Origin of the sequence: Belliella pelovolcani (assembly GCF_900156785.1) — a bacterium.
In the GTDB taxonomy this organism is placed as follows: domain Bacteria; phylum Bacteroidota; class Bacteroidia; order Cytophagales; family Cyclobacteriaceae; genus Belliella; species Belliella pelovolcani.
Genome location: NZ_FTOP01000004.1, coordinates 57,672 through 115,342 on the forward strand (window position 1 = coordinate 57,672; position 57,671 = coordinate 115,342).

At 37.6% G+C, this 57,671-nt stretch carries 45 protein-coding genes and 1 pseudogene (2 of these 46 cut by a window edge); 25 read left to right on the plus strand and 21 right to left on the minus strand.

Going from position 1 to position 57,671, the window contains the following annotated elements:
• The 3 genes in view from BW935_RS06225 to BW935_RS06235 are tightly spaced (at most 60 nt apart) and all read left to right on the plus strand, a layout consistent with a single transcriptional unit that may run on beyond the window.
• On the plus strand, positions 1-47 hold the 3' portion of the coding sequence (locus BW935_RS06225; protein WP_317044801.1) for a DoxX family protein. 178 nt of this gene lie to the left of the window's left edge; only the last 47 of its 225 coding nucleotides appear in the window; its start codon lies off the left edge, out of view; the stop codon is at positions 45-47.
• Positions 48-59: 12 nt separating this feature from the next.
• Positions 60-1,478, plus strand: a complete 1,419-nt coding sequence (locus tag BW935_RS06230) for a DEAD/DEAH box helicase (protein WP_076499588.1) — start codon at positions 60-62, stop codon at positions 1,476-1,478.
• A gap of 60 nt (positions 1,479-1,538) precedes the next feature.
• A complete protein-coding gene (locus BW935_RS06235; RefSeq protein ID WP_076499590.1) occupies positions 1,539-2,618 on the plus strand; it encodes an AI-2E family transporter in 1,080 nt (359 codons plus the stop codon).
• Positions 2,619-2,620: 2 nt separating this feature from the next.
• Here the strand turns inward: BW935_RS06235 and BW935_RS06240 are convergent, their stop codons facing one another.
• Together BW935_RS06240 and BW935_RS06245 are read right to left on the minus strand one after the other, a co-directional pair.
• Positions 2,621-3,304, minus strand: coding sequence for a LytR/AlgR family response regulator transcription factor (locus BW935_RS06240; protein WP_076499592.1), 684 nt, complete (start codon positions 3,302-3,304; stop codon positions 2,621-2,623).
• A 225-nt stretch (positions 3,305-3,529) separates the two neighbouring features.
• Positions 3,530-4,936, minus strand: coding sequence for a sensor histidine kinase (locus BW935_RS06245; protein WP_076499594.1), 1,407 nt, complete (start codon positions 4,934-4,936; stop codon positions 3,530-3,532).
• 480 nt (positions 4,937-5,416) lie between these two features.
• Here BW935_RS06245 and BW935_RS06250 point away from each other — a divergent pair, with 480 nt between their 5' ends.
• Positions 5,417-6,457 carry a formylglycine-generating enzyme family protein gene (locus BW935_RS06250; RefSeq protein ID WP_076499605.1) on the plus strand — a complete coding sequence of 347 codons (1,041 nt, stop codon included), beginning with the start codon at positions 5,417-5,419 and terminating at the stop codon, positions 6,455-6,457.
• 146 nt (positions 6,458-6,603) lie between these two features.
• On the opposite strand, the gene BW935_RS06255 is transcribed toward BW935_RS06250, so the two are convergent.
• Positions 6,604-8,073, minus strand: coding sequence for a sulfatase (locus tag BW935_RS06255; protein ID WP_084565837.1), 1,470 nt, complete (start codon positions 8,071-8,073; stop codon positions 6,604-6,606).
• Between the two features lie 265 nt (positions 8,074-8,338).
• Between BW935_RS06255 and BW935_RS06260 the strand changes: the two genes are divergently transcribed.
• The 12 genes from BW935_RS06260 to BW935_RS06315 all read left to right on the plus strand — a co-directional run bounded on the left by BW935_RS06260 (position 8,339) and on the right by BW935_RS06315 (position 31,986).
• Positions 8,339-12,367 (plus strand): hybrid sensor histidine kinase/response regulator transcription factor, encoded by a 4,029-nt coding sequence (locus BW935_RS06260; protein ID WP_076499608.1) that lies wholly within the window; start codon positions 8,339-8,341, stop codon positions 12,365-12,367.
• A gap of 172 nt (positions 12,368-12,539) precedes the next feature.
• Positions 12,540-15,674 carry a SusC/RagA family TonB-linked outer membrane protein gene (locus BW935_RS06265; protein ID WP_076499610.1) on the plus strand — a complete coding sequence of 1,045 codons (3,135 nt, stop codon included), beginning with the start codon at positions 12,540-12,542 and terminating at the stop codon, positions 15,672-15,674.
• 5 nt (positions 15,675-15,679) lie between these two features.
• Positions 15,680-17,218 (plus strand): RagB/SusD family nutrient uptake outer membrane protein, encoded by a 1,539-nt coding sequence (locus BW935_RS06270; RefSeq protein ID WP_076499613.1) that lies wholly within the window; start codon positions 15,680-15,682, stop codon positions 17,216-17,218.
• 155 nt (positions 17,219-17,373) lie between these two features.
• Positions 17,374-18,237 (plus strand): glycoside hydrolase family 16 protein, encoded by an 864-nt coding sequence (locus BW935_RS06275; RefSeq protein ID WP_076499615.1) that lies wholly within the window; start codon positions 17,374-17,376, stop codon positions 18,235-18,237.
• Positions 18,238-18,351: 114 nt separating this feature from the next.
• On the plus strand, positions 18,352-19,764 hold the full coding sequence (locus tag BW935_RS06280) for a sulfatase-like hydrolase/transferase (protein WP_076499617.1): 1,413 nt from the start codon (positions 18,352-18,354) through the stop codon (positions 19,762-19,764).
• A complete protein-coding gene (locus BW935_RS06285; protein ID WP_139325506.1) occupies positions 19,757-21,430 on the plus strand; it encodes a right-handed parallel beta-helix repeat-containing protein in 1,674 nt (557 codons plus the stop codon). The genes BW935_RS06280 and BW935_RS06285 overlap by 8 nt, the downstream gene beginning before the upstream one ends.
• 13 nt (positions 21,431-21,443) lie before the next feature.
• Positions 21,444-22,580 (plus strand): glycoside hydrolase family 43 protein, encoded by a 1,137-nt coding sequence (locus tag BW935_RS06290; RefSeq protein WP_076499619.1) that lies wholly within the window; start codon positions 21,444-21,446, stop codon positions 22,578-22,580.
• A 5-nt stretch (positions 22,581-22,585) separates the two neighbouring features.
• On the plus strand, positions 22,586-23,974 hold the full coding sequence (locus BW935_RS06295) for a sulfatase-like hydrolase/transferase (protein ID WP_076499622.1): 1,389 nt from the start codon (positions 22,586-22,588) through the stop codon (positions 23,972-23,974).
• Between the two features lie 23 nt (positions 23,975-23,997).
• Entirely contained in the window at positions 23,998-25,554 is a 1,557-nt protein-coding gene (locus tag BW935_RS06300) for a sulfatase family protein (RefSeq protein ID WP_076499624.1), read from the plus strand.
• A 296-nt stretch (positions 25,555-25,850) separates the two neighbouring features.
• Positions 25,851-29,762 (plus strand): glycosyl hydrolase, encoded by a 3,912-nt coding sequence (locus BW935_RS06305; RefSeq protein WP_076499626.1) that lies wholly within the window; start codon positions 25,851-25,853, stop codon positions 29,760-29,762.
• Between the two features lie 69 nt (positions 29,763-29,831).
• The gene (locus BW935_RS06310; protein ID WP_076499628.1) at positions 29,832-30,917 is read left to right on the plus strand and encodes an aldose epimerase family protein; all 1,086 of its coding nucleotides are present in this window, start codon (positions 29,832-29,834) and stop codon (positions 30,915-30,917) included.
• A gap of 40 nt (positions 30,918-30,957) precedes the next feature.
• A complete protein-coding gene (locus BW935_RS06315; protein WP_076499928.1) occupies positions 30,958-31,986 on the plus strand; it encodes a UDP-glucose--hexose-1-phosphate uridylyltransferase in 1,029 nt (342 codons plus the stop codon).
• A gap of 380 nt (positions 31,987-32,366) precedes the next feature.
• Here BW935_RS06315 and BW935_RS06320 read toward each other — a convergent pair whose 3' ends face one another.
• The 5 genes from BW935_RS06320 to BW935_RS18195 form a co-directional block, all read right to left on the minus strand.
• The gene (locus tag BW935_RS06320; RefSeq protein ID WP_076499630.1) at positions 32,367-32,795 is read right to left on the minus strand and encodes an SRPBCC family protein; all 429 of its coding nucleotides are present in this window, start codon (positions 32,793-32,795) and stop codon (positions 32,367-32,369) included.
• 52 nt (positions 32,796-32,847) lie between these two features.
• Complete coding sequence (locus BW935_RS06325; RefSeq protein WP_084565841.1) at positions 32,848-33,120, minus strand: GyrI-like domain-containing protein; 273 nt, start codon at positions 33,118-33,120, stop codon at positions 32,848-32,850.
• A 13-nt stretch (positions 33,121-33,133) separates the two neighbouring features.
• Complete coding sequence (locus BW935_RS06330; RefSeq protein WP_139325507.1) at positions 33,134-33,478, minus strand: hypothetical protein; 345 nt, start codon at positions 33,476-33,478, stop codon at positions 33,134-33,136.
• A gap of 140 nt (positions 33,479-33,618) precedes the next feature.
• Positions 33,619-34,587: a virulence RhuM family protein/type II toxin-antitoxin system death-on-curing family toxin gene (rhuM, locus tag BW935_RS06335; protein WP_076499634.1), complete on the minus strand. Its 969-nt coding sequence runs from the start codon at positions 34,585-34,587 to the stop codon at positions 33,619-33,621.
• A 698-nt stretch (positions 34,588-35,285) separates the two neighbouring features.
• The gene (locus BW935_RS18195; protein WP_139325508.1) at positions 35,286-35,519 is read right to left on the minus strand and encodes a hypothetical protein; all 234 of its coding nucleotides are present in this window, start codon (positions 35,517-35,519) and stop codon (positions 35,286-35,288) included.
• Positions 35,520-35,675: 156 nt separating this feature from the next.
• On the opposite strand from BW935_RS18195, the gene BW935_RS18645 reads away from it, so the two are divergent.
• From BW935_RS18645 to BW935_RS18770, 3 genes are read left to right on the plus strand one after another with little or no spacing between them, the layout of a single operon-like run.
• Positions 35,676-35,897: a hypothetical protein gene (locus BW935_RS18645; protein WP_245802653.1), complete on the plus strand. Its 222-nt coding sequence runs from the start codon at positions 35,676-35,678 to the stop codon at positions 35,895-35,897.
• Between the two features lie 49 nt (positions 35,898-35,946).
• Entirely contained in the window at positions 35,947-36,129 is a 183-nt protein-coding gene (locus BW935_RS18765; RefSeq protein ID WP_262484352.1) for a hypothetical protein, read from the plus strand.
• Positions 36,119-36,841 (plus strand): reverse transcriptase domain-containing protein, encoded by a 723-nt coding sequence (locus BW935_RS18770; RefSeq protein ID WP_262484353.1) that lies wholly within the window; start codon positions 36,119-36,121, stop codon positions 36,839-36,841. Before BW935_RS18765 ends, BW935_RS18770 begins: the two co-directional genes overlap by 11 nt.
• 533 nt (positions 36,842-37,374) lie before the next feature.
• On the opposite strand, the gene BW935_RS18035 is transcribed toward BW935_RS18770, so the two are convergent.
• On the minus strand, positions 37,375-38,346 hold the full coding sequence (locus BW935_RS18035; protein ID WP_084565842.1) for a DUF4240 domain-containing protein: 972 nt from the start codon (positions 38,344-38,346) through the stop codon (positions 37,375-37,377).
• A 279-nt stretch (positions 38,347-38,625) separates the two neighbouring features.
• Here BW935_RS18035 and BW935_RS06350 point away from each other — a divergent pair, with 279 nt between their 5' ends.
• Complete coding sequence (locus BW935_RS06350; RefSeq protein ID WP_139325509.1) at positions 38,626-39,462, plus strand: tyrosine-type recombinase/integrase; 837 nt, start codon at positions 38,626-38,628, stop codon at positions 39,460-39,462.
• Positions 39,452-40,626 (plus strand): annotated as a pseudogene (locus BW935_RS18875) (IS91 family transposase). Before BW935_RS06350 ends, BW935_RS18875 begins: the two are co-directional and overlap by 11 nt.
• A 334-nt stretch (positions 40,627-40,960) precedes the next feature.
• Here BW935_RS18875 and BW935_RS06360 read toward each other — a convergent pair.
• The 6 genes from BW935_RS06360 to BW935_RS06385 all read right to left on the minus strand — a co-directional run bounded on the left by BW935_RS06360 (position 40,961) and on the right by BW935_RS06385 (position 46,261).
• A complete protein-coding gene (locus tag BW935_RS06360) occupies positions 40,961-41,683 on the minus strand; it encodes a DUF4304 domain-containing protein (protein ID WP_084565846.1) in 723 nt (240 codons plus the stop codon).
• 189 nt (positions 41,684-41,872) lie between these two features.
• Positions 41,873-42,364 carry a hypothetical protein gene (locus BW935_RS06365; RefSeq protein ID WP_139325510.1) on the minus strand — a complete coding sequence of 164 codons (492 nt, stop codon included), beginning with the start codon at positions 42,362-42,364 and terminating at the stop codon, positions 41,873-41,875.
• 123 nt (positions 42,365-42,487) lie between these two features.
• A complete protein-coding gene (locus tag BW935_RS06370; protein ID WP_084565847.1) occupies positions 42,488-43,303 on the minus strand; it encodes a DKNYY domain-containing protein in 816 nt (271 codons plus the stop codon).
• Between the two features lie 160 nt (positions 43,304-43,463).
• Entirely contained in the window at positions 43,464-44,126 is a 663-nt protein-coding gene (locus BW935_RS06375; RefSeq protein ID WP_076499932.1) for a hypothetical protein, read from the minus strand.
• A 171-nt stretch (positions 44,127-44,297) separates the two neighbouring features.
• Positions 44,298-45,068 carry a lincosamide nucleotidyltransferase Lnu(I) gene (gene lnu(I) / locus BW935_RS06380; RefSeq protein ID WP_008992950.1) on the minus strand — a complete coding sequence of 257 codons (771 nt, stop codon included), beginning with the start codon at positions 45,066-45,068 and terminating at the stop codon, positions 44,298-44,300.
• Positions 45,069-45,331: 263 nt separating this feature from the next.
• Positions 45,332-46,261, minus strand: coding sequence for an alpha/beta hydrolase (locus BW935_RS06385; protein WP_076499657.1), 930 nt, complete (start codon positions 46,259-46,261; stop codon positions 45,332-45,334).
• Positions 46,262-46,642: 381 nt separating this feature from the next.
• Here BW935_RS06385 and BW935_RS06390 point away from each other — a divergent pair, with 381 nt between their 5' ends.
• Positions 46,643-48,217, plus strand: a complete 1,575-nt coding sequence (locus tag BW935_RS06390) for a SulP family inorganic anion transporter (RefSeq protein ID WP_076499659.1) — start codon at positions 46,643-46,645, stop codon at positions 48,215-48,217.
• Positions 48,218-48,387: 170 nt separating this feature from the next.
• Here BW935_RS06390 and BW935_RS06395 read toward each other — a convergent pair whose 3' ends face one another.
• The 6 genes from BW935_RS06395 to BW935_RS06420 all read right to left on the minus strand — a co-directional run bounded on the left by BW935_RS06395 (position 48,388) and on the right by BW935_RS06420 (position 54,709).
• The gene (locus BW935_RS06395; protein ID WP_076499661.1) at positions 48,388-48,783 is read right to left on the minus strand and encodes a hypothetical protein; all 396 of its coding nucleotides are present in this window, start codon (positions 48,781-48,783) and stop codon (positions 48,388-48,390) included.
• A gap of 11 nt (positions 48,784-48,794) precedes the next feature.
• Positions 48,795-49,520 carry a superoxide dismutase gene (locus BW935_RS06400; protein ID WP_076499663.1) on the minus strand — a complete coding sequence of 242 codons (726 nt, stop codon included), beginning with the start codon at positions 49,518-49,520 and terminating at the stop codon, positions 48,795-48,797.
• Between the two features lie 154 nt (positions 49,521-49,674).
• Positions 49,675-50,781 carry a site-specific tyrosine recombinase/integron integrase gene (gene xerA, locus BW935_RS06405; protein WP_076499665.1) on the minus strand — a complete coding sequence of 369 codons (1,107 nt, stop codon included), beginning with the start codon at positions 50,779-50,781 and terminating at the stop codon, positions 49,675-49,677.
• Between the two features lie 292 nt (positions 50,782-51,073).
• Positions 51,074-51,961: a dienelactone hydrolase family protein gene (locus tag BW935_RS06410; protein WP_076499667.1), complete on the minus strand. Its 888-nt coding sequence runs from the start codon at positions 51,959-51,961 to the stop codon at positions 51,074-51,076.
• A gap of 445 nt (positions 51,962-52,406) precedes the next feature.
• Positions 52,407-53,618, minus strand: a complete 1,212-nt coding sequence (locus BW935_RS06415; RefSeq protein ID WP_076499669.1) for an NRAMP family divalent metal transporter — start codon at positions 53,616-53,618, stop codon at positions 52,407-52,409.
• Positions 53,615-54,709 carry a DUF2891 domain-containing protein gene (locus BW935_RS06420; protein WP_076499671.1) on the minus strand — a complete coding sequence of 365 codons (1,095 nt, stop codon included), beginning with the start codon at positions 54,707-54,709 and terminating at the stop codon, positions 53,615-53,617. The genes BW935_RS06415 and BW935_RS06420 overlap by 4 nt, the downstream gene beginning before the upstream one ends.
• A 122-nt stretch (positions 54,710-54,831) precedes the next feature.
• Here BW935_RS06420 and BW935_RS06425 point away from each other — a divergent pair, with 122 nt between their 5' ends.
• From BW935_RS06425 to BW935_RS06435, 3 genes are all read left to right on the plus strand, one after another.
• The gene (locus BW935_RS06425; protein ID WP_076499673.1) at positions 54,832-55,872 is read left to right on the plus strand and encodes an alpha/beta fold hydrolase; all 1,041 of its coding nucleotides are present in this window, start codon (positions 54,832-54,834) and stop codon (positions 55,870-55,872) included.
• Positions 55,859-57,100 (plus strand): DNA recombination protein RmuC, encoded by a 1,242-nt coding sequence (locus BW935_RS06430; protein WP_076499675.1) that lies wholly within the window; start codon positions 55,859-55,861, stop codon positions 57,098-57,100. Before BW935_RS06425 ends, BW935_RS06430 begins: the two co-directional genes overlap by 14 nt.
• A 182-nt stretch (positions 57,101-57,282) precedes the next feature.
• On the plus strand, positions 57,283-57,671 hold the 5' portion of the coding sequence (locus tag BW935_RS06435; protein WP_076499677.1) for a tetratricopeptide repeat protein. 274 nt of this gene lie beyond the right edge of the window; 389 of the gene's 663 nt are visible here — the first part of the coding sequence; it begins with the start codon at positions 57,283-57,285; the stop codon falls past the right edge of the window.

Genomic DNA, 57,671 nt, shown 5'->3' on the forward strand with positions numbered 1-57,671 from the left:
TTCCCTTGCAGTTTGTATTGATTGCTTGGGCTTATTATTACACTTAAACATTATTTAAATTGAATTTCGATAGTTTTAAATTTGAAGCATCGCTTCAAGATGGCTTAGATGCCATGGGTTTTGACAAACCAACTCCTGTTCAGGAGAAAGCCATTCCAATTATACTTGAAGGTAAAGATATCATCGCCTGTGCACAGACAGGTACAGGTAAAACAGCTGCATTCATTTTGCCTGTTTTGAATAAAATTGCCAAATCAGGTGGGAATAAACTGAACACCTTGGTTTTGGCACCAACTCGTGAATTGGCCATTCAAATTGATCAACAGATCCAAGGTTTTGCTTACTTCTTGGGCATCAGCTCTATTCCTATCTATGGAGGTGGAGATGGAGTAGTCTGGGAGCAACAAAAAAGGGCTTTGGAAGAAGGTGCGGAGATCGTAGTGGCTACGCCTGGTAGACTAATTGCATTGTTAGCAGGTGGAAAAATCAAGCTAGATTCTCTAGAGCACCTGATTCTCGATGAAGCAGATAGAATGCTGGATATGGGCTTCTCTGATGACTTGTTGACTATCGTAAACTATCTGCCTAAGGATAGACAAACGATTCTATTTTCAGCTACCATGCCACCTAAAATCAGGTCATTCTCTAAAAAATTACTCAAGAATCCAGAAGAAGTAACTTTATCTGTTGGAAAGACTGCAGAAGGTGTTACGCAAGGGGCTTATCTAGTTCATGACCCACAAAAGGAGGACTTGGTGAGGCATATTTTGAGACAGAAGGAATATGAAGCTGTCATCATTTTTGCATCTACAAAGGATAAGGTCAAAAGTCTTTATAAGGTCTTGAAAAAAGACTTTGAAGTAGAGGCATTTCATTCTGATCTTGAGCAGGTTGAGCGTGAACAGATCATGTCTAGGTTTAAGAATAGATCTTTGAAAATCCTGATTGGTACTGATATCATATCAAGAGGAATAGATGTGGTTGGCATTGAGTTGGTGATCAATTTCGATACACCAAATGATCCTGAAGATTATGTTCACCGTGTCGGAAGAACTGCCAGAGCTGATAGTAAGGGGGAAGCCATCACTTTTATAAATGATAAGGATAGATACAAGTTCAATAGGATTGAGGCTTTGATTGGAATGGAGGTTGATAAACTACCGCTACCAGAAGGTTATCCTATGGGGCCTAGCTACTCGAATGGTTCTTCAAACAAAAAGCAAGGTTCTGGGTCCAAAAAAGGGGGTAAATCACACGAAAAGCCAAGAGGAAACTTTTCAAAGTCTACCCATACAGAAAAACCTACTAGAAAGCCACGTCAAAATCCACAAGAAGCACATGTGGTCAGAGATCCTGAGAACCCTGATACGCCTAGTGGCTTCAAGCCTAGACAAAATCCTAAAGTAGATAAAAGCCCAGAATTTCAGGAGCGGCCTAAAACTTCAAAGTTTGGCTCTAGAAAAAATGTGATTGATTGATCAGTAGTTTTTAAATTACCCATCAGGTCGTATATTCATAGCTGTTTATGACATGAAAATATGAACAGCTTAGAATATCCGAAATCACAAAAGATATTTTTCACTTTAGCTTCATTTGTGCTGATCATCTGGATCATGAAAGCTGGTGCAGTTATTTTAGTTCCCCTAGTTTGGGGAGCTTTCTTTGCTTTTGCATTATATCCCATTGCTAATTGGCTTGAAGAGAGGAAAATACCAAGAGCCTTGGCCATAGCACTTACCTTATTGATGGTGACTACTTTGGCTGTTTCAGTACTTTATGTATTGACAGATCAAGTAATCGGGCTTATTACAGACATCCCTGAAATCAAGACTTCATTTGAGACTAAAATCAGTTCCTATTTCGAACAAATAGAGAGTCTTTTTGGCCTTGATGCATCACTTGCAACAGATTTTGATTTCTTCAATCAAAGCAATCTTGAGGCTACTTTACTCGAAACTGGGAAGTCTTTGGTACTACTTGGAGTGATCCCGCTTTTTATCTTTTTGATGCTTTATTACAAAGATTTCTTTTGGGAGTTTTTGAAGAAACTTTCAAAAAACAACGAGCCACCATTCTTAGGTTTTATCAAGGACTCAGGCTCTGTGATACAATCCTATTTGCTTGGTATGCTCATAGTCACTGGGATAGTAAGTTTAATGTCTGGAATTGTCTTTTATTTCCTAGGAATCAAATACTTTATTCTTTTTGCTGTCTTTATTGCTGTGATGAATCTCATTCCTTATGTGGGAGTTATTCTAAGCTCCCTGCTTTTGGTACTTTATGTTTTATTGACTACTGACAGTCTTTTTTATCCATTGGCCACCTTGCTGTTACTGTGGCTGATCCAATTGATTGAAAATAACCTTATCACGCCTGTTGTAGTCGGAGCGAGAGTGAGGGTCAATGCTTTCGCCGTAATTTTAGCGATTCTATTGGGAGGGTTTATTTGGGGAGTTTCTGGAATGATTCTTTTTATTCCAATGACTGGATTACTGAAAATTATTTTTGAGCGAATTCCAAGTTTAGCACCTTATGGTTATCTACTTGGAGATGAATATCCTGTGATAGAAAAGCATGAAAATTTTTTCAAAAGGCTTTTTAAAAGAAAAGCAATCTAAGATTATTTGGAGTTAAGTTTTTCTAGCAAGGTGTCATAAAAACTGGTACTTACAGGCGCTTTCATCGAGTCAAAACTCACCTGGTGTCTTTCTACTTTGGTGATTTTTTGCGAATTAACAATGAAAGATCGATGTGTTTTGATGAATTGTGCTGGTAATATCTTTTCCGTCTCCGATAAGGTCATTCTGCTTAGTATCTTTTGATCTGATAACTGAAAGTTGACATAATTGCCGTTGGCTTCACAAAAGAGTAAGTCTTGGAAATTGATTTTGACCTGTTCATAGCCCGTTTTTATAAAGATCGAATCTGTACTCAATTGGCCATTTTTCAATTCAAAGAGTTCTTGTGCTTTTTGACAGGCTTTCAAAAACCTACTTAGGTTGAATGGCTTGAGCAAATAGTCAATCGCGTCCAATTCAAAACTTCTCACAGCATGCTCAGAGTAAGCTGTGGTAAACACCACCATGGTTTCTTTGGGTAGGAGAGAGGCCAGCTCCATCCCAGAGATATCTGGCATTTTGATATCCAAAAAAATAAGGTTAACAGGTTTCGATTTTAAGTATTCCAAGGCTTTGATGCCATTTGTAAAAGTCTCTTCAAGGTTCAAAAAAGGCACCTTGGCTGCGTGAGATTTGACAACCTCCAAAGCCATCGGTTCGTCGTCTATTGCGATTGCTGTTAGCATTTAATTTTAGATTTTAGAATTCAGATTTTAGATTGGGAGATTGAAAGATTGGGGTTTCGATGGTTGGAAAGTTTCAAAGTTGAAAGGTTGTGGTAGTGTGCCAGATTTGCTGTGTGGATTTGGATTGGAAAGTATCTTGTCTCTTGCCTCTTAATTCTTGTATCTTTCATCTTGTATCTTGAGTCTTAAATCTTGTGTCTTGAGTCTTGTGTCATGTGTCTCCAATCACAGCTTCACACTCAAATGTACAAAGTATTCCAATTCATTTTCTCTGATGATCAGTTCATGCTTGTTGGGGTAGAGGAGTTGAAGTCTTTGTTTGACATTTTCTAACCCTATGCCTGATGCTTTTTTCTCTGGATCCTCTTCATTGCTTCGGTGGATGCTATTGTTGACATCTAAGTGAACAGAACCATCTAAGCATCTCAAACTGATTTTCACCCAAGACTTCTTTTGGAGGCTAATGCCATGTTTAAAGGCATTTTCTACAAAAGGGATCAGTAACATGGGTGCGATTTCACCCGTGCAGGAATCTTCAGACCTATTGAAAACGATCTCTATATTTTCTTGATCTTTGATTCTAAGGTTTTGTAAGTCCACATAGTTTACTAGGTATTCTTTTTCGCGTGCAACTTGAATGCGGTCTTGGTTATTTTCGTGAAGCATGAACCGCATCATATCTCCCAGCTTTTGGATCCCCTCTGCCGTACGTTCTCCTTTCTCTTGCAACGCTGTCCCATAGAGTGTATTGAGTGCATTGAAGAGGAAGTGTGGATTGATCTGAGACCGGAGAAATGCCAGGTTGGCTGTTCCTTGATCTACTTTGACAGTCAAACTATCTAATTGGCCTAGGTAGTTATCGTACTTTCTGAAGAAGAAGTTGGAGATGGGGAAGATGATTGCCACTATTGCGATTATCAAGATAAGACCGGCAATCAAAGCTTCTCCAGCATTTTCTACAATGGCAATTGTAATGAATATTCCGGCAATAATACAAAGCAATAAAACCAAATAGGCCGTAGCTTCCCCTTTTCGATTTTGTTTTTGCATGCCATATATCAAAAAGAAATTATAAAAAACCAATCCAAAGAGAGAAGGAATGATGAATACAAACAAAATAGCTACAAACTCTCCAGCAATTCTTTGAAATTGTATTAGAAAAATGACTACAAAAATATAAATCAGAATAGACCTTAAGATATTATAGGCATAAACTAAATTATTTTCATTTTTGATTAATAGCTGGTTGAGAATATAAATGAGAGCTCCATATCCTGCATAAATTACAAGAGAATTAAAGTAAAAAGGTATAATAAAATCATCTGAAAATCTCGCATTCATTGAAAAAGCTCCAATTCCTATGAATGATCCAAGGAAAATTAAAATGGTATAAATTATAAATTTTGCGGTTCTACCATCTTTTAGATAATTTGGAAATACTTTGATGTGAAAGAGGTAAAAAGTAGCAAGAAAGATCAAAGGGATGAAAATCTTAGCAAAATAAATTGTCCCTTGTTGATAATTGAGACTGAAAATTGGTGATGACAATACATTGGATAATACGATACTTACAAATAAGAAGGTGACTACCCACCATTCAATTTGTCTAAAAGGTAGAATTTTTTCTTTCATGGCTGTTCAAGTTAAGTGCTGTATTTGAAATTTGAATATGTTCAGGGGAATTACTTCGTGATTGCAGTAGATTTATAGAAGATTCCTTCCCAATTATGATCATTAGATTATAAATCAATCCTGCTATAATCAGAAGGTAGTAAACTATTTTCTGTTTTTTCAAGTGCTTTTCACTGTTTGCTTAGACAAGGATACAGTGGGCTATTTCTTCTAACAAAAAAATGTGACGAAACGCGAAATTGATGGGATGGAAGCTGTATTGCTATCTCAAATTGGGTATCAAAATGTAACATTATCCATTAATTCTTGATTTGACCAGTGCGGTAAACCTTTTCTCTCTTTGATTTTTCTGAGTATTATCTAACTTAGCCATTGTTAAAAAATCTAATTCACCATTTACATTCCCTTGGCAACTAAAATCCGAAAATTAATTGCGCTCATCAATTCAGAGCTTCATATTGGATAATAATTAAGCATAAAATGAAATATCATTATCTCTCCATCATCATTTCTCTACTAATCATTTTTGCATGTGGTTCCAAACCTGAGCAGAAAAGCGCAAACCAAACTTCAGGCATCGATCAAAAACCTATCCAAGGTATGGTGTTGATAGAAGGCGGAGATTTTACCATGGGTACAAATGATCAAAATTCCTATCCAAGTGAAAGACCTGCCGTCTTAAGAAAGGTAGCTAGTTTTTGGATGGACGAGACGGAAGTGACAAATAAACAATTTGCTGCTTTCGTGGAAGCCACAGGCTATGTGACGGTGGCAGAAAGAAAGCCTGATTGGGAAGATATGAAACAGACTTTGCCTCCTGGTATTCCCAAGCCAGATGAATCCCTACTTGTGGCTGGTTCATTGGTTTTTGTGGCTCCTGATCAAGCCGTAAGCTTAGATGATATCAGTCAATGGTGGCAGTGGGTTCCTGGTGCTTACTGGAAGCAGCCTGAAGGACCTGGATCTGATATTCAAGGGAAAGAGAATCACCCCGTAGTGCATATAGCTTTAGAGGATGCAGAGGCTTATGCAGCATGGGCAGGCAAAAGATTACCGACCGAAGCTGAATGGGAATATGCAGCTAAGGGAGGGAATAACAGTCGGTTTCCGTGGGGGAATGAATTGACGCCTGCAGGAAATTTTAAGGCAAATACATTTCAAGGTGAATTCCCACATCAAAATATAAGCTCAGATGGCTTTGAAGGAACAGCCCCTGTCCGATCTTTTACCCCAAATAATTATGGCTTATACGATATGATTGGCAATGTTTGGGAATTGACCTCGGATTGGTTTGATGCAGCAGCTTTTATGCGGGAAAAAGCCATGGTGCCAGCTTTGGATACCTCAGTCTCCAAATGTTACAATCCAGAAAATCCTTATGCCATCGAGAAAGTCATCAAAGGTGGTTCTTTTCTCTGTGCTGATGATTATTGTATCAATTATCGTCCAAGCGCCAGAAGAGGACAAGATGTATATTCTGGAACTTCCAATGTAGGTTTTAGATGTGTGAAGGATGTTTGAGGTTTTTTAAAAAGTACAAAGTACCAAGTACGATGTACCATGAAGATTCACAAAAAAAAGCGCCAATAAATGGAATTGATTGGCGCTTTTCTTAATTCAGTGGTTTAGTATTGAAGGATTGTTCGGTTGTTAGATGGATTTGAATATCAATTTGTATCCTTCTTCATTGGTAACCTTGCATTTGTGCCAGATAGCCAATTCTTTAGCTTGTTTTGGAGGTATTTCGCTTTTTCAGATTCTACTTGGGACAAATCATTTCTTTCACCTATGTCAGCATCTAAATTATAAAGCTCGATTCTTTCATCCTCGTAAAAATAGATCAGCTTCCAGGCGTCTTCCTGTATCACAGATCCAGGATTTCCTCCTTGGTTTCCGTAGTGAGGATAATGCCAATACATTTCATTTCTGGAAATCGACTCTTCCTGCTCGGTCAATATAGTAGCGATGCTGATTCCATCTATATTTCCATTTCCTTTGAAAACTTCATTTAGTCCAGCCAGTTCAATTAGTGTAGGGTAGAAGTCCATACTAATCACAGGTATATTACTTTCTTTTCCTTGAGCAATCTTATCTTTCCAAGAAATAATCAATGGAACTCTAATTCCACCTTCATAAAGCCAGCCTTTACCAGCCCTTAGGGGTAAATTGGAAGTTGGACTGCCTTCAGCTGTAGAAAGACCTCCATTATCAGAGAAAAAAATCACAATAGTATTATCCAATAGATTATTATTCTCCAAACTTTCCAATACAATCCCTACTGCATTATCCATTGCTTCTACCATTCCAGCATAGACTGCATGCGCTTGTGTGGTTCGATTCATATTGGCATACTCAGGCTCAAATTGATCCGTGAGGTTCATCTTGGCACGCTTTTTTAGGTATTTTAACTCTAATTCCTCTGTAGTCATCAATGGAGTATGTACTGAATAGAAGGATAAAAAGGCGAAAAATGGATCTCCCTTGTTTTCATCTATAAATGAAGCTGTTTCCTCGGCAAGTCTCAGAGGGAGGTATTCTCCCTCGGGGCCATTGTCCATTTTCGGGTTATCATATGGTGAAAAATATTTATTCCCGGTAGAGGGTGCACCTTTGCTATTGCCTCCAATATTAATGTGAAACCCTTGTGCTTCTGGCCAAAATTCTTCCTCTTCACCCAAATGCCATTTTCCTGCAAAGAAGGTTTTATATCCAGCATCTTGAAAGGCTTCTGCTAGGGTATATTCTTCTAACTCCATGTTGGGGTTGTATTCAGCAGGAACGAGAGGCTTATTTCGTGTCCAATGCCTTTGGTAGTTCCAAGGTTGTGGTGCACCAAACCAATCGGTATGGTAAGTTTTTGATGGGTATTTTCCTGTCATGATACTTGCCCTAGTTGGTGAGCAGACTGGAGAAGCTGTATAGGCGTTTTTGAATTTGACTCCATTTTTGGCCAGTCTATCGATATTTGGGGTCTCGTAGAACTCACTCCCAAAAGCACCTAGATCAGCCCAGCCCAAATCATCCACTAAAATGAATAATACATTAGGCTTTTCTTTTGTTTGAGCGAAACATTGGTGGAAATGAGAATTATAAAGAAATAGAGTGATTAATGACAGATATAATTTTTTAGCTAGCATGATACATAGGATTATTCTTAATCAAGTTTAATCTGAAAAAAGGTAGATTCCAACCAATGTTCCTTCGATACTTTCCTATTGCCTGAATAAGCCCTGCGCTTGACCGATTACACCATATGGATCATTTAGAGAAGCATTAAATTGCTCAGTGTAAAGTTTGAATTGGCTATACTCTTAATTTATGTTGAATTAAGGATAGCCCAAGGAAATAGACTAGTTGTTGAAAAAAACTATTATATTTTCATACAATTGACCCAAAGTACCAATGATTAAGAAGTTTATCCAATTGATGTTACTCGTTTTGCTGGGGGGCATTTCTGCTTTCGGACAAACTAGAAGTGAAGAATTTTCTATTGACTTTATTGATGTAAGAAAAGGACTGTTAAGCAATTTTGTTACCAAGACAGTAAGTGATGATGATAATATCAAATATTTTGCAACTGAAGGGGGAGTTTCTAAATATGATGGGTACAACTTTACCAGCATTCGTCCAGGTAATGATTTTCCTGAATTAGAAAACGAAAATATAGAAACCCTTTTCAAAGACTCAGAGAATAATATTTGGATTGGAACCAAAGAAGGTGGGGTTGCTGTGCTAGATGCAAATACAAATAAACTCAGAAGTCTCAATCACATTTTTTCAAGTATCCCTAACAAAAGATTACGCGTCATCACAATCAATCAAGCCAAAGATGGTATGATGTGGATAGGAACTTGGGGAAATGGCGTCTTCGTTTTTGATCCAATTGAAGAGAAATTGATTACTCACTACCCAGCTACCTTGCCAATCTATTCAATCATTAGAGATCAGTATGATAATATGTGGTATGTGGGTAACTCTAGACTTCATAAATATGATCCATCAGAAGGCCGGCTTTTGACCTTCAATACAAAAAACTTGATGTATAACCTGATTGAGGACAAAGAGCGGGATAAAATCTGGATGGTAGGTACTCGCAGTGATCAAGTATTTTTAGAAAGTTTTGATTATGAAACCCAGGAAATCGAACAGCATCCAGTCAACTTCAATGCCCGCTATGTAAAAGCAATGGCTTTGGATCATCAGAATAGACTTTGGCTTGGGAGCTGGGGTGATGGCTTGTATATCAGTAATTCTGAAGTAAATCATTTTGAAAGAATCAACACTAATCCTCAAGGAGGTAATTTTGATAATATCAATTATTCTATTATTCTAGATATTGATATTGATAATAACGGTATTGCTTGGATGGGGACTTCGCATGGAGGTGTCTTGATTTTATATCCAAACAAAGGATTTAAGTTACTCAAAGCTAATGCTAACTACGATAGAATTGATCAAAATATAGTCTCTATGTTCAAGGATCGGTTAGGGAAACTGTACAAAGGCTCTCTCACTGATGGTCTATATGTTCAAGACAAGTCAGGCGATTTTAAAAAGATTTCAAATATCATATCAGCAAAGATCAATACATTTTATGAACATGGAAACACATTATTTATTGGTACTGCATTTGGACTTTATATCATCAAAAACAATGATTTTTCTTCTGCAAAAAGATATATTCCAATTGAAAAAGTGACATCAATCCTTTTGGATTCTAAGAACAGACTTTGGCTTGGAACTCAAGAGAGGGGTTTGAAAATGACAGATTATCAGGCAGATCCTGAGCTTAGAAATCTGAAAATATATTCAGAAACAGAAAATCAACGAACTTTAGATAACAATAGAATTAGCCATGTAAAGGAGGATGACAAAGGAAACATTTGGCTAGCTACCTATGCTGGGCTCAATCTATATGATGAAGAAAATGATAAATTCTACAATCAACAATCACTGATCAGTCAAAGAGCAACAAGTATCATAATCAATGATATACATATAAGTGATGACAAGATTTATCTTGGAACTCCAACTGGTTTGAGTATTCTTAGCTATAAAGACTATAACTTGAAGTTAGAGGCTTTTTTTGATAAGGACAAAGGACTGATCAATGACTTTATCTGTGCCATTGAAGAAGACAGATATGGAAATCTTTGGCTTAGTACGACCACTACAATTACCAAATATCAAAAAGACCTAAAGAACTTCATTAACTACGACAGAGAAGATGGAGTGATGATTAATTCTTTTCATATTTCCTCTTCACTTCAAGATTCAGATGGGATGATGTATTTTGGAGGATCTAATGGTATCATCACTTTCGACCCATATGAAATACCAGATGAATTTAATATACCAGAGATAGTTTTCACTAAACTAATTGTTAATAACAAGCACTTAGAAGTAGGAGAGGAGGTAGATGGACATGTAGTTCTTTCAAAAGTAATTCAAAAAACAGATCGCATCAATCTAGGATATGCTCAAAACCACCTTTCTTTGAGTTTTACAGCTAATGATTTTTTTGGTCCAGATAACATCACCTACGCGTACAAATTGACTGGTTTGCAAAATGATTGGATCAATTTGGGTGTGAAAAATGAAATCAACTTCACAGGTTTAAGATCAGGTAAATATGAGTTATTAGTCAAGGCAAGTAGAAACAATCAGGACTGGTCTGAAGCAAAAAAATTAGAAATAATTATTGACACTCCGCCTTGGTATTCTTGGTGGGCCTTTTTGATCTATGCTTTTCTTGTCGTGAGTATTTTGATTTTGGTGAGACATTATTCGAGTCGACAAGCTATACTTAAAGCTGAATTACGCATTATTCAAATAGAGAAGGAAAAAGAGCATGAACTTAATGAAGCTAAAATTACCTTCTTCACCAATATTTCTCATGAATTCAGAACACCACTTACGCTCATTTTAAGCCCGGTAATTGAATTAATAGAGTCTTACAAACTTGATGAAGCTGTAAAAGAGAAATTGAAATTAGTTGAGAATAACTCTAAGAGAATGCTCAATTTGATCAATCAATTGCTGGATTTTAGAAAATCAGAACATGGACTTTTAAAACTTAAAATCACAAATTCAGATTTCATAGAATTCTCAAAAGAGGTTTTTTTGAATTTCAAAAGTATTGCAGCCAAAAAGAAAATCAGTTACCATTTTGATAGCAACGTCGATAGTTTTAAAATGAATTTTGACCGAGATCAGATGGAGATAGTTATCAATAACTTCTTATCTAATGCCTTTAAATATACCAAAGACAAGGGTATAGTGAGATTGGAAATTGAAGTTTTTGATAATCAGATTCAATTGATGGTCAAGGATACAGGAATAGGATTGTCAGAAGAAAACAAAGAGAAAATTTTCAATAGGTTTTTTCAAGTCCATCAAACAGATTTAGAAAAAATAGCAGGCAGTGGTATTGGACTTGCATTCTCTAAAAATATCGTTGACCTACATGGAGGACAAATTAAAGTAGATAGCTTACTCAATTCGGGAACTACTTTTACAATTTGCTTACCTCTAAATAAATTGGATGGAGCTTTTGTGGATATGAATCTGATAGAAAAAAGCATACAATCTTTCGGTCTCCATGAAAACCTTTCATCTGAAGTATTTGAAGAAGAAACAATAGAGGAAGATGGGAAATTGTTCACTGTTTTGGTTGCTGATGACAATGAAGATATAAGGGCATACCTTAAAGAACTTCTTAAAGAGGACTATCATATCTTGGAATCAGAAGATGGAGCACAAGCCTTAAAGCTCATTCATCAAGAGATACCAGATTTGGTGATTTCAGATGTAATGATGCCTAATATGGATGGGATTACGCTTTGTCAAGAATTAAAAAGTCAAATCAGTACTTCTCATATTCCTATAATTCTATTGACAGCAAGAACCTCTTTGGATTATGAATTGGAAGGATTACAGACAGGTGCCGAGGATTACATTACCAAACCCTTTAATCCAGGAATTGTCAAAACAAAAATTGCAAACATCCTTGAAAATAGAAAAAAGCTAAGAGAGTATTTTTTCAACAAGGTAAGATTTGAACCAGACACACAAGAAGTCCATGAATCCAATATCGATGCTGATTTTATAGAAAAAGCAATTCGATTGGTCAATGATAATCTTCAAAATGATGCATTTGGAATAGAGATGATGGTCAATGAGCTTTTTATGAGTCAAAGTACCTTGTTTAGAAAAATCAAGTCATTGACAGGAATGTCCTTGACAGGTTTCATTCGCTCAATCAAACTCAAAGCAGCAGCACAATTGATTTTACAAACTGATATGAAATTGAGCCAAGTAGCGCATGAATCTGGCTTTAATGACTATAAGTATTTCAAAAAATCATTTGAATCTCAGTTTGGGTGCTTGCCATCTGAATACAAAAACAAAATATTACAAAGCATAAAATAAATTATAGGGTTAGAAAGATTGAAAAAACACCTCTTTGAGGTGTTTTTTTATATTGATTGATTTGCCCCTTGATATGATTGATTGATACCCTTCTATATAAATTATTAAAATCAACTTTGGAAGAGAAATAATTAATTTCTCAGAAACAACAATAAACCAAAACACACTATTTATGGATTCATTATTTACTAAGAATCGACTTGATAGGTACCTTTCGTCTTGCTGGAGTAAAAGCATTAGCTTACTTACCTTAGTACTTTTCATTACGATCTATCAGGCCGAAGCATTTCAACAAAATAGGCAAGTCACAGGTCAGGTGATTTCACAGTCAGACAAAGATGGGATGCCAGGGGTTGCCGTAACATTAAAAGGTACAACCCGTGGTGCAGTTACAGATATAGATGGTAGGTTTTCTATCGACGTGCCATCCTCGGAATCAATCTTGGTTTTCAGCTTCATTGGCTACGCCACACAAGAAAGAGCAGTAGGGAATCAAACATCTATCAATATTACACTTTCTGAATCAGAAGAATTGATGCAAGAATTTGTGGTGGTAGGGTATGGAGAGCAAAAGAAGCTTAATCTTACTGGCTCTGTTGAGACTGTCAGATTTGATGATGCAGTCAATCAACCTGTGACAAATTCAGGTCAATTGATGTATGGTAGATTTGCTGGTGTACAACTTACGCAAGCAAGCGGTCTTCCAGGAAGTGATCAATCTGGCATCATCATTAGAGGTCAAGGATCTTTTGGAGGGACAACTCCCCTCGTAGTAATAGATAATATCCAATACGAAGGGTTAAGAGAGTTTAATAATCTTGCCCCTTCTGATATTGAAAGTATATCTGTTTTGAAAGACGCATCAGCAGCTGCCATTTATGGAGCTAGAGGCGCCAATGGTGTCATTGTAGTTACCACTAAGAAAGGTCAAAAAGGCAAGTTTTCAGTTGATTATAACAATTTTATTGGCTTTCAAAGAGTAACTGTGGTGCCTGAATACCTTGATGGTGTACAATATGCTCAATTAAGAAATGAAAGGGATATCAATTTAAATGGTCCTAATGCACAAATCAGGTATTCTGATGAAGCCATTGACGCGATAAGAAATGGAACAATGCCAAATATGTATGCGAATACAAATTGGGCACAAGTAGCCTTGAGAGATGCACCTATTCAAAATCATTATTTGGGATTTACTGGAGGCTCTGACAAAACAACATACAGAGTTTCTGTTGGTTATTTGAATCAGGAAGCAGTAGTACAGGGTAAGTTTCAAAATGAAAGATTTACTTTGGGCATCAATCTAACTGCTTCTCCTAATGAATGGTTGACTGTAACTAATGTAACAAATGCTTATTGGGCAAAGTTTAGAGGCCCTACAGGTGGCCCTGGTGCGATTACAGGAGAGACTGGTATCATCAACCAATTTCAAAGATCCGCTCCGACCATACCAGTTCGCTACCCTAATGGTGAGTTAGGTTTTGCTGATGGGGCATATTTAAATCAAAATAGCTCCTATCCAATCAATCACGTTCTAGAAACTGGATTTAGGGGCGATCATGAAAATGACAATATCAATTTCAGTGAAAGATTGGGGCTTCAAGCAAAAATTATAGACGGATTAGTTTTTGAAACAAGTGGGAGCTTAATTGTAAATTTTGCGAATATCTCAGACTTCGCGCCAACCAGAGTTATCAGAGATTGGGACGGCAATATTATTAATCAGAATCTATTGAATAGACTTTCTAATGACTTGAATTTCAGTTACAGGTTAATGAATGAAAATATCCTAAGGTACAATACTTCTTTTAATGATTCACACAACTTCAACTTCATGTTAGGTCACTCTGTGATTTACGACAAAGTGGATGGTTTTGGTGGCACGCTTCAGGGATTTCCAACTGACAATATTCAAGAATTCAATGGTGGTGGAGTTATTAACCCTTCTGTAAGTGGTGGTGCCTCAGAAGAAGCTTGGCAGTCATTTTTTGGTAGAGTCAATTATAATTATGAAGAAAAATACCTTTTTGAATTCAATTTAAGAAGAGATGGTTCCTCTAAGTTTGGTTCTGAAAATAGATACGGAACTTTTCCATCTGTATCTGCAGGCTGGAATATTGGTAGAGAGAGCTTTTTGGCAGGTTCACAGGTATTTTCAGATCTAAAAGTCAGAGGTAGCTGGGGTATCAGTGGCAACGATAGAATTGGAAATTATATTTTCGAGCAGACCTACAATACTGGATTAGATTACCATATTGGACAAAACACCATAGTTCCGGCTGTCGCTTTGACTGCCTTAGCAAATCCAGGTATCAGATGGGAAAGAATTGAGCAATATAACTTCGGTTTGGATATGGCACTTTTCCAAAACAAATTGAATATAACCGCTGATTATTTTAGAAGAATCAGCTCCGACATTCTTTATACAAACTTCCCTATTCCTAATTCCATTGGGGTTACAAATTTAGCTGCGCAAAATGCTGCTGGGATGGAGAATAAAGGGATAGAGCTAGCTGTAAATTACAGAAAGACCTTAGGTCCTGTAAGAATGGAAATCGGTGGGAATGTCACTAGAATGGCTGATAATAGAGTGACCAATCTTGGAGAAGGTGGGGAAGAAACGATAACTGGCAATAATATCATTAGAATTGGTGTTCCATTCCAGTCTTATTTTGGTTATCAAGCTATTGGTATTTTCCAATCTCAAGAAGAAGTGGATAGTGCACCTGTTCAATTTGGAAGCAATCTGACAAGGCCTGGAGATATAAGATATGCAGATACCAATGGAGATGGTGTAATTGACGCCAATGATAGGGTAGTGATAGGGAATCCTTTCCCAAGATGGATCTATGGAGCTAATCTTAATTTGACCTTCAAGGACTTTGATATGACTGCAATCTTCCAAGGTTTGGGAAGAGTAGACAGAATTATGCAGGGGAATGGACAACTTCCAATGGTGGATGATAGAAATAACGCGCTTTCTTATTGGCAAAATAGATGGACACCTGAAAATCCATCCGAAGACCTTCCAAGGTTAGGAGGAGTGAATAACCAATTGATTTCTACTTTCTATATCGAAGACATGTCATTCTTCAGGTTAAAGAATATTGAAATTGGTTATAACCTACCCAAAGCAGTAGCACAAAAGCTTTTGATGCAAAGAGCCAGAATATTTATAGGTGGACAGAACTTACTGACTTTAACAAAAGTCAAAAACTTTGATCCTGAGAGACAGAGGGGGCTAAATACCGAAAGAACTACTCCACTCTACAAAGTATATACTGCTGGCATCAACCTTAAATTCTAATAATCATGAAAAAATTATTTATATATCTTACAGTTATTCTAACTATTTCCTCTTGTTCGGATGATTTCCTCGATAGAGGTTCACTTACCCAATTAGCAGAAGGAAATTTCTGGCTGACTGAAGCAGATGCACAGTTAGGTATTAATGGCGTTTATGCAGCTTTACAAAGTAGAGCTTTATATAGTGGAAATTTGAATGGTAATGCTGGTATCCCTCAATATGACGGTTTATCAGACAATGTTTTCAATTCCTTTAAATGGGAAGGACCTGGTATATTTATGGAAGCCAATGTAGATCCTGCAACCCCATTTTTCAATTCTTTTTGGACTGCCAATTACGTTGGAATTGGGAGAGCAAATGCAGCAATAAGTAATATCAGCAATATTTCACCTGATAATATCAGCGAAGAATCAAAAGGCGTTCTACTAGGACAAGCATATTTCCTTAGAGCATTGTTCTATATGAATCTGGCTGTTTATTTTGAGGAAGCTCCTTTAATTTTAGAGGTTCAAACTTTAGAAACGGCCTATGTTCCTAAGAATTCATATAATGAAATTAAATTAGCTATTGAAGAGGATTTGGCCAAAGCAATTCAAACATTGCCAAATTCCTACCCTGGATCCCAATTTGGCTATGCAACCAAAGGAGCTGCTTTATCTTTGGCTGCAAGATGGGCACTGTATAATCAAGAATATCAAAAGGTTGTAGAATTCACAAATGAAACATTAGGATTAGGATACGGATTGCACAATAACTATGGGCAGTTATTCACAGAAGCTGGTGAATTGTCAAATGAAATAGTATTCTCAATTAGATTTATTATTGATCAATCCAATAATACTGAAACTTTCTCAGGAACATTTTTAGGGGCGCCAAAAGTGGATGATTCTCCAATGGCAAACTTGGTGGATGATTATTATTGTATTGATGGATTGCCAATATCTGAGTCACCACTTTATAATCCTCAGAACAGAAAGGAAAACAGAGATCCAAGATTGGGTGCCTCTATTTATTTCCCTGGAGATATATTCCTAGTTGACCTGAATAGGCCATTTATTGGAAACACTCCTACAGGTTTTGGAAGGAGAAAATATACCAGAAATCAGGCATCCCCTGAGGGTATTGCCGTATTTGCACCAGGGGGACAAGATTTTTATTTAATAAGATATGCGGATGTTTTGTTGATGCGTGCTGAAGCTTTAGCTGAATTAGGTCAATTAGGTGAAGTTTATGATTTGGTTAATCAAGTTAGAGTTAGAGCAGGAATGCCAGTGATTGAGGATGTTGAAGGAAGTGGGCTAAGCCAAGGTCAATTAATTGATATTGTCAGACATGAAAGAAGGGTAGAACTGGCTTTTGAATCCCTTAGGTTCTTTGATCTGAAAAGATGGGGTACCATGCAAGAAGGATATGCAAGAGCCGCGGCTGATCCTGTTGGGCCATTCAATCCTCAATACAGAGGTAGAAGATCAGAAGTATTCCCTATTCCTCAATCTGAGTTGGATGCAAACAGGAATTTAGTTCAAAATCCTGTTTGGAATTGATCTGACAGAATATTTTGCAATAAGATCTAAATAGTGGCAGAGCATCACGAGTGCTCTGCCACTATTTGGAATGGCTGTGTGGCTGAATTCTATTGATTAAAAATAAGAATTCTAAATCCATTGACAGTCAATATAAGATTTGAATCAAAATCCATATGAACAAGTTGAATTTATTCTTTCCTATACTGGCTGCTATTGGTATTTCGTGTAATCAATCTGTTACAATTCCCGAAAACGAATTAGTGGTACCTGAAGGCTACAAACTTGTATGGCATGATGAATTTGCTTTAGACGGCAAACCAGACGAGAACTTTTGGACTTACGAAATTGGCCTGAAAAGAAACAATGAACTCCAATATTACCAACCAGAAAATGCCAATATCAAAGACGGGCTTTTGATACTTGAAGGTAAAAGGGAAAAAGTTAAAAATGAAGCCTATGATCCAAACAGCAATGACTGGAAAAAAAACCAAGAGTTTGCCAAATATACTTCCGCAAGCATTAACACTAAGGGTAAGAAATCCTTTCAGTATGGAATTATTGAAGTAAGAGCCAAGATAGATACGGCTATTGGCATGTGGCCAGCAATTTGGACTTTGGGTGAATCCCAAGGGTGGCCAGCAAATGGTGAGATTGATATAATGGAATACTATCAGGTAAATGGAGAGGGGACCCTATTGGCCAATGCAGCTTGGGCCAGTTCAGACAAACGTGCCGCTTGGGATAAAGCTAAGATTCCGATTAGGAAATTTATAGAACGTGATCCAGAATGGGCGGAAAAATTTCATGTGTGGAAAATGGACTGGAACCAAGACTATATTCGCTTATACCTTGACGATGAATTGCTCAATGAAGTGGACCTAGCTAGGACTATAAATCCGGATGGCTTTAATCCTTTTCAGCAACCTCACTTCATCTTGTTAAACCTAGCCATTGGCTCTAATGGAGGAGATCCCTCTACTACCACATTTCCAAAGGAATATTTAGTGGATTATGTTCGAGTTTTTCAAAAAAAATAAAGTCTCACGAAAATGCGAATAAGTTTCAAATTCCAGCCGCTCTTACATCAAACAAGTAGCTGCCTAGCATTTCAGAAATCTAAATAAACTTGATTTATATTTTAACCAAATTTAATGATGTCTTTGTTTAAACTCCATATATCGCTTTTGGTGATTTTCTTTACTATCAACTTGAAGGTAAATAGTCAATCTATCCAAAAGCCTAATCTGATAATCATCTTAACCGATGATCAAGGATATGCTGATGTGGGTTTTAATGGAAGTGACCAAATACCAACCCCAAATATTGATAGAATTGCAGCGAATGGAACTGTATTTTCTTCAGGGTATGTGTCTTATGCAGTTTGTGGGCCAAGTAGGGCCGGTTTAATTACTGGCAGATATCAAGATAAATTTGGGTTTGGAGATAATCCATTATATGCGCCTAACGATTCCACTATGGGTCTTCCACTCACAGAACAGACTCTTGGAGATTACCTTCAAGCAGCCGACTACAAAACTTCTATAATCGGAAAATGGCATTTAGGAGCCCATCAAACACTACATCCTAATAAACGGGGGTTTAATGAGTTTTATGGTTTTCTTGGTGGTGGGCACCAATACTTCCCAGAGAACTTGACTTTAAAAGATGAGTTCGAAGTTAGATCGGAATATGGATCTTACAGAACCAAGCTATTAAAAAATCACAGTAGGGTAGAAGAAAATGAGTACCTGACAGATGCTTTTTCCAGAGAAGCGGTTTCGTTTATTCAAAGGAATCATAAAGACCCGTTCTTTTTATTTCTTTCGTACAATGCTCCACATGGTCCTTTACAAGCGACTGAAAAATATTTGAAAAGATTTTCAAATATTTCAAATGAAAAAAGGAAAACCTATGCAGCCATGGTTTCCGCAGTGGATGATGGAGTGGGCGATATTTTGGATTTGTTGAGAGAATTAGGAATAGAAGAAAATACTCTTGTTTTTTTTCTTTCAGACAATGGAGGACCTACCGCAGATAATGCTTCTGACAACAAACCTTTAAGAGGTAAAAAGGGAGATTTCTTTGAAGGAGGAGTGAGGGTGCCTTTTGCTGTCCAATGGAAGGGAGTTATACCGGCAGGTCACACCTATGATCATCCCATTATTTCACTTGATATCTTCGGGACAATAGCAGGTGTATTAGGTGCTCGAACTAAAAATGAATTGGATGGAGTGAATTTAATTCCTTTTCTAATAGGTGAAAACAAAAATGCACCACACGAAGCTTTATTTTGGAGAAATCACAAAGTTGATCGCTATGCAATCCGAACTGCTGACTTTAAAATGATAACTGAACCAAAGCAGCAATACTTATTTGATATCAAGTCTGATATTTCTGAAAAAAGAAATCTTTCCTTAAATAATCAATTTCAGCTAAATGATTTGACAAAAAAAATCAATAGCTGGAAAAGCTTTTTGAAAGATCCTCTTTTTATGGGTTTGATGGAAGATGAGGCCTACTCAAAATTGAATCCTGATCGTTTCGGTAAAAAATCCAATGAATAAAAACCCACAGATCACAGTATTATCTATGAAGACAAAAGTTTCTGTATGTATTGTAATTCTTCTGTTATACTTCACCTACGGTGCAGAAGCAATAGACTATTATTTCCATCCTAAAACTGGTAACGATCTCGCTAATGGTACTTCTGAAATGTCACCATTTAAATCTTTGGGTAAATTAGGCGAATTGAAACTAGAGCCAGGTGATCGGATACTATTGGCTGCTGGAGAAGAGTTTACCGAAACTTTATCAATCATCAATGTTCATGGAAGTTTTGAGCATCCCATCCTCATAGACTCTTATCAAAATAATGGAACCACCTCAATAGGCAAAGCCATCATCAATGCCCGAGGTCTTTTGAATGGTGTCTTTGTATCCAACTCAAGTCATATTATCATTAGAAGTCTTGAGATTAGTGCAAATGGACCCTTAGATGATATTGGCTATGGAGAAATGCGTGTAGGTGTAATGCTTTTAGGAATCGGAAATGATAAGATTCAAAACATTCATTTGCAAGACTTAAATATAAAAAATGTATTTCATGAAAAAGAGGGTGTTAGTAGGTCTCAAGCAGAGGTACGGTCTGCTAATGGTACCCAAAAATATGGATGGGGAATCCGATTGGTTGCACAAGATAATTCAGAAATAGAACAGATTGAAATCAGGAATTCACGAATTGAAAATGTAAGTCACACAGGAATCAAACTAACAGGAACGCAAAGGCAGAATATTCGAAACATTCGGATCTATGATAATGAAGTAACCCGAACAGGCGGTCCGGGAATTCAAATGTCAGGTGTCAAGTTTGTCCATGTGAAAGGTAATGATGTGAGTTACTCTGGCAGTGAAGACGATTCTAGGAAATGGGGTAGGGGCTCAGGACTTTGGACTTGGTCAGCTTCTTATGTCATGATAGAACATAATAGGTTTACACATGCCAATGGACCAGGAGATTCTGCAGGTGCTCATATTGATTTCAATTGTGATAATGTAATTCTTCAATACAACTTTAGTGCGGAGAATGCAGGTGGGTTCTGTGAGATTTTAGGAAATAACTACAATTGCGCCTACCGCTACAATATCAGTGTAAATGATGGCCACAGAATCAAAGGAGAAAACGGTGCTTTTCAAGAAGGGAAAATATTTTGGCTAAGTGGATATCAAGGGGAACAAAAACCTAGAAAAGGCCCAATAAACTCTTATTTCTATAACAACACAATTTATGTCAAACCTGGCCAGACCTCAAAAATTGCAGTTGATAATGGTTCTAATGGTCTTTTGATTGTCAATAATATCTTCCATTTGGAAGGCCCTGTTGAGTTTGTTGCTGGAGACCAATACAAACCGGATGAAAGTAAAGGAGATAAGAATTTGCAAAGGGTTCTCTTTGAAAATAACCTTTTTCTCCATTCAACCAACTGGCCAAAAAATAGCATGTTGAATGATCAAAAGCCTCTTTTTGGCTCCGCTAGATTTAAAAATGCTGGAGGTTTGGATCCTCAGGATTATATTCCTTTGGATGATGTGGTTACAAAAGGCATTCCGATATCTTTTATCCCAGGCGATGACTTTGGCTTGATGTCTGGCTTAGAAATGAATCAGGATTTTCTAACAAACCCAATTGATGCCAACCCAAGTATTGGCGCTATAAAATTTATTAACAATTAAAAATGGCATACAAATGAAAAAAATATTTGCAATAACGATTCTATCATTGACCTTCCTACTTGCTTGTCAAATGAAATACCAGAGTTTTTCCCCAGGTCAAGTATGGCTTGATGATCAAAATACACATATCAATGCACATGGTGGAGGTTTTTTAATTCATAATGATACTTATTATTGGTTTGGAGAGCACAAGATTGCAGGTGAAGAAGGAAATAAAGCCCAAGTAGGTGTGGGAGTTTATTCATCTAAAGACCTTTATAATTGGAAAAATGAAGGCATCGCATTGGAAGTCCATGATGATCCCAATTCTCTTTTGGTAAAAGGTTGTATCATTGAAAGGCCAAAAGTGATTTATAATGAAAAGACAAAGAAGTTTGTGATGTGGTTTCACCACGAACTCAAGGATAGAGGCTATGAAGCTGCTATGACAGGTCTAGCTATAAGTGACAATATCACAGGTCCTTATAATTATATCAAAAGTGTCAATCCTCATGCTGGAATATGGCCAACGAATTACCCAGATAGTCTTAAATCATTGTCCGCAGATGTTGACAGTTATGTGAGACCTTCCCCAGAATGGAAAGATGCTGTTAGGTTAGGGCTGTATTTGAGAAGAGATTTTGAAAACGGTCAAATGGCACGAGATATGACCCTTTTTGTAGATGACGATGGCAAAGCTTATCATGTACATTCATCAGAAAATAACCAAACACTTCATGTAGCAGAATTGACTGATGACTATATGGATTTTTCTGGAAATTATACCCGAGTACTTCATGGCGAGCAAAATGAAGCCCCTGCGATATTTAAAAAGGACGGAAAGTATTATATGTTTTCTTCCGGGTTAACAGGTTGGAAACCAAATCCAGGAAAATCTGCGGTAGCTGACCATCCCATGGGCCCATGGACTGCATTAGGAAATATGTGTATAGGTACAGAGGATGAAATGAAGACTACCTTTTGGTCTCAAAGTACAGCCGTAATTCCAGTTATTGGCAAAAAAGATGCTTTTATTTTCGTAGGAGATAGATGGACACCTGATAATCCTATCGACGGAAGTTATATTTTTCTTCCCGTTGAGTTTGAAAACCAAAAACCTGTTTTGAGGTGGAGAGATAATTGGAACCTTACTTTTTTTGATAAAAATTGAAAATTATGACCAAATTATTCATTTATATAGGGTTAGTTTTTTGCTTGGATGTTTCGGTTTTTGCCCAATCATCCAAGCCTAATTTCATTGTGATTCTTGCAGATGACTTGGGTTATGCAGACCTGAGTTTGAATGGCAGTAAACAAATTCAAACCCCAAATATAGACGCCATAGCCAAAGGAGGAGTGAATTTCACACAGGCCTATGTATCAGCACCTGTTTGTAGTCCATCTAGAGCAGGCTTGTTGACAGGGAAAAATCAGGTTAGTTTCGGCTATGATAATAACCTTGCAATTAATCAAAAGGGATTTGATCCTGAATATGCTGGTCTCCCTATTGAACAAAAAACCATTGCAGACCGGTTGAAGGAAGCTGGTTATGTTTCTGGGATAATAGGCAAATGGCATCTTGGTTCAAATCCACAATTTCACCCAATAAATAGAGGCTTTGATGAATTTTGGGGATATTTGGCTGGGGGACATCATTATTTTAAATCAGAGAAGGAAGGACAAGGATATTTAGCACCCTTGGAAAGTAATTATAAAACGCCTCAAGAAATCACATATCTTACTGATGACAAAGGTGATGAATGTATTAATTTCATCAAACGTCACAAAGATCGTCCTTTTTTTCTGTATGCTTCATTCAATGCTCCTCATGCACCCATGCATGCGACTGAAGAAGATTTAGCTTTGTTTTCTCACATTTCTGATAAGGATAGAAGGATTTATTTGGCTATGGTGCATCGACTTGATATCAATGTGGGTAGAATTGTCCAAACTTTGAAAGAAGAAGGGTTGATGGAAAACACGATGATCGTTTTTTTAAGTGATAATGGTGGTCCAGTAGATCAAAATCACTCAAACAACGCACCTTTTAATGGTCAGAAAGGTATTTTGCTAGAAGGTGGTATCCGAGTTCCGATGATGATCCAATGGGACGGAACCTTGCCTCAAGGTGTTACTTATACACCAGCCGTTTCTGCATTAGACTTGATGCCAACATTCTTGGAATCGGTCGGAATTAAAGTAGTAGAACAGGATAGTTTGGATGGTGTAAATCTAATTCCTTTTCTAAATGGAGAAAAACAAGGAAATCCCCACCAAACTTTAAAATGGAAATTTACTGTTAGTGCTGGTATTCTAGAAGAAAATTGGAAACTAATAAGAATACCTGATAGATTACCTCTATTATTTGATATTTCAAAGGATATTTCAGAACAGCATAACTTATTTTTTCAATATCCTGAGATAGCTGAAAGGCTTCTCCGTAAACTAGGCGATTGGGATTTGGCTTTGCCCCATCCCTTATTCTTAGAAGGTGCTGATTGGAAAGCCAAACAACGTGATCTTTATGATAAGATCTACCTAATTAGCCAGCCTGAAAATAAGTAATAGTCTAATAGAAAAATAAACTTATGCATATTACTAAAATTTTGAATTTTCTTTTTCTCAGTTTATTGATGATTTTCTCTTGTCAATCCAAAGAAAGTGAAGAAATAACTGAAACTAAAAAACCCAATGTCTTGATCATTTATTTAGATGATTTAGGCTATGGAGACTTGAGTGCTTACGGGGCCACAGAAATCTATACGCCAAACATGGATAGACTCGCCAATGAAGGTCTCAAGTTTACCAACGCCTATGCCACCTCTGCTACATGTACACCTAGCAGGTACGGAATATTGACAGGGACATATCCTTGGAGAAATGACAATGCCAAAATACTTCCTGGTACTGCACCATTATTGATTGAAACCGATGAAATGACGATTCCCAAAATGCTCAAAACCAAAGGTTATCATACTGGAATCGTGGGTAAGTGGCATTTAGGTCTTGGAGATGGCTTTGTCGATTGGAATGAAAAGATAAGCCCAGGACCAAATGAAGTGGGATTTGATTATGCTTACATCATGGCTGCTACTCAAGATAGAGTACCTACGGTGTATATCAAGAATGGGAATGTTGTAGGTTTAGATAAAGAAGATCCTATTCTAGTTGATTATGATAATAACTTCGAAGGTGAACCAACAGGAAAAAATAACCCTGAATTGCTCAAAATGATGTGGCATCATGGTCATAACAGCAGCATTGTCAATGGAATCCCAAGAATCGGTTACATGAAAGGTGGCGAAAGTGCCAAATGGGTGGACGAAGATATGGCTGACCATTTCCTACTAGAAGCCCAACAGTTTATCAAAGAAAAAAGCCGAGGAGAAAATCCATTTTTTCTTTATTATGCCATGCAGCAACCTCATGTGCCAAGAACACCACATCCAAGATTTGAAGGAAAATCAGGAATGGGTCCTAGAGGAGATGTGATTTTGGAGGCAGATTGGTGTGTTGGAGAGATTATGAAAACCTTAGAAGAAGAAGGGGTTTTGGAAAATACTTTAGTGATTTTTTCTTCTGATAATGGGCCAGTTTTGAATGATGGCTATTATGATCATGCAGTAGAAAAACTTGGCAATCATACACCTTGGGGGCACTTTAGAGGAGGCAAATATAGCTTATTTGAAGCAGGAACGAGAATGCCTTTTATGACCTATTGGAAAGGAACCATTCAGCCAGGAGTGTCCGAAGCCTTGGTTTCACAGCTTGATTTGTTGAATTCATTATCAACTTTGGTGGGGAGTGATATCAAAACAGAAGATGGCGTGGATCTATTGGATGTGCTATTAGGAAATTCAAATGAGGGTAGAGCTGAAGTTATTTTGGAAGCGACGTCTAGAACAGCCTTTAGAAGTGGAGATTATATATTGATTCCGCCATACGATGGGCCTAAAGTAAATGAACTTGTTAATATAGAATTGGGAAATGATTCAGAATATCAGCTGTACAATCTTAAATCAGATCCTGGTCAAAATAATAACCTTGCAAAATCTCAGCCTGAGGTTTTGAAGAAGTTGATTGCAAGGTTTGAGGAATTGAGAGGAAGCGAGTATGAAAAAATCCAACAATTGGAATTAAAGTAAATAATTGGGAGTATTAATTTTTAACACCTGAGGCTTTCGCTTCAGGTGTTTTTTTATAGTTCAATCATTATAGCCTAGGGTATATGATGAAGGTTTATTTTTAGCTAAGGTCAAAATCTTGTACATGGCTAAGTTAATCCCCAGAATTGGACAGCTTGGTAGTGAGTTCTTTAGGTTCGAAAAATAGACTTTTTACCCCTCTGTTTTGAATGATATAGCCCCCTAAAACAAGCACTTATAAGGTAATTTAGAGCTTGATTTTTATCAAAATAATTAATAGTAAACCAAAAAATATCATGAAACAAATTTACAAAAAGGTAATGTCAGCCTTCCTTTTGGTTTTGGGATTTTCCCTAATGATACCATCAGAAGTACTCGCATTACAAGGAAACTCTAATCCCTGCCAATCCAACAAATACCTCTATTGGGTAGGGGATGTGAACAATGATTTCTTTAATGAATTGAATTGGAGAGAGGCAGTACAGACTCCATCGACACCTATTCCTCCAGGTCAAATTGGAGAACTCGGACAGTCAGCCAAGCCTGAATGCCTGCCAGGAGCTAATAAAAACCCGAATGTAATATGCCTCAGTGAGCATGACCCCGATAAAGATAAAACACCAGCAATTGGTACCTTATCTCCGGGGCAACCAATAGCCTTCAATCTATATATTGAAAATGCTGAAGTGATAGCATCTGATGATATTAAATTTGGATGCTTGGATATTGGATTGACATTGAATGGCGCTACGCTAAAATCATCTTCTACTATCTCTCAAGGAGTTATTAGTCTAGGCAATGAAAGTACCCTGAAAATTTCTACAACTACCATTTCTCCCTTGACTCAGTTCGACTTTTTGGATGCTGCATCCTGGATCTATTGGGATGGGATCACTCCTGATAAACTTGGAAGTTTCCTAGACAACCAAATAAAAATCAGTGGCTTAGAATCTTCGATTGGCTCAGGGTATAGAGTCAATCAATATTATCAAAAAGGCTCCTTGATCAGGCCCATTGATCAGTCTTACTTCCCTCTTGAAGTATTTAGTTCTTTAAGTTTTGAAGGAGTTTCTGCTAAAATATCTGAAGATTTAATTTATCGTGGATCAGCAATTCCACTTGGCGATAATTCGGTAAACTCTTTTATTCTCAAACGTGGGTTTATGGTAACTTTTGCAATTAACACGAATGGAACAGGCAAAAGTAAAGTTTATATAGCCTCAGAAAAAGATATGGAGATTGATGCTCTTCCAATTGCTTTACAGGGGAATGTAAGTTTTATTCGAGTAGTTCCTTGGAATTGGGTAACCAAAAAAGGAACAGGGAAAATCCATGAACAAATAGATGCAGGTTGGTTTTACAATTGGAATTTGAATGAAAAAGCAAAGCCCAATTATGATTATGTCCCGATGGCTTGGGGAGCAAGTGGTACCTTTCCTGCAAATATTGACCAAATGATAGGGTTAAAAACCACAACTCATATTTTAGGGTTTAACGAATCAGATAATTGCTTTGGACAATCAGGGCAATTCAATAATTTGTGTGATCCTGAGGTAGCTGTTGCTTATTTTGAAAATCTTATGGGTACAGGGGTTCGATTAGGTTCACCAGCACCAAGGGAAAATGGACCGACAACATGGCTTCTTGAATTTAATCGAATAGCAAAAGAACGGGATGTAAGATTCGATTTCTTGGCTGTGCACTGGTATGATTATGGTAGTAATCCAAATAACACACCTAATGCGAATCCAGAAGCAATTTTTAATAGGTTCAAAAACTACCTGACAAATGTCTATAACATTTATCAACTTCCTATTTGGATTACTGAGTTTAATGCTAACGAAAATAGAAGTACAGCGATTCAAGAAGAATTCCTGAAGTTGGCTTTACCTTATCTAGAAAGTCTAGATTATGTTGAGCGATACGCGTATTTCCCACCTAATCCCGATCTTGCCGATCCTGCAAATAATCCAGAAACTTCAGAGTATACAGATGAAAATGGAAATTTAACTTCAATTGGAGAATTATTTCTTGCTCTTGAATCAAATCCATCTATACCAATGGATACCTACGCTTCACCAAATAATCTGGAGGGTTTGGATTTACCATTTGTCCCGAAACCTGTCAATTCGTTCGCTTTTGAAGCTGAATGTGGAGATTATTTAGGAAGCAAGTGGAATGTAATCCAAGATGAGAATGCATCCAATGGATATTATATCAGAGGAAATGTAAATAAAGAAGGTGAAAGTCCTATTGCCCAACAGATTCATTTTGAATTTGATTTAGACTCTGAAAGTGCTGATCAATATCGAGTTTGGATAAGAGCCAGAAATATGGGCGGAAATGGATCTATCAGGATTGCGGTCAATGGAAATGAACTCAGTCAAGTAATTCCATTTGTAGCCTCTTCATTTACTTGGTTCCAAATTCCACGGTTTTATGATTTGGGAGAAGGAAGGCACAGGTTAACTATTGAATTCCCTAATTCTAATATTTTGTTAGATCAAGTTGCATTCACTTCTGGACCGGCAGATTTCGATTTGTTTTTAAATGAAACAGGTTTCTGCATTCCAGATTCTCTTACTTGGGGATTGGTAAAGACAGATTTCACTGATTTTTTTGAAGCAGAAAATGGAAATATAGGTGCAGCTTGGGAAATAAAAAGTGCAGATAGGGCCATTAATGGCAAGTTTGTCACTTCTCCTTCAGCACAACAAAGCAGTATTGTCCCTCCAGGAAGTGATGGTTTCCTAACATATCAAATAACAGTAGAAGAAGCTGATGAATATGAATTTTGGGCAAAAATCCAGGCCTTTGATGAGGAAGAGTATAGTCTATGGATTTCAGTAGATGGTGAACCTTTCAGAAAGTGGCAGAATTTAGGAAATCCACTTTTTGAATGGTATTGGAAAAAGTTTCACCATAGTTACAACGAAGAAGATCGAAAATTTAGCTATTTCCTAACTGCCGGAAACCATGAAGTAAGGATAGGCTATGCTAGTGGAAATGTATCTATTGATAGGATAGCAGTTGCTAGTAAAGGTAAACTACCTGAGCAAATTGATCCTAATGTACTTCTTATCCAAGAACTTCTTGAATTTGAAGCTGAGTTTGCAACAATTTTAGGGAATGCAGTTATTCAAGGTTGTGAATTAGCATCAGAAGGTCAATATGTAAATATGGGAAATATTAATTCAAATGGAGTTAGGTTTGGGGAGATTATTGCACCTGAATCAGGACTATATGAATTAAATATAGTTTACTACAGTAAAGTAGCTAGAGCTTTCTCAGTGAGAGTTAATGGAGAAAATCCAATTCCACAATCTGCTGCTCCATCTGGACTTTGGTGTTTTGAAGGCGGGAATTCTGCTATTCATAAAATTGAAGTTATCCTTAAGGAAGGCCTGAATGTGATAGATATCAACCCTTTTAGTGGTGCAAGTCCTATTATTGACAAAATTAAACTTGAAAAATCAAAAAGAATTGCGCCTACTATGATCTCACTTGAAGCAGAAGAAGCTGAACTGATAGGTTCTATGCAAACACCAACTTGCGCTACTGCTTCAAATGGGCAGGTTGTTAACTTGGGCTCAAACATTAGTAATCAGATTAATTTCAGAAATATTAATATTAATAATGCTGGTATTTATAGTGTTGAATTTCATTATTTCACGCCAGTTCTAAGAAAAATGAGAATCATTACCAATGGTGTCGCTCAGACTGTCGACTTTTTGCCAACAGGTGCCTTTTGCTTTGAAGGGGGATCGCCTGGTACTCAAACCGTAGAGTTAGAATTGCAGGCTGGAGAAAATGTTATTCAACTTACACCTATTGAAAATGCCGCTCCTGTTATAGATAAAATAGTGATCACTAGTAACGAAGGTGGTCAAGAAATGATGCGAACTCTGAACGAACAAGAAGTAGAAGTAAATACATCTAGCCTTCTAGAATACAGTGAGTTCAAAGTATTTCCAAACCCTGTAAAAGCAGGTCAGTCTTTGACTATTCAGGTTCCTGGAGCAAGTAGTGAAGCAGTGCCAGTATATATGAGTTTGACTGATATGACTGGAAGGACAATCTATTCAAATGCAATGAGTAATACAGAGTCTCAAACTGTGACAATCAATAACTCACTTCAAAAAGGAATCTACGTAGTCCTGATTCAACATGGAAATCAGTGGTTTACTAAGAAACTTAAAGTGGAGTAAAATATAAAAGAGGGGGGAATCCCCCTCTTTTATATTTTAATAAGGTTCTAAAATAACTTGAAAAAATCCATGAAGATCCTTTTTCAATTTGTTCTAATACTTTTTCTTATTAGTTGCAAAACGTCCGCTTCATCAGAAAAAGTGATCAAAACTTTCCTATTAATGAATGAAAATGGGATGGAAATGAAAGTCACTAACTTTGGTGGAAGGGTGATGGAGTTGAAAGTTAAAAACAAGGAGGGCAACTTGACTGATGTTGTACAGGGATTCAATCACCCAGAAGATTATTTCATATTTGGAAACAGCTATTTCGGAGCGGCTATCGGGAGATATGCCAATAGGATCGCTCAAGCAAGTTTTTCGATCGGAGATTTTACCTATCAACTCAAACCAAATAATGGTTCTAACTTTCTTCATGGGGGTGAAAAAGGATTTCATAATGTCATTTGGAAGATTGTAGAAAAAGACCAAAGTCGGATAGTTTTAAAACATATCTCAAAGGATGGTGAGGAGGGTTTTCCAGGAAACCTAACGGTGATCATGACTTATGAACTTACTGAAAATGATGAATTTAAAATCACCTATACAGCTGACACAGATCAAGCAACTCCAGTGAATTTGAGCCATCATTCATTTTTCAATCTAAATGGCTTTGAATCTAATCAAATTGAAAATCATGAATTTGTTATCTATGCATCAAATTTTACTCCTGTGGACAGCATGATGATTCCATCTGGTGAAATCCAATCGGTAGAAGGAACTGTTTTTGACTTCCGGTCGCCAAAATCTATTCTTCCAGCTATTAATAATCCTGATCTGCAGTTGAGATATGCTCAAGGTTTTGATCACAATTGGGTACTGGATAAGAATGATGATCTTGAAGGAATCTCTAGAGCAGCATCAGCATATTCTCCAGAAACAGGAATCCGTATGGAAGTATGGACAAATCAACCCGGAATTCAATTTTATACTGGAAATTTTCTCAATGGAAATTTTAAAGGCAAAAATGGAGTGAGTTTTCAAAAGCGGTCATCTTTTTGCTTTGAGCCACAGGCTTTTCCAAATGCTGTCAATCAGAGTAAATTTCAAAATGTTATCTTGCAGCCTCGTGAGACTTATATCAATGAAATCATTTATGATTTTTCGATTCAATAAGTTCTTAAAACACCTATCAAATCCTATTAATACCAAAATCATGTCCCAAGTTTTCAATTTCGAAGATCATAGTCACAGAAGATATAATCCGTTTTTAGGTTCTTACGTGCAAGTTTCACCACACAGATCCAAAAGACCTTGGCAAGGTCAGCAAGAAAGTATCATAGCTCAAGAACAAATTTCTTATGATCCCGAATGTTTTCTTTGTGCCGGCAATAGAAGGGTAGGAGGAGAGCTCAATCCAGATTATCAAGACACTTTCGTCTTCACCAATGATTTTGGAGCACTGACAGCCGATATTCCCATAGGCTCGTTTGATGAAGGTGAATTTTTCAAAGCCAAAAGTGAGCGAGGTGTTTGTAAGGTAATTTGTTTTTCACCAGACCATTCAAGAACCATCCCCAATTTATCATTAGAGCAAGTCACTGCAGTGGTCAAGACTTGGAAGAAAGAATATGAGATTTTGGGCTCAATTGATTATATCAATTACGTTCAAATCTTTGAAAACAAAGGTGAAGTCATGGGATGCTCAAATCCTCATCCGCATGGACAAATTTGGGCTCAAGAAAGCATCCCTGATGAACCTTTTAAAAAGCAATTGAATTTCAAAAAATACCATGAAATTCATCAAACTAGTATGGTTGTGGACTATGTTCATGCAGAAATAATAAAGCAGAAAAGAATCATTGATGAAAATGATACTTTTGTAATCCTAGTACCTTTTTGGGCTGTTTGGCCATTTGAAGCTATGATTGCTCCTAAAGTTCATTTACCAAATCTCTCAGCTATGTCGGACAATCAGCTCAAAGATTTGGCAGATGCCTATAGTAAGCTAACCAAACGATACGATAGGCTTTTTGATGTTTCCTTTCCTTATTCTGCTGGCCTGCATCAAGCTCCTACTGATGGGCTAGAACATACAGAATGGGATATCCATATGGTCTTTTATCCACCTCTGCTTCGCTCTGCTACTGTGAAAAAATTCATGGTGGGTTATGAAATGCTAGCTAATCCACAAAGAGACCTTACTGCCGAAAAAGCGGCAGCAGTGTTACGCGATTGTGTTTGATAATCTGATTAGAAATATTGAAAATAGAATTCATGGTTCTTAGCTATAAAAGAATTCTTGGAAATCATAAATAGTAAAAATAATCAAGTATCAGAATTTATTACTTCAATAGCATTGTCTTAATTAAGGAGTAAATAGAAAATGTCTATGTTTGTGTTTTGTCTTAAATCCTGACTGAACATGTCATTCAAGCTGGGAGCGACCTAGTATTCTGGGCACTGGTTCTGTTTGCCTAAGGATAACTATATGCCTTTTCTTATCGATACAAGTGTATGGTGCTAGCTTTATTTTAATGGAAAACAGAGCCCACCTTGTAATGGGCACATCTCGTCAACTTAATAGTTGGTAAGACTGTCAACTCGTTCGATATGTTGTAATATCTAAAAATCTCGTTCTTGATAAGGTAAACCCTTTTTATTTTCACAGTATATTTTTAAGCTGTAAAGAAACATGGCCCAATTGTAATTGCACCAACGATAAAAATCAGTTCTCTCTCTCCAATCGTAGTGTTTTAGTAATACTGCCGTTGTATTGTCTTTCCTAGTTAATTCAAAAGACACTTTGGTTCCTATCCACTCTTCATCGGAAGCTAAACATTCCCAAACAATTTTGCTATTTTCTTTCAATTCCAGAGTTTTAAATTTAGTAATATAGCCTTCGTCAAAGTCAAACTCATTAATAAATCCAACTTCAGGTTTTACTTTTAATTTATTTGTCCACACTTGTCCTAAACCTTCTTCTGAAGTTAGGGCTTTATATACTGATTCAACAGGTACTTTTAGATAATTGATTTGCTCTATACTTTCCATTTTTATATGTTTTTATTTATTAAGACTCCTACTATTGACTGTCAAATAGGTTTCAACTACATATTGAAACGTAAATATCCAGTTCTGAGTCATTCCAATCTAGGCTTCTTTCATCATAAATTTCAAAGTCAAAACCAAATTTTCGCTGTATATCAGAATTCCTGATTTTCTCCCAAGCTTCAGTTATACAACCTGTCATTACACCTTTCGCTGTCACTTTTACATATCTTTGAGAAGGGATTTCTATTGAATTCAGGTTTTCAGGAATTACTGAGTTTTTAGCTACTTTACACCCTATAAAACATGAAAATGGTTTGGTGGTCAAAAGATTTGGATAATTAAATTCCCAATTCTCTTTTCTTTTTCTGAATCAAGTCTCCCATATCACTCAAATCTTTTACAAAACCAGATGCTTTTATAAATTCATTTTCCGTATTAAACCAATAGACTTTTTCATCCCCTTTAACTTTTAATTTATACAGAGGAGGGTAAACAAACTGTATGAGAGAAAGGGATTCCACCTCCATCCAATTTATTTTTCTTTCGTTCTCACCATTTTTAATGGTTACATTTTGGCCTCCTAATTTTACTATCACAAATTTATCCTTAATAGCAATAAATAGTGGGAAGCAAATTATTCCTATCTTTCCAAAAAATAATGTGGTAACGATATTTTGTTCCATTTTCTCACCATTTATCCAGAATAACTCCGGAAAGAACCAAGACAAAATGGACGTAATTGACAATATTATTCCCAAACCAAGAAATAGGTATTTCAGAAAGTAGTGAAATAGATTATTGCTTTCCATGGTTTTTCTTCTTTCTATGATCTGTTTATAAGATTTACGACTACATTGATCATCATTTCCTTTTCTTCAGGTTTACTTTCAGCAATTAACAAAGTCAAAGCGACCAATGCGTTTTCACTGATTCTTTTAGTACCATCTGGATAATACAAACTTTTGTTCTTTTCCAAATACCAAATGAATAGCCAGGCAGCAATTCTCTTGTTTCCATCTGAAAATGAATGGTTCTTAACCACGAAATATAAGAGATGGGCAGCTTTTTCTTCTAAACTTCGGTATAGTTCTATTCCATCAAATGTTTGGTCTATGGCTGAAATTGAACCCTTAAAGGATTGGTCTTTTTCATTTCCAAAAAGACTTGACCCACCGAATCTTTTCTTTAATTCATCCACAGCATGTTTTGCTTCCTCGTAGGTTATTCTAAAAGTTGCTTGGATCGGGGTATCGGATAAACTTAATCTTTGATGGTCATAATCATCCAGAATATCCAAAGCAGTCGAAAATTCAGCTAAAACTTCAAATATACCTTTAGTCTGATCGTCTGAACCAAGACTTTGGATTGTTCTATTAACAAGTTTTATTGTTTTTTGAAGTTCAAGTAACCTCTTTTCGTTAAACGTATAGCCTTTTACCAGATGATCTTTAATGATCTTGTTAGCCCAAATTCTAAAGAATGTACCCTTTTTGGAGTTGACTCGATAACCTACAGAAATAATCAGGTCCAAATTATAGATTTTTATCTGTCTCTTTACCGTTCTTTCTCCTTCCTGTTGAACTTGTGTAATTTTTGCACAAGTTGCCTTTTCATCCAATTCAGAGGTTTTGTAAATATTTCGGATATGCCTGACTATTGAAGTCCTGTCAGTGTCAAACAATTCAGAAATCTGATATTGATCCAACCAAAGGGTGTCATTTTCAAGAAGTACTTGAATAGTAGGTGCGCCTTGCGCCGATTGGTAAATTACTATTTCACCTGTTTGCTTCATAAGCTAAACTTTGATTGCTGGTCTTCAAGATACTTAATTTTGGCCTTTTTGAGTTCCTGAATCTCTTCATATTCCAAGTTTAATCCTAGGTAGGTAGAAGAGAGATCAATTCGGTCATAAAAAAAGTAGAGTTTGGATTAAATAATCTACGGATAAATTTAAATTTAACTGACTAGCAATAGAAGTAATTGTTATTAGCAGAATAAAACCCACATACATCAACTTAGAAGAATTTATGCTCCAATCAATTCCTTTAGAGGGGATAAAAATTTTTGCTTTGAATACAGGATGCTTCATTTGGTTCTCAGAATTGCCCATAACGGGATTCAGCTTGGAGACGGCGGGCATTTCGGAGCCGTTCTCTTCCAGCCTTCTCCTAACTTCTTAAAGATACTAAACTTTCTATTTACTCGGAACCGCCCGCTGGATCCAAGGTGATGTGTGTGCCTTGAATGGTGAATATAGGTCAAAAAGTTGACCGTTCCAACGGGTGAAAGTCCCTTAAGCGCGGGGGTAATCCCGATTCTCGGGACAGGCTGTCCCGAAGCCAAGCAAGTGTACCGATAGCTATCGGTATGGTTTGCCGTGAGGCATGCAGTGAAGAAAACCAGACTGCGGTGTCTGTACTGACGAACAGAGCCTGTCCCGAAAATCGGGAAACCATATACGGAGGCTACGAGGTCGGATGAGGTGGCACATCACACCGAAGTCCAAACCTTCCGCAAGGGAGGAAGTGCCGAAGTAGTAGATATGGCAGAGGACAAATCGAGAGATTTGGGCCAGGTATGTGGGGAGACACAAGGATATTCATCCGCCTGAGGCGGAGAGATCTTGGAATAGACTAGGTTTCTATGAGCCAAGAAGTCAGCCGAAGTCATAGTAGCTGGAGAAACGAGCAGGGACTGCCAAAACCATATCTCTGATGGTCTCATGGAACAGTGAAGGACTGAACATTGGATTACGTCCAAATTCGATAAGGAGCAACTTTTGGGGTAGCCTTATCTTAAGCAGGGCCGAGGGTTTAAAAATCTTCCTGTTGAAGATTTTAGCGAGGAGCCAGGTTGCGGGGAGGGTTAACACATTAAGTTATGATAGAAAAAGTACTCAACCGTAAGAACCTTTATAAAGCATACCGCCAGGTGGTGCGGAACAAGGGTTCGGCAGGGGTGGACGGCATGAAGGTCACCGAACTGCTTTCCTTTCTGGAAAGCAATAGGGACAGGATTGCTATATCCATCCTCAACCATACGTATGTACCCAAACCTATCAAAGGGGTTGAATCAAGCGGAGCGTATCATGAGCACCATTGAAAATTTATACAATTGCGAGTAAATACCCAAGAGTAACGGAAAGACCAGATTGCTTGGAGTCCCAACAGTAGTAGACAGATGGCTCCAACAGGCGGTAAGCCAAGTGCTGATGACCAAATACGAACTTACGTTCGAAGAGCACAGCTACGGCTTCCGCCCAGAGAAGAACATCCATAAGGCGGTAACACAAGCCCTGAAAAATAGGGCCAAGCGTAAAGAAAATGTCCCTTAGGACATTTTTAGCGAAGGAGCCGGGCTGCGGGTGGTATGGCTATCAGGATATAGTGGACATCGACATTAAGGGATTCTTTGACGAGGTTGACCACTCGGTTCTACTTCAATTGATCTACCAACGGGTAAAATGTCCGACTACCCTAAGGCTTATCCGAAAGTGGCTACGTGCACCAATCCAGATCAACGGGAAACTGCACAGGCGTAGAAAAGGAGTACCACAGGGATCTCCCATCAGTCCGCTTTTATCCAACATCCTTTTGGATTTACTGGATAAGGAACTGGAACGAAGAAACCTGAAATACGTCCGATATGCGGATGATTTCAGCATCTACACCAAGTCAAAGAAGGAAGCCAGAAAAGTGGGTAACGAGATTTACCTTTTTCTAAAGGAAAAACTCAGACTTCCCATCAACAGGGAGAAAAGCGGCATCCGAAGACCTTCCAATTTCGAAATGTTGGGTCACGCATTTGTTCCCACGTACCAAAAAGGAGTCAAAGGAAAATATCAGTTGGTGGTGAAGAAAAACAGCTGGGACTCACTGAAACGCAAGCTCAAGCAGATCACCAAGAAAACCAAACCCTACAGCTTTGAGGAAAGACTCAAAAAGCTGGTCCCGAAGTTTCGGGAGCGAGGATGGGTAAATAATTACCGTCTTGCCAGTATCTCAGCAAAGCTGAAATCACTCGATGAGTGGCTAAGAAATGCATAGCATTCATGAACACCTTTGAAAACAAACCAATGTGAATAAACCGACTTCGCTACTGTATTTGGTCCCGATAGCTATCGGGAGAAAAATCCTGAACGAAAACGTAAAAACCTAATCAGATTGGGAGTGGACCAAGACCATGCCTATGCATGGAAGGACTCAGCGTGAAGAAAACTTCCTGTGGAAGTTTTTAGCTGAGGGCCAGGCTGTAGGGGAGGTAGGAAAGGGGGGTGGGCTGTAGCCCAAAGTCCAATTCTGATCACTACAATAACTTTGTCACGACTAAGAAGAAAAGGGTATGAATCAATGCTTTCCTATTACCTCAAATCGCAACCTATAATCCAGTGAACTGGGACTGAGCGTAAAAAAATCTTCCAGTGAAAGATTTTAGCGAGGGGCCAGGATGCAGGGATGGTAAAGCCTGCCCCGAACTTGATTCGGGGAGACCCGTATCCCGAAAGCCTTCGGGAGTGGTGTGAGAGCCTCAACCTGAGCCAAATGGCTCAGGTCGGGCTACTCGATTGGCGGTTCGTTTTTTATTCCCACCCTTTAAAATTTGAATAAGTTTCATAGTCACATCCTGTATCGTAGTCCAACTGTTTTTTTGTCTTTCTTTCATAGGCTTCTTCTGGTAGACTTAAAAGCTCTTCAAAATCTATATCTTTGGGCATTTTCTTAGGGTCATTCAAAACCTTCTCGAAGAAATCCTTCCCATTGGCAATAGCGCAACATCTCACATAAAGGAAGTAGTCGCCCGAAAAATGTTTATTATCATCTTGATATGATTCTTCACCAATATTTCTTGCGTGTTCCCTTGTGTCAAGCAGATATAACTTATAAGCTAGCCTTTCCTTAAATTGCTTAATTTCAGAAACTTTCATTTTTGACAAGTAGTCTATTGCTGGCTGAATTTGGCTTTCTGATGTTTTTAAATCCCATTTAATTTTATCAATCACTGCCCAAAACAGTTGGTCTTCAATCATTTTTTTAGGCTTCATCTGTTTCTTTCTTAAATCAGCCCATCGTTTTTCAGATTCTATTTTTGCCTTTTCAACCTCCTCAATGAATTCTTCTTTTTCATTTTCCCATCTCCATTCTAAAAACATATTGTTTCCGAAATCTGGAGTAATTACACCTGAAAGTGGAAAACCTTCTTTTATTCCCTTTCTTCCATCTCCTAATTTGAATTCTAATGATAATTCAAATTCAGTAAGATGAAGATTGCCTAAAAATTCATATTCTTTTATTCTATTATACTTTTCATTGTCACTAAAGAATTCAATGCAATAATTATTGTTGTAGGAAAACCTGACACGACAAAGAATTTCCCTTAACCTAGAATCCGAAATTTTTGGCTTTTCAATATCAATATAGTTTAGGACACCTAGCATTAATGTACCACCTTCTGATTCGTCAAAAAATGACTTGCCTTTCCTAATCACTTTAAAAGCTCCAAAAAAGTCTCTTTCAAGTTTGGTTATAAAAATGTCTCCTTCTTTTACTTGCATCGTCTATTTTTAAAATGGCCGCCAACGTTTTGCAGCTACCCGAAGGTGGCGATTTCGAAGCACTTCACTTTCAGTTAAGCACAAACTTTGATAGAAGCACAAAGCTTGATTTAACCACTGAACCGCCACTTTTGGGTAGGTGCTGTTGAACTGACACCCTACGGGTGAGCGATTTACCTAAATTCTGCTTATTTTTAGTTATATCAAAATCTTTCATCATGAAAACTCAAAAAAAACACGCTGGGCACCGTAGCCCTTAATGATTCTGCCCAAGGGTATTTGAATAAGCTGGCTTCTTTCCTTGAAGCTAAGGCCTATTCCCCCATGACCATCCGCAACTATATGGCCGAAATGCGCTATATTTTTGCTTATTTCAATCACCTTAATCCTGAGCAGCTCACCCAAGATCACATCGCCTCCTACATCAACTACATCAAAAAAGAACATGGCGTAGGTAGGGACAAGTGCCGCATGACTGCCCAAAGCTGTAGCTTCTTTTTCAAACACATTTTGCCTTCTCCTTATGTTGTTCCCCATGCACTCTATCCCCGAAAGGAGTTCAGGCTTCCTGAGATTCTCACCCAAGAGCAGATCAGCCATGTAATCCAATCTACTACCAATATAAAGCATAAAGCCATCATTGCTTTGTTCTATGGAACAGGGATCAGGTTGAGCGAACTTCGGTTCTTGGAGATGAAACATATTTCTCGGACAGACATGCAACTCAAGGTAGTAGCGGGAAAAGGTAGTAGGGATAGGTTTACCATCCTTCCAGCTGCTGTGCTTCCTCTACTCGAAGCATATTACAGGGTACACAAGCCGAAAGTCTTTCTCTTTGAAGGACAGACTTCAGGCAAAGCCATGAACGACCGCTCCATACAGCATGCCATCCGCATGGCCATGAATCAGGCGGGCTTTGAACAGTATGGTTTTTCTGCACATTCTATCAGGCATTCCTTTGCTACACACCTCTTGGATGCCGGTACGGACATCCATACCATCAAGCAGCTTCTTGGACATTCCAAGATAGAGACTACCATGATCTATCTCCACCTGACCAAGCAGCGCAGGGATAAACTCGTCTCTCCACTTGACCTGCTCAGTATTGGAAACTGATGTTTCTTTCCAGTCCTTGTTCAGGCATCAATCCATCTCCAACTTCAATCCTTACAGCAGAGCGGTTTTCGCCGATCTTGCTGCCTGTCATACGGCTGCAAAAGGGTATCACCTCAGCAGGTGCGATGATCAGCAATGTGGAAACATCAACCATCGCTACCATTCCTGCGGTAACAGGCACTGCCCCAACTGTGGAAGCATGAAAAGGGATGCCTGGATTGAGAGTAGAATGGACGAACTCCTACCTACCGCCTATTACCATATCGTCTTTACCCTGCCACATGAACTCAATCCAGTATTCATGGGTAACAGGGCTAAGCTATTCGACCTTTTGTTTCTGGCAGCTTCCCAAACCCTGCTCAAGCATGCAAAGATGCCCGAATACTTAGGTGCTGAACCCGGCATTACAATGGTGCTACACACTTGGGGTCAAGATCTTTCATTCCATCCACATAGCCTGTCCCGAGCATCGGGATACACTGCATCGTCAGTGCTGGAGGATATGACGGACAGAGATGGGTAGATGCCAAACGCAAAAACAACAGGTTTCTTTTTCCACAGAAAAGTATGGCAAATATGTTCAAAGCCATCTTCATGGAAGGGCTGGAAAAAGACTGTTCACTCAGCTGGACTGGAAGTAAAAACAGCGTACTGAAAGCCATCAGGTTCAAAAAATGGAACGTCTATGCCAAAGCTCCTTTCGGTTCGCCTGACAGGGTAGTGGAATATCTTGGACGTTACACACATAAGATTGCAATCACCAGACACCGAATCCTTGAGGTCAACGCAACACACATTAAGTTCAGGTATAAAGACTACGCCGACGGTTCCAAAACAAAACAGATGTGGCTTACTCATCAGGAATTCCTTCGACGGTTTGAGCAGCATATTCTGCCAAAAAGGTTTGTCAAAATCCGCCACTTCGGATACCTGAGGCTACAAGGGAAAACTGAACGGTTGGCACTGATACGGTCGGCACTCAATATGCAACCAGCCAAACCCAAAGTCATCATCCCATTCCAGATCAGAATGTTTGAAAAATACGGCAGGGATATTCACAAATGCCCTTGATGCGATCATGGAAGAATGGAAACCATCTTTGATACTAGGAACAGATCTGCCAGAAAACAAAAATCTTTTAAACACAATCCTGCTCCTTCTTGATCGAATTACAGGATCCAAGAAATCAAGGGTTGGGTCCAAGACATGCTGAAAAATTAAATCCCCAGATGTTGGGTGGGGGAAGTCATGCCCAAAGCTAAGCAAAAACTCCCAAAGTCATCGAAAAACAGAAACAACCGCTTCCTAAAACCCTCAAATCAACCTACTATTCCACCTAGCAAACACTTCACCCTGCGGATGTCAGTCAACAGCCACTAGCCAAAATCCCTGATAGATGAATGCATCAATCAGGGATTTTTTTGAGGGCTTTTGGCTAGTGGGCTAAATGTTAGCGGTTCGGGCTCTTCTTCAGTCGTTATGTTTACATTTATGTTATTCAATTTCGGTCATTTAATTTTACTCCAAGTCTATCCGAAAGTCCTTTCACATATTCTTTATGTCCGTTTTTGATTTCAATGTTGTCATAATAGTCTTGAAATAATTTCTCAGCTTTTGCTCTGTCCCTGTGAAGTTCAATTAATGCAACGTCCAATTTTGCTCTTGGTGAACCACCTTCTAAATCTCCCAAATTTCTGCAAATCTTATCTCGGTTTTCAAAGTTGTCAAGCCAATCAAGTCCGTGTGAACTTAGTCCGTCAATAACTTCTTTTGCTGTTTTATTATTATCGTCTGAAATTGTCCACCAATGGTCTTGTTTAATAGTCAAATGGGTCAGCCTTTCTCTAATTTGGCAGTCATAGTCTTGATAAATGTCTTTTGGTTTATTGTGGCTTTCAAGTTCATAAATCTCTTTAACCATAACTCCTAAATTGATTGTGAACTTGCCATAATAGTTTTCCCTAAATCCTGGGATTACATACTTGTCGCCAAATTCGTATCTACCGCTCTGGATATTGATTACTTGATAAATTCCGTCTTCTGTCTGTCTATTAAACGTTCGCCCCTTTTTCTTAAATCCTAAAGGTTTCAAGAAATGATAAATTTCTCTTTGTATGCTGTCCAAATGAGATTTCATCTCGTCCTTATTAGGCAAAGTCTGTTTCCCTGATTTCTCGTCAGTCAATTTTGAGTTGTTTTTTAAGAAGTCAAAAATTCCCATTTGTTGTTTCTCTTCTATTTTTGGTGTCGTCTTTTAGCCTGACCGCTAACGTGTCGCAGATAAGAAACGTGGGGCGTTTCGGAGCGAATACCTGTCTGTTACAACAAAAGTTTGTTCGAGGCACAAACCTTTCTTTTACCACTGACCGCCCCATGTTTTCTTAGGTGCTGTTGGCACACGTTTTATTTATTATTTTATTACAATCGTTTCATTCTTCTTTTTAAAGAGGCTTTCGTCATTGAACTTTTCACGTCCGACAATTGGATCTAATCCAACAATTTTTACTCCATATTCAACAGGATCAGACATTTGTATGGCAGTCGTTCCTGTCCAAATGACCGCAGTTGGTTTGTACATATCTCCATAAAAGAAGATTTCGAAATAGTAGTCTTTTCCAGGTTCTGGCTTGAAAGTTATTGATTCGTCAGTTTCCTTGTTCATCAGTTTATACAAACCAGAAACTGTTACAGAATCTCGAGTCGAGACTTCATAAATTAGTCTTTGTGCATTTTTTAGCTTTCCAATGACTGAGTCGTTCGTTATTACATTCACTTTCACCCACTTTCCATAAAGTCGATCTGTTCTAAAAAAATGTAAAGTAGATGATTCATATTCTTTCTGAGCATACGATTGACTAATAGCCAAAAGACTTAGAAGAAATGTAATTATAATCGGTTTCATATTTTTCTTAATGTGTGCCAACGTTTTGCGTGTATGAGAAGTAGCGGATTAAAAGGCACTTCACTTTCAGCTTGGCACTGACTTCTATTAAAAGCACTGACCTTTGATTTAGTACTAAACCCGCTATTTTTCATACACGCTGTTAGTGGTTGTTATTTTTTTTCCATTTTTAAATTCATTTTGTCCATCTGAACCGATTCCGTTCATTCGATTTATTATAAAACTATCAGATTCAGCGTCTTCAAGAACAGAAGTTTTATAATACACTCTGTATTTATCTTTCGAATAGCCTAAATCTAATATTTCAAAAGTTTCATATTCAATATTCTCTAGTGCTTGTCCTTGATAGTAATATCTATTTTTATCTTTTTGCCATTGTGAGTCAACTATTTTAAATGTTTCAGAATGACTGTTTTTAATCCGTTCTTTTCCTTTAAATGCAGTTTCATTATCCTTTCCATAATGACAACCTAAATATTCAAAAGTCAATGGGTCTGCTTTGAAGATAGTATCTCGATAAAATACCGCATTATCTTTAATTTTATATGTGTTACAAAATCCAATATACCCTGCTTCTTTTCTTTTTTGATTCTCTAATATTCTGTCTTTTTTAAATTTCTGGGATGAATTATATTGGTCAATAAAAAAGTAAGAAAGGCTACTAATCATCAATATTGGCAGTGCATATCCTACAAGATTATATTTTTTATAAAGTCTGGCATTCAGTTCAAAAAAAAGAAACAAATAAAGAGGGTATAAATTTACTCCGAAAAAAAGTAACCAAACTAACATTGGATTTGCGTTAGGGTCATCAAAAAAGAATATTGACATATAAAATATCAATGGCCAAAAAAGTGTTGGAATTAGAATAATCCAATTCATCAACTTAAATTTCCTTGGTAATTCTTTCGAAAATGATATTAATTTAAATTTCTGCATACGTTTTTATAATAACCACTAACGTTTTGCGTGTATGAGAAGTAGCGGATTAAAAAGCACTTAACTTTCAGTTTAATACTGACTCTTATTAAAAGCACTAACCGTTGATTTAGCACTGAACCCGCTATTTCTTATACACGCTGTTGTGGTGTCGTATTTTTTAATTCATAAATTTTGTCATTATTCCCAATTGCAATAGCATAAATCCGCTTATTATCATTGCAAAAATTGCAAATTTCTTTATATCACTCAATTCTCGTCCTTCCTTTAAAATCAGTCGCCTAAAGTCAGACGAAATCAGACTAAAAAGTGCAGTCAAAAATAAAAGTCCAATAGCTGTCAAAACACCATTTCCAATTGGAAATCCTTCTCTGTCGCCAAGAAAAAATGGAACGATGTCGGTTAGAAAAAGTAAGTTCCATACTACTATTGCTCCAATGGCAAATCCTTTTTTAATAGGAAATCCACCTTTCGATTGTTTTTCTATTATTGTTCTTTCAATCTTCTGATTTGTTTGATTTTCATTACTTAAAAATCCCGTTTCCTTAATTTGTCGAACGACAGAGTTTGGGTCTTTAAAAGTCCAAAAAATAACTCGTTCTTTATAGTTAGCAACTTTGTGATTTATTTTTATTCCTTGTCCAATTATTGGAATCATTGTATAAGGTTCGATTGAAATAATGTCGGCTGGTTGAAAGGTCAGGTTACCGACAATAGAAGCATTTAATTCCAATCTGTCCTTATTCACTTTTAGAGTCGCAAATGGAATTGACGCATTAGCCATTCCAATTCTTGCTCCACCTGTTAATTGTAATTCGTTCATTTTGTTTTTAGTCGGTTTTTCAATATGCACCACAACGGTCAAGTATAAGCGTAGTGCGGGATTTCGGAGCAATTCACTGTCCGCCCACCACAAAGTTTCTTAGGAGCAAAAATGCTCAAATTTAGCAGTTCAGCCCGCATTACGCTTATACAATGTTGGCGGTAGTTTTTTTTATTCAATTCTCCTTAATACCCCCTTTAATTTTGCTTCAACTCCAAGATTATCAAAAAGTTTTTCAGTCAATGTTAATGTCTTCTTGAAAGCTGTTTTAATATCTGTCGGATCTAATTCTGATGTTGTCTCCTGAAATAACGAATACCAATCTGGGTCTATGTCTTTTTCCAAGCTTTTTGTTGGACTTTCCCAATGTTTGGTTTGGTATGTTTCAATTCTTATTAACCAAAGTAAATATTTTTGAACATTTGATAAGCTTTGGTAAGCGTGAGCAAATTCCTGTCGTTTAATTAAGTTGCTTGTTGTAAGTAAAACATTCAACAATGATTGGCTCAACCACAGGATATTTTCATTTGTTGTTCGATCAGGTACTTTAGTTTTTATTTCTTTGAGCGTGTTAGTCAATAAATCTTCTTTATCTACTAAAATCATCTTGTCAAAGTCGCTAAACTCTACCAAACCGTCCCACGATTTGATAACTTCCATTTGGTCGTTTGTCAAAAAATGAAACTCCCCCCTTATCATATTTTCAAAAATGGCAACTTCACTTCCATACTCGTTGGTAAAATATAATGCCAAAGGATGAATTTGGCTTACCCAATTTTCAGCGGAAAAATTTTCTTTATCCTTCAAGAAGATGTAGAATTCAATATCTGAATATTTGTCCCCTTCATTTTTGGTAAATGACCCGTACATAAATACGGCAGAAATATTTTTATCATTTTGAGCTATTGACTTTGTTTTGTCAATCATTTGTAACTGTGTCATTTTCTAATTTTTTAATATTAACAATCGCCCTTTCTACTTTGCGTATTAAAGGATATTTCAATTCTTATTCTATCTTACAGTTACTTATAGCTTCATTTTCTTGAATGTTTTTCGTTGTTAATTGTTTCTTCAAATTACCGCCAACGGTCCTCAGCTTGGAGACGGCGGGCATTCGGAGCCGTTCTCTTCCAACCTGCTCCTAACTTCTTAAAGATACTAAACTTTCTGTTTACTCGGAACCGCCCGCTGTATCCAAGGTGATGTTACCTGCTGGCTTCTTTTTGTTCAACTAGCCAAATCAACAAATCATCATTATCGACAATACTCCATGAATGAGGGTGTCTATTATTATAAGGTTTTCTATATCCCTTGTTATTCGTTACTATTAACTCTGCTCTGTTATTTCCAAGTCTGTTAAGCTCGTTTATCATTGCTGAACAATCAGGTCCGTTGATATTAGAAAAATCAAAATTCCTTTCTTTAAGCCACCAGTCTACATCAGGCTCTGTATAAATTCTTAAAGGAATATTTCCAAACTTTTTCACCGCTGTTTGATTATGGTCAGAGAATGAATATGGAGAAATATCATAGAAATGTGATATAGACGTTTCAGGTGTACCATTGAACTCTTTCTCAATTCTTTGCACCATGTATACATTTTCTTGACTCGGTTCTTTATCAAGAGAAAGTCTAATATCTCTCTTACTAGAATTATAAAACCTTTCAAAATCCAAAGGAGGGTCAACGGCAAATACTGCGACTGGTTTAACTATTGCATCCTGTGCGTATTTTATTGCACAACTTCCACCAATAGAAAATCCTCCAATGTAAAATGGAAGTCCTGATAGCTTGTGCTTATTTGTTACATCTTGAATTATATTATTCAACGACTCTTGGCTTAGATTATCAACTCCAAATGATTGAACACCATCATGGAATGTTGGGATAATTGTTAACAACCCTTTTTGGGCAGTTTTAATAGGCAAATCGGTTTGCTCTAAGGTTCTTTCCGCAGATTGTCCAAATCCAGGAATTATAAAGATTAATCCAGTAATTGGTTTATTATCTGGATAAATAATGGTGTAATTATTTCGTGTTGAGTCACTTTGGTCCAAGAATACAACCTCAATTTTTTGACCAAACACATTAATTAGAAAAAAACAACTTAATAGAGTCAATTTAATTTTTAGCATAGTTTAGTTTTTTTGCTTGCAGGTAACGGTTAGTATATGAAAAGTAGGCGATTTCGAAGCACTGAACTTTCGGTTAAACACAAAGTTTGATACGAGCCAAAAGCCTTGGTTTTATTACTGTTTCGCCTATTTTTTATATACATTGTTACCCACAGGCTTTTTTATTCTTTTTAATTCAGAATTTTTATTATCTTTGCAACTTCAAAAATGGCAAATACAATTACAATATATAATTTCAATCTTCCTGCGGTTACTCCGCCCTGAAATTTAGTGCTTTTTTTCTCCGCCCTCTTTTAGAGGTAAACTTACTAAAATCTATTTAAACAAACTGACGTCATTGGTATTATTGCCAAGTGGACTCGCTTTTTAACAAAAATATTAATGAATAAATACGCACGACTTTATCGTCAAAAATCAAAACAAGAATATAAAAAAGTAATTAACTTATTTAGTAAAAGTTCTGAAAAAAGTGCCAAAACAGAGATTTTATCGGGCTTAACAGTAGCTTTGGCTTTAATTCCTGAAGCTGTTGCTTTTGCTTTAATTGCAGGATTATCTCCGCTCACAGGTCTTTATGCAGCTTTCGTAGTTGGATTAATCACGTCAATTTTTGGTGGACGACCTGGAATGATTTCAGGTGCAACAGGTGCTGTTGCGGTGGTAATTGTGGCTTTGGCTATTTCTCACGGTCCCGAATATATATTTGCAACTGTAGTCTTGGCAGGTATTATTCAAGTTCTGGCAGGTGTATTCAAATTGGGTAAGTTAATGCGATTGGTTCCACATCCTGTAATTTTTGGATTTGTTAATGGTCTGGCAGTCATAATATTTATGTCGCAACTCGACCAATTTAAAGATGCGTCAGGAAGTTGGTTAACTGGTCAGTCGATGTACATTATTTTAGGGTTGGTCTTGCTAACAATGCTAATTATTTGGGGATTGCCAAAATTGACCAAAGTTATTCCTGCTTCTTTAGTTGCCATTCTTGCTGTTTTTGGGATTGTTGTTGGATTTGGGATTGATACAAAAACCGTTGGTGATATTGCATCTATCCAAGGTGGTTTTCCACCGTTTCACATTCCAAGTGTTCCTTTCACCTTTGAAACATTTGCTTTGATATTTCCATATGCTGCAATTATGGCTGGTGTAGGATTGATAGAGAGTTTACTAACGCTCAATATTATTGATGAAATTACCGAAACACGTGGAAGAGGGAACAAAGAAGCTGTTGCTCAAGGTGCTGCAAATATTTTTTCAGGTTTCTTTTCTGGAATGGGTGGTTGTGCAATGTTAGGGCAAAGTCTTATTAATATTTCCAATGGTGCAAGAGCAAGGCTGTCTGGAATTGTGGCTGCTGTGGCACTATTAGCATTTGTAATGTTTGGTGCTGGTTTGATTGAGCAATTACCTATGGCAGCTCTTACAGGTTTGATGATTATGGTCGCAATCGGAACTTTTGAGTGGGCAAGTTTGAAGACTTTTAATAAAATGCCTAAATCTGATATTTTCGTTATGGTTGTCGTAACGCTGGTTACAGTTTTCTTGCACAATTTGGCTTTAGCTGTTATTGTCGGTGTTATTATAGCTGCATTGGTTTTTGCGTGGGATAATGCAAAACGTATTCGAGCAAGAAAGTCGATTGATGAGCAGGGAATTAAGCATTATGAAATCTATGGGCCTTTATTTTTTGGTTCGGTAACAATGTTTAACGAAAAGTTTGATATTCTGAACGACCCACAGGAAGTCATCATTGATTTTAAGGAAAGTCGCGTTGTTGATATGTCAGCGATTGAAGCCCTTAATAAAATTACAGAACGTTATTTAAAAGTCGGAAAAAAAGTCCATTTGCGTCATTTAAGCCCTGACTGTATAACGCTACTACAAAATGCTGATGAAATTATTGATGTTAATATAATTGAAGACCCTAATTATAAAGTTGCAGTCGATAAGGTTTAAGGTTTACGGTTGTTTTTTCAGCTTGTGGGTAACGGTTTCGGGCTTGGCGAAGGTGGCGATTTTCACCACAAATGTTGATGCGGAGAACCAAATTTTGATTAACCACAAATGTGTCTGCGGAGCACTGAACCGCCACTTTTGCCAAACCCGTGTTATGTGCATACCCTTTATTATCCTTTGTTTTTCCTGTGAAATTTATACCCTAAACCAATTGTCCACACCCATTTGTCTGTGCTGTCGAAGTGAAAAAATGGTGCAATTAAAGCAAAGTTTTTATAGTCAATTCTTGGGGAAACTCCAAGTTTAGCACCTGTCTTTCCGTCCTTAATGTAGAAAGACGGTAAAGCACCAACACCCACTTTCCAATTGTCATTCAGTCTTAACATAAGACTTGGTCCGCCAACATTAAATGCGTAAAAGTCATTGCCTGCTGCAAAACCAAACATTCCTTCTAAACCAATATCCCATTTTGGATTTTCTTCTTCCTTTTTCACTTGTTCTTGGGCGTATGTCAATGTTGAAATGAGAAATGTCAATCCAAGTATTATTGCTTTTTTAAAATTCATTTCTCTTTTGTTTATATAGTAAGTTTTAAAGCATTGTCCAACCTGTTTGCAGCGTTGTCCCAATTGATGATGTTAAATAGATTGTCAACAAAATCGGCTCTTTTATTTTTGTATTTTAGATAATAGGAATGTTCCCAAACGTCAATTACGAGCAACGGAATAACGCCCCATTGAGTTAGTTTTTCGTGATTTTCGCATTGTAAAATTGTCAACTTGTCGGTATAAGGTTGATAGCCTAAAATTCCCCAACCATTTCCGTCAACGTCTTTGGAAGTCTTGGCGAGATACATTTTCAGTTTGTCGTAACTGCCAAAATCTTTTTCAATACGTTTGAGCAAGTCTCCTTTTGGGTCGCTCTTTTTGTTTGTGAGGTTAGTCCAAAAGATGGAATGAAGAATGTGAGATGAAAGGTGAAAAGCCAATTTTTTTGTCCAAAAATCAACGGTTTCAAGATTATTGTCGTCCAATGCTTTTTTAATCATCTGCTGGTCTTTGTTTGCACCTTTTACCGCTCCACCGTGATGAAAGGTATAATGCAAATGCAAAGTTTCTTCGTCCATATATGGCTCCAAATGATTATTTGAATATGCCAAAGGTTGATGAATAAAGTTGCCGTCTTTGTCCACCAACTTGTCAATCGTGTTCTCGGTCAGGTTTTGGGCAAATGCTGATACTGACGGAACAAGTGTTGCTCCGCCAAGTATCAGTCCTGTTTTTAGAAAGTCTTTTCTGTCCATTTTTTATATGTTTAATATTTGTACTGTCGTCTTTTAGGGTTGCACATAACTTTTATATACCCCTGATAAAAATCAGGCTTAGCTATATCTATGTAGTTAGCTAAGCCTGTTTTTTTAGCCTTTTTCATCAGGAATTATTAAAACTACAACTTTTTTACAAATCATCAAATGGAGACCAAACTTTTTGTAAGGAGCGAATACTTACATGGGTATATATCTCTGTGGTCTTACTAGAATTATGTCCAAGCAACTCCTGAATATGTCTCAAATCTGTACCACGTTCCAATAAATGTGTTGCATAGGAGTGACGTAACCAGTGTAGGGTAACAGGTTTTTTAATCCCTGACTTTACTAACGCTTGTTTTAGTACACTTTCCAAACTCTTTTCACTGTATTTACCTTGAGACTTGTGGCCTTCAAATAAGTAAATAGTTGGCTTGTAAGCTTTAAAATATTCTCTTAGCAATTCAATAATTTTTGGTGATAATGGAACCACCCGGTCTTTCTTTCCTTTGGTTTGTCTGATAATTAAAATATTTCTCTTACTATCGATATCCATTATTTTTAAATTCAACAACTCGCCTCTTCGAAGTCCACAGGAATAAATGAGACAAAGCATCGCTCGGTGCTTAAGATTCTGATGACTATCTAAAATGCTTTTAACTTCCTCTTTACTCAACACATTGGGCAATAACTTCTCTCTTTTCGGTCTATAAACTATTTCTGGGTTAAACTTGATACCTCTTCTATTTTGAAAAAATAACTTGATGCCATTTACCACTTGGTTTTGGTAAGAACTCGAATAGCCTCTAGCTAAAATATACTCCTTGTTGAATTTCTCAAGGTCTTCATTTTCAATTTCGACAATTGCTTTGTTTTCTAAAAATCTTAAAAATATGATGACAGCATCCTTATAAGTTTTGATCGTACTTTCACTGTAACGTTTATTTCGCATCCAATCTTCAAACTTATTAATCTCAATTTCCAGTGATGCTATCAAAGGAGGTAAAACTGGTTGAGCTTTTGGAATCTCTACTTTCTTCAATTGAGAATAATCTAACCACACCTTACCTTTGAAAAATGTGATTAGTTCCGTTAGTCTATTATCAGCGTAGCTCACCCACCAAACTTTCTTCTTGATATCCCAATTACACCCTGGAAACTGCTTCACCAGCTCCTTTAATTCAAAATCATAAGGAAACTCAATCCTAATGATAGGGTTCTTTCCGATACAGTCATTTTTCAAATCCAGCTTCTTCATAAAAAATCACTTTTAAAAATTCATTGACTCAATTTAATAAAAAATAAATCAATACCTATCTCTTAATCCTCCTTATCAAGCTTTTTAAGATTTATTATCTCGTCTAGTTTGCATGCTTAATAATTCATTTGGCACGAACTTAATGACTTTATAAACTAATGAAACCTGAAAGATATCCATAGCGCTCTTTTGTGTCCAAAACAAATCCAGTCATGATAAAAATAAAAAAGGCTTTAGCCAAAATACTAGCTAAAGCCTTTTATCTATTAATGATCTTAAAATCTTCCAATCTCTACACCAACTTTTCTCTAAAAAACTTCACCGTTCTTTCCCATGCCAATTTGGCTCCTGCTTCATCATATCTAGGAGTGGAATGATTGTGAAATCCATGATTTAATCCTTCATAAAAGTGTACTTCATAAGATTTACCATTGGCTTCTAATGCTGCTTTGTAAGCTTCCCAGCCTGCATTGACACGGGTATCTAATTCAGCGAAATGCAACTGTAAAGGTGCATTGATAGCTGGTACATCCTCTGCTGTAGCCTGACCGCCATAGTAAGGTACGGCAGCTTTGAGTCCTGGAATGCGAACTGCCATCATATTGGATATCCATCCACCAAAACAGAAACCAACCACACCGATTTTGCCATTACAATCGGGATGATTGCTCAAGTAATCGTAGGCGGCAATAAAATCCTCGAGCATTTCATCCCTGCTTCTCTTAGCCTGCATGGTACGGCCTTCATCATCAGTACCTGGATAGCCACCAAATGGCGTCAATGCATCAGGAGCAATGGCCACAAAACCATCCAATGCACACTGATGTGCTACATCTTCGATATAGGGATTAAGGCCTCTGTTTTCATGCACCACGACAATTCCCGGAAGTTTGCCCGTCATTCCAGCTGGCTTGGTGAGCAAGGCTTTCATTTCACCAGCTCCTTTTGGAGAGTTGTAAGTGATGTACTCCGCTGCAAATCGCTTATCATTCAAGTCAAATCGCTTGGCTTGCACATAGTTTGGCATCAAAAAACTCATCAAAGCAGATACAGTAATTCCTCCTGCCGTGTATAAAGAAAGCCTTTCTACAAACTGTCTCCTGTCAATTTTACTATGCACATATTCGTCATAAATGTCAAATACGTCCTGATTGATGTCTTCTTTCTTAAGTGGTTTCATGTGACAAATTTTTACTTTACAATTTATTAAGCACAATTTAGAAAAACTGTTTTCATTCAACCCAACAAATACATGAATGGTATATATCGATGTGTTGAGATTTACCTTTTTATGATAGAATGAGCTTATTTAATCTATTTGACATTTATTGATACTATATATTATTGATACTAGATATTCATTGATATTGGATATTTATTGATATTGACGATTAGCAACCGAATGAGCCAATAAATTGATTTACTAGCAAAGAAGCGTATAATCAGGTTAGATATTAATAGATACTGGATCCGCCACGGCGGACGAGTTATTTATTGATATTGACATCAAACAACCAATATCCCTAAATACCCCTATCAAAATATTTCAACCATATTTCCACTTTATATCTACCATATTTCAAAAAAGCATCCCAAAAGACAATATCAATAATTATCTACCAATATCAATTAAATATCCTAAACACCGTCCATGATCCCAAAATAAAAGTAATCAGCCAAATCAAACCTCCTATAATATTCATAGATAGGTTATTTACACTATTTTTCATGATTGATTTTTTATTGACTAACCAGAGTATATAGGCACTTAAAATAGGGAGGAGGATACCATTGGCAATTTGGGCTGCTGAGATCAGTTGTACAGGCTTGATACCAAGAGAAGAGAAAACTAGCCCCAATCCAAGGATGAGCAAGATACCACCTCGCATATATTTGCCTTGGATTGATTTTGGCCAACCGAAGATATCACATACTACCAAGGAACCTGCCAAGGGCGCTGTGATGGCAGAGGTAATCCCTGCTGCAAATAATCCGAATGCGATCAAATATTTGGCATATACTCCCACACCCATCTCCAAACCTTTGGCCAAATCAGCGGCATTGCTGACCGATAAGGCATCAGACCCAGCAGCTGTAATCACGATGGCCATAGACACAAGACCACCCAAGATTACGGAAACAAGCGTGTCAACACGAATGTACTTCAGATCAGAGACTGCCTGCCACTTTTGACTAATCAATGATGAATGAAGAAAAAGGTTATACGGAACCACCGTAGTACCTATCAATGCAACAATGCTAAAAATATTGGATTGATCGATTCGTGGCACAAATCCAGCAGCAACTTTTCCAATCTCAGGCATCATAATGATTGCGGTAAATAGAAATGCCAAACTCATCATGATCACCAAAGCGGTCAGTACCTGCGTAATTTTCTGAAAATTACCCCATAGCAATAGGCTCAATGCAATCAGTCCTATACTCATGTTGAGTAGGTTGATTTGGATTTGACCAAAGTTCAGTAGGGGCAAAGTCAAGAAAAGCTCCATGCCCATTGCACCTCCGGATATATTACCAGCTTCATAAGCTGCATTGCCTAGCACGATCGCAAAAAGAATAATGCCTAATGAAAAATAGCGTAACAGTCCTTTGGATAACGTAAAGGTGATGACACTCGCCAAACCTTGTTGGGTAATCAAGCCAATCCTAGCTGCCATCTCTTGGAGTACAGATGTCGCCACAATGGACAGCGCTAAGGCCCAAAGCAGCTCATAGCCAAAATTAACCCCAGCCAAAGTACAGACGGTCACCGTCCCCGGCCCGACAAAGGCCGCTGCCACCAGTGGACCTGGTCCTAAATATTTTCTCCAACTCATGGATTAGCTTGTTGTAAGGCATAGATGGCAAAGCTCCCCAGCCAATGCGTACCTTCATAATTGTCATCTACAATAGCAGGGAGGGAATAGCTCACATGAGCATTGGCAATGGGAATCAAATGTGCAAACTGATACGGATAAGCACTAGCCAAGCCATAGATACACCAAGCCCTACTGAAATTCAATCCATCTAAATGGACTAGTTTTCCATCAGTTCGGTCACTTACTTTTCCAGGTTCTAGCGAAAAGTTCTTCTGCAGTAATTCTGGCATGAATTTCTTGATCCATACTTCAAACTCCTCCTTTTCCAAGACTTTGCGCATAATATCTATTTCTTGAAAACAAGGCGAAAGGAAATCATAGCCACTAGGTTCCCATGCGAGTGGGCAGCCCTCATCTTCCATAAACCAATCCTTGGCTCGCTGGCGGATCATTTCTACCAGTTCTTTTTCATTCAAGGTCAAGGCATAATCATAAGCGAAGGACAAGCCAAAGGCGATATTGCTATGCTCACCAACACGAATAGGGTAGATCAGTTTGGGTAAAAAGTCCAAGTATTTTTTGACCATCAAGTCCGTCAATGGCTGCAAGTTCTTCTCCAGTTCCCTTGCCACAGGATCTTCCCAAAGATGCAGTTCCTCAGCCAATTTCAATACCCAAGCCCAACCATAAGTCCTTTCAAAACTTGAGTTTTGAGGTTGGAAAAAGTAATTGACTTCAGCTAAAATATTGCTATAGCTGATGTTTTCCTGAAGCCTAGCGATGATTTGATCTCTATGGTCTAGTTCTGGAAATTGCCTCAATAAAGCCACCAGCATCCAATGCCCATGCACACTTGAATGCCAGTCAAAGCAACCGTAAAAAGCGGGATGCAGTTCTTTTGGACTTTTGAGGTATTGCTCGGAAGCAAGTGTTTGATTCAGCTTGTTAGGATATTCTACTTGCATGCAGTGGAGCGGCATTTGTGCCAGACGATTAGCTTCCTCAAGGGTCAAATTCAAAGTTTCTACCTCCATTTGCTTTTTATCCTTGGTTTTACAAGAAGCTAAAATCATTAGTGTAAGGCAGGTGAAAATGATACTGATGCGCATGAATTCAAGGTTTTGGGGTAAAGGTGAAGAGATGATTGTTAATATATTGTGGTTTATCTCCTTTTTAAATTCAGAAAATTAAGCCGTAATTTAAAAGTTCTAATTTGATTCTTCCATAGATTATGAAAAAACTGCTCTCCTTGATTTTTAAAATCACGCTTGCGCTCATATTCCTGCTATTTTTGATCCTAGCCCTGAGTTACCGTTCAGAGCTGAGCTTGGAGCAGCTAGCAACTGAGTACACAGATGAATATTCTCATTTCATCAAAGTTGATGACATAGACATGCATGTAAGGGTCAAGGGGGAAGGAGAACCCATATTCTTGATCCATGGGAGTTTTGCCTCGCTTCATACTTGGGAAGCTTGGGAAAGTGAACTTTCGCAATATTTCATGACCATTTCCATGGACCTGCCTGGTCATGGGCTTACAGGGCCTGATGAACTAAAGCGCTATGGAACGGCAGATTATGCAGATTTACTTTTTCAGCTTGCGGATAATTTGGGAATTGACGAATTCCACGTAGCTGGCAATTCGATGGGAGGGGGAGTGGCTTTGCTGATGGCCACTAGCCAGCCAGAAAGAATCTTAACGCTAAATCTTATAGATGCATCAGGTGCTCCAGCAAGGAGGGTAGTGGCGGATACGAGTAATATTGATAGGAGCCAAGCCCCAGCAAAATCTGGGAGCTCTTCGGTTAGTATTATTCGATTTGCTCAGCAACCATATTTTTCAAAAGTGCTCCTTCGCTGTACACCCAAGTGGCTATTCAGTCAAAATATGAAACAGGTATATTATGATGATGCCAAAATCCAAAAAGAGACCGTAACCAGGTACTACAACATGATGCGCAGGGAAGGAAATAGGCAGGCTACCTTAGATAGACTGACCACCAGAAAGCCTTATCAAGTAGATTTCGAAAAGATCAATATGCCTGTGATGATTATCTGGGGCAGAGAAGATACTTGGATATCGGTCAGCAATGCAGAGCGGTTCAAAGAAGTCATACCAGATGCCTATCTGAAAATTTTTGATAGAACTGGCCATGTCCCTATGGAAGAAAGACCGACAGAGACTGTCGCAGAATATTTATCGTTTTTAGGGATACAAGCAGATAGAGACTACTTTACAGCTCCAAATTATTACAGCCATGTCTTTAGATAATCCAATGAGTTGGATTTTGATCATCCAATCCATTCTCTTACTGTTCCTCTTGATCAGAGTTTATATTCCTAAATCTTCCAAGGACACCTATAGCATTGAGCAACTCAGGCAAGACCTTGATAGGCAGATGCAGGCCAATCGAAAAGAGATCGGTGCTAGCTTGGTGCAGCAGTTCTCCCTGGTATTCGATTCCCTTCGTGCCAATTCCAAGGAGCAAAGCGAGGTACTGAAAGATTTTGGGAAACTCTTCAGAGAAAATGTCAAAGAATTCAATGAGCTACAGCGAGAGAAATTCCAAGACCTGATCCAAAAACAAGAGCGGATGCTCCAATCCACGGAGGATCGCTTAGAAAAGATGCGTGAGACAGTGGATGAAAAGCTCCAAAAAACCTTAGAAGCCCGATTGGGCCAGTCATTTGAATTGGTAACCAAGCAATTGATGGCAGTTCAGAAGGGCTTGGGAGAAATGCAGACCTTAGCCACAGGCGTAGGAGACCTCAAGCGTGTCTTGAACAATGTCAAATCTAGAGGAGTACTTGGAGAGTATCAGCTTCAGGGCATATTAGAGAATGTATTGGCACCAGAGCAATACGAATCCAACGTACAAGTCAAGAAAGGAAATACTGAAAGGGTAGAGTATGCCATCAAAATGCCAGGTAATGGGAATGACGGCCCAGTCTATTTACCGATTGATGCCAAATTTCCCCAAGAAACTTACTATAGATTATTGGATGCTTATGAAATCGGCGATAAAGTCATCATAGATGGAGCAAAGGCAGATTTGCGCAAAGCAGTAAGAAAGTCTGCTCAAGAAATCTCCAGTAAATACATCATTCCTCCTTATACGACGGATTTTGCCATATTATTTCTCCCGATGGAAAGTCTATATGCAGAAGTAATCCGAGAGGGCGATCTTGCACAGCAGTTGCAGCGGGATTTTAAGATTATCCTGGTCGGTCCTACTACCTTAGCTGCCATGCTCAATAGTCTACAAATGGGCTTCAAAACGCTGGCTATTCAACAGCGGAGTAGTGAGGTATGGAAAGTCCTGGGTGCAGTCAAAACAGAATTCAGTAAGTTTGGTGATTTGATTAGCAAGGCACAAAAGAAAATCTCCGAAGCAAGTACGGATTTGGATACCTTGGTCGGAACCAGAACAAGAGTCATCCAAAGGAAGTTAAAAGACATAGAAGAACTTCCAGAAGGAGGGAAGCTACTAGAGGATTGAAAGATTATAAAATTAAGGATTGTAAAATTTGAAATGCCATTGTCGAATTAACTGCTGCTTCGGTTTACTGTTGACTGTGGTCAGTGGATATCATTATAAAGTAAACTACACAAAAGAATGATTACTCTTTGTACATCGTACGTGGTTCTTTGTACAATTTTCATTAAAACTAAATACAACACATGACACGTCTTTTTACCTGCCTTTTTTTATTGCTTAGCTTTTCATTTGCATGGTCTCAAGAAATATATGAAATAGATGTCGATGAAAGAAACAACTCCATCGTCATCACGGGTACGGCAAGTGATATGATTGCAAAGGGAAGTTACGAAAGTGCCGCTAAGATTTTGGAATCTGTATTGAAAAATGATCCAACTTTTCACCCTGCCTATGTGGCCTATTACAATGCCATCCGTGGCAATAATTTCAAGACAAATGAATTAATTGAAGCCTTGAAGCAAGGTTTGCAGATTTTTGAAGAGGATGACGAACTCGCTTACTACTTAGGTAATATGATGCAGTCCGAAAGACGATTTGAAGAAGCGATAAAAGCTTATTCTGAGGCAATAGC

Excerpts from the sequence above, each read along its gene's own strand:
- BW935_RS06235 (WP_076499590.1), top strand. The coding sequence starts at position 1,539 with ATGAACAGCTTAGAATATCCGAAATCACAAAAGATATTTTTCACTTTA.
- BW935_RS06240 (WP_076499592.1), bottom strand. The coding sequence starts at position 3,304 with ATGCTAACAGCAATCGCAATAGACGACGAACCGATGGCTTTGGAGGTT.
- BW935_RS06245 (WP_076499594.1), bottom strand. The coding sequence starts at position 4,936 with ATGAAAGAAAAAATTCTACCTTTTAGACAAATTGAATGGTGGGTAGTC.
- BW935_RS06250 (WP_076499605.1), top strand. The coding sequence starts at position 5,417 with ATGAAATATCATTATCTCTCCATCATCATTTCTCTACTAATCATTTTT.
- BW935_RS06255 (WP_084565837.1), bottom strand. The coding sequence starts at position 8,073 with ATGCTAGCTAAAAAATTATATCTGTCATTAATCACTCTATTTCTTTAT.
- BW935_RS06260 (WP_076499608.1), top strand. The coding sequence starts at position 8,339 with ATGATTAAGAAGTTTATCCAATTGATGTTACTCGTTTTGCTGGGGGGC.
- BW935_RS06265 (WP_076499610.1), top strand. The coding sequence starts at position 12,540 with ATGGATTCATTATTTACTAAGAATCGACTTGATAGGTACCTTTCGTCT.
- BW935_RS06270 (WP_076499613.1), top strand. The coding sequence starts at position 15,680 with ATGAAAAAATTATTTATATATCTTACAGTTATTCTAACTATTTCCTCT.
- BW935_RS06275 (WP_076499615.1), top strand. The coding sequence starts at position 17,374 with ATGAACAAGTTGAATTTATTCTTTCCTATACTGGCTGCTATTGGTATT.
- BW935_RS06280 (WP_076499617.1), top strand. The coding sequence starts at position 18,352 with ATGATGTCTTTGTTTAAACTCCATATATCGCTTTTGGTGATTTTCTTT.
- BW935_RS06285 (WP_139325506.1), top strand. The coding sequence starts at position 19,757 with ATGAATAAAAACCCACAGATCACAGTATTATCTATGAAGACAAAAGTT.
- BW935_RS06290 (WP_076499619.1), top strand. The coding sequence starts at position 21,444 with ATGAAAAAAATATTTGCAATAACGATTCTATCATTGACCTTCCTACTT.
- BW935_RS06295 (WP_076499622.1), top strand. The coding sequence starts at position 22,586 with ATGACCAAATTATTCATTTATATAGGGTTAGTTTTTTGCTTGGATGTT.
- BW935_RS06300 (WP_076499624.1), top strand. The coding sequence starts at position 23,998 with ATGCATATTACTAAAATTTTGAATTTTCTTTTTCTCAGTTTATTGATG.
- BW935_RS06305 (WP_076499626.1), top strand. The coding sequence starts at position 25,851 with ATGAAACAAATTTACAAAAAGGTAATGTCAGCCTTCCTTTTGGTTTTG.
- BW935_RS06310 (WP_076499628.1), top strand. The coding sequence starts at position 29,832 with ATGAAGATCCTTTTTCAATTTGTTCTAATACTTTTTCTTATTAGTTGC.
- BW935_RS06315 (WP_076499928.1), top strand. The coding sequence starts at position 30,958 with ATGTCCCAAGTTTTCAATTTCGAAGATCATAGTCACAGAAGATATAAT.
- BW935_RS06320 (WP_076499630.1), bottom strand. The coding sequence starts at position 32,795 with ATGGAAAGTATAGAGCAAATCAATTATCTAAAAGTACCTGTTGAATCA.
- BW935_RS06330 (WP_139325507.1), bottom strand. The coding sequence starts at position 33,478 with ATGGAACAAAATATCGTTACCACATTATTTTTTGGAAAGATAGGAATA.
- rhuM (WP_076499634.1), bottom strand. The coding sequence starts at position 34,587 with ATGAAGCAAACAGGTGAAATAGTAATTTACCAATCGGCGCAAGGCGCA.
- BW935_RS18195 (WP_139325508.1), bottom strand. The coding sequence starts at position 35,519 with ATGAGACCATCAGAGATATGGTTTTGGCAGTCCCTGCTCGTTTCTCCA.
- BW935_RS18645 (WP_245802653.1), top strand. The coding sequence starts at position 35,676 with ATGATAGAAAAAGTACTCAACCGTAAGAACCTTTATAAAGCATACCGC.
- BW935_RS18770 (WP_262484353.1), top strand. The coding sequence starts at position 36,119 with ATGTCCCTTAGGACATTTTTAGCGAAGGAGCCGGGCTGCGGGTGGTAT.
- BW935_RS18035 (WP_084565842.1), bottom strand. The coding sequence starts at position 38,346 with ATGCAAGTAAAAGAAGGAGACATTTTTATAACCAAACTTGAAAGAGAC.
- BW935_RS06360 (WP_084565846.1), bottom strand. The coding sequence starts at position 41,683 with ATGGGAATTTTTGACTTCTTAAAAAACAACTCAAAATTGACTGACGAG.
- BW935_RS06365 (WP_139325510.1), bottom strand. The coding sequence starts at position 42,364 with ATGAAACCGATTATAATTACATTTCTTCTAAGTCTTTTGGCTATTAGT.
- BW935_RS06370 (WP_084565847.1), bottom strand. The coding sequence starts at position 43,303 with ATGCAGAAATTTAAATTAATATCATTTTCGAAAGAATTACCAAGGAAA.
- BW935_RS06375 (WP_076499932.1), bottom strand. The coding sequence starts at position 44,126 with ATGAACGAATTACAATTAACAGGTGGAGCAAGAATTGGAATGGCTAAT.
- BW935_RS06385 (WP_076499657.1), bottom strand. The coding sequence starts at position 46,261 with ATGCTAAAAATTAAATTGACTCTATTAAGTTGTTTTTTTCTAATTAAT.
- BW935_RS06390 (WP_076499659.1), top strand. The coding sequence starts at position 46,643 with ATGAATAAATACGCACGACTTTATCGTCAAAAATCAAAACAAGAATAT.
- BW935_RS06395 (WP_076499661.1), bottom strand. The coding sequence starts at position 48,783 with ATGAATTTTAAAAAAGCAATAATACTTGGATTGACATTTCTCATTTCA.
- BW935_RS06400 (WP_076499663.1), bottom strand. The coding sequence starts at position 49,520 with ATGGACAGAAAAGACTTTCTAAAAACAGGACTGATACTTGGCGGAGCA.
- xerA (WP_076499665.1), bottom strand. The coding sequence starts at position 50,781 with ATGAAGAAGCTGGATTTGAAAAATGACTGTATCGGAAAGAACCCTATC.
- BW935_RS06410 (WP_076499667.1), bottom strand. The coding sequence starts at position 51,961 with ATGAAACCACTTAAGAAAGAAGACATCAATCAGGACGTATTTGACATT.
- BW935_RS06415 (WP_076499669.1), bottom strand. The coding sequence starts at position 53,618 with ATGAGTTGGAGAAAATATTTAGGACCAGGTCCACTGGTGGCAGCGGCC.
- BW935_RS06420 (WP_076499671.1), bottom strand. The coding sequence starts at position 54,709 with ATGCGCATCAGTATCATTTTCACCTGCCTTACACTAATGATTTTAGCT.
- BW935_RS06425 (WP_076499673.1), top strand. The coding sequence starts at position 54,832 with ATGAAAAAACTGCTCTCCTTGATTTTTAAAATCACGCTTGCGCTCATA.
- BW935_RS06430 (WP_076499675.1), top strand. The coding sequence starts at position 55,859 with ATGTCTTTAGATAATCCAATGAGTTGGATTTTGATCATCCAATCCATT.